This window comes from Bacillus silvicola, from assembly GCF_050524305.1.
In the GTDB taxonomy this organism is placed as follows: Bacteria; Bacillota; Bacilli; order Bacillales; family Bacillaceae_G; genus Bacillus_A; species Bacillus_A cereus_AT.
Map to the genome: position 1 here is coordinate 1,610,779 of NZ_JBNGVC010000012.1, position 57,671 is coordinate 1,668,449.

Here is a 57,671-nt window from a genome sequence, read left to right on the forward strand (position 1 = left end):
TTGAAATGAATTTCTCCGCCATCTACTAACACTTCTTCGTAATTGCGTAAAAATGTTTTATACGTTAAACGACGCTTCGTATGACGGTTCTTCGGCCATGGATCTGAGAAGTTTAAATAAACGCGGTCAATTTCACCTTGTGCAAAGAAAACTTTTAAATCTTCAGCATCTTTATTAATTAACTTTAAGTTCGGTAATTCTTCTTCAATTAATTTATCAAGTGCATCTACAACAACACTTGTGAATTTTTCAATTCCAATATAATTAATATGTGGATTCGCTTTTGCCATATCATACATAAAGCGGCCACGTCCTGTACCTACTTCAATATGAATTGGTTGTTCATTTCCAAATACTTCTTTCCAGTTACCAGCGCGCTCTTCTGGGTTTCCGATTACGATATGTGAATATTCATTAATTCGATCCATTGCATAAGGTTTATGTCTTAAACGCATAGATGTCTCCCTCTCTTTACAAAACTATTTTAAAGGAAAAATTCCTTCTTTCTGTTTTAATCAATCTATCAAACAAAAAACCAAGCACGTACGAGCACTCGGTCCGTTTCTTTCAAGTATAAGATGTACCATTTTGATAAAAACTACATAAAGCATTAAACATTCCATGACGAAACAGCTTTTTCTCTTACATTTCCAGTGAGAGAAAAACACTCGAAAGGATGATCCGTTCATGCCAATTAATCAACAGCATCAATTAGAAGTGTTAAAAGATATTTTAGTCAACCATCAAAGTGATTGCTGTGGGACAGTTTCTGAATGCGAGCAATTAGAGCGCCTCATTCAATCGTTACTCGCAAACGATAGTATAAGTAGTGACGCTAAAGCAATGCTAAACGATGTATATTCTTATAGTCAATCGGGTAAATCTTCCTCTAATTTGGACAACCATATTTCCAATAATCAAGAACAACTTACTCAGTGGATTGCTGGAATGGACAATTTTTCTTAAGTATTATTCTGAAGCAAGTAGTTGCTGTAAATATTGATGCCAATATTTAGCTTCTGCTTGCTGCTTTTTTGTTGTGTGCCATTGAATAGATAAAATCGTTTGTGCTATAACATACCATCTCATACGCCTAAGTAATGATTCATCTAGTTCAACATCATAATATCCGAGCCACTCACTCCATTCATGACGCGGAACATACCAATATAATAACATCCCAAGGTCTAAAGCTGGGTCAGCAATCACAGCTCCATCCCAATCAATTAAAAACAATTCATCTTCATCCGACAATATCCAATTGTTATGGTTTACATCACAATGGCATACAACGAATTCATCGTACTCAATATCTTTTAATGACTCTGTTAAATATTGAAGACCTTGCTGAATTGTTTCATCAACTCTTATATCTCCTCTTAAAACAAGTTGTAATTGTTGTAATAACTCTTGCGCATGAAGCGGCTGCTTTCCTAGCCTTTGAATCATCTGCACAAGCGCTTTAGAGGAGTGTATTTTCTTCAAAAGTTTCGCAACACGTTCTAGTTTCATATCCTCTTGCTCTAACTTCTGTCCCGGAAGCCATTTTTGAGCAGAAATTACATCACCGTTCGTTACCCTTCTTGTCCAAAGTAATTTTGGAACAATTCCTTCAGCTGACAATACCGCTAAAAAGGGCGATGTATTCCGCTTTAAAAATAACTTTTGTTGTCCGTTTTGCGCAATATACGCATCGCCCGTTACTCCACCAGCCGGTATAAGACTCCACTCTTTTCCTAATAATTGTTCCAACCATTCCATATTCATTACCCGTTAACAAATCCTTATCTTTTATAGTTATGAAAAGAAAAACCGCAACATTTCTACACATGTTGTGGATTCATATATTTTACTTTAGTTGAATGAAAAGAAAACTTGGCATAAGCCGAAAACAGGATAAATCCCCTGCTCTTCTAGTTTATTTTACAAAATCACTCATAGAATGACAACTTATCAAAATCGTCACCTTTGTCAATTCTACATTTATTACATTCTCATCGTCAAGTAGCGATTTGTCACATTATCGCCAATATATACATGCTAGTTGGAGCCATTTGAAGTTCCTTTCCTCTAAATGAAGAAATTGGCTGTATTTTCGCTTGCTTTTCGTTTACTATCACATGCCACGTTTCTTCTTTTGGAAGCTCGACTATTTCATTTTGCAAACCGCTATTGAATAACACAACAATCTCTTTCCACGGTCCGAAAGATTCTACATTTTGCAAATGGTATGCAAGTGCTTCTTTTGATGTTTGCAAAAAAGTCATATGCTTTTTTATAAGATCAGCGCTTTTTAATCGAAATGCCCCATGCTCCTTCCGAATCGCGATTAAACCTTTTATATAATTAACTGTCTCCATCTCTGTTTCTTTTTGCTCCCAATCTAATCGATTGATTTCATCATTTGCATTATAACTATTTTCGTTTCCTTGCTTCGTACGATAAAACTCTTGCCCTGCATGTAAGAAAGGAATCCCTTGCGAAAGAATAACTATTGCGGTTGCTAGTCGATGACGTCTTTTCAAAATTTCTTCTGATTCTGGATTACTTTGCACTAGTTTATCCCACATCGTCATATTATCATGACATTCTACATAGTTAATGCTTTGCATTGGTTCTAGGAACAATCCTGTTTCTTTCATACTTAAAAGGCTACCAGCTACTATATACTGCAAATGATTACAGTCTACATGCCCACCAAATGCAAAGCCACGTTTATTTATATTAAAAGTACTTCCTTTTATTCCATCACGAAATTGATCATTAAACTGTGCGATACATGGCATTTTATTCGCGTTATTTAACGTCGCCTTCTCCTTAAGAGGAAGGGGTGTTTGTAAATCCCATCCTTCACCTAATAACAGCGCATCATGCTTTATTTTTCGCACTTCTTTTTCTAACACATTCATCGTTTCAACATCTAAAATTCCCATTAAATCAAATCGGAATCCATCAACATTGTATTCAGTAAGCCAATATAGGACAGATTCTACAATAAATTTCCTCATCATTTTCCGTTCAGATGCTATATCATTTCCAACTCCCGTCCCATTAGAAGGCATACCATCTTCACCATGACGAAAATAATATCCCGGAACAAGCTTCTCAAATGATGATAGCTCTCTCTCATAAACATGATTATATACAACATCGATAATTACCCTGATGCCGCACGCATGAAATGTTTCAATCAGTTGTTTACACTCTACTATCCTGTTGTACGGGTCAGAGGGGTTTGTAGCATAAAATCCTGTTGGCGTATTGTAATATAGTGGATTGTAGCCCCAATTATATGCAGAAGCAGTATTCGCCTCATCTACACCTCCGAAACAATATAAAGGTAATAGTTCAACATGTGTAACACCTAAATCTTTTATATGAGACAATCCCGTTAACGTCCCATTTCGTCCCGTTGTCCCCTCTTCTATCAATCCTTTATATGTTCCCTTATTACTCACTCCACTGTTTGGATGAATAGTAGCATCACGAATATGCAGTTCATACAATATTGCATCTGTCATTGACTGTAATGGTGGTAATTCCTCTCGTTTTGTTACATTCGTCTTTTCCAAATCGATAACAATGCCGTATTTCCCATTTACAGTCACTGACTTTGCGTAAGGATCCACTGCTTCATTCCATATTAAATTAATACATACGAGAAATGTATATTTTACTCCGGCTAAATCACCTTGTAATGTATGAGTCCAAACTCCGTTTTCTCCTCTGTACATTTCATAATCGATATATTCTTTATCACTTTTATAAATTCTTACTTTCGCAAGCCTTGCAGTTGGAGCCCATACTTTAAATATCGTCACTTCTTTTTGATACACAGCACCTAAATCTGTACCTTCGTAATAATACTTTTCATCGAAAATTGCTGTTCGAATAACAGCGCCTATTTGTAAATCTGTTTCTTCGTTCCGTTCATCTCGTACTGTATAATATTTCCCCACATCTAGCGGCTCTTCTATAAAGCACTCATACTTCGTTGCATCCGGAAGAGCAATAGTATGAGCAATCGGCAATTCTTTCAAATTGCTTCCTTCTTGTAAACGAAATGTCCGGCTTGTTCCATACGCATGCGGGAGCAAAATTGTAATTTTATTCATTTCATCTAAATAGGCATCAAATGGACGTTTTACTTTCAACATAAAAAAATCACCATCATTCTTAAAGTTAAAATAAAGTGAAACTTTAATCAGTGGGAAAGCTTTACCCCACTGATTATTAGTTGAACCAATCGGGCCTTTATGGGCAGTTGATCTCCCACCTAACTTCTTTGCTTTATCCTAATTTTGAGGTGGCAGTCTTATTGCCCGCAAATAGAGGGGCGAAACGAGCTGCAAATGATAAGGCTTTTCTTATCAGCAAGACTCTATACAGTAACACATTATTCTCTATAGTATATTCACCTGTATAAAAAACGTTTTCATACATTCTATTTTTGTAATTTTATTTCAGCAACCGGTCTATACTTTGGCGTTTCCTTCACGTGAGATTCATACAAAGTAATCGTATCTGCTTGAAATGATGTTACAGGTAAGCCTTTTACATTTGTCAGATCAAATACTTTTTCTCCTACCCATTTACGTGCAACAGTAATATGCGGATGATAAGGGCGCGTCTCTAGGGAGAAGCCATTTTCTTCACAAATTGTATGCACTTGTTTTTGCAACTGAACCAAATCATTATTCTCACTTACCTTCGCCCAAAAAATACGCGGCTCGTCTTCCAGGCCAAACGTTGAAAATCCTTGTAATGTGAAAGTTAGTTCTTTGATTTCTGTAAGTGTTTGTAATCCATTCTTTATTCCTTCTAATTGTTCCTCTGTCGCACTTCCTAAAAATGAAAGGGTAATATGATAGTCTTCTTCATGTACCCACGAGCGAAATGGTAATTCATCCTTCATTTCCATTTTGTAATTAGAAAGAATTTCTTTTATATGACGTGGTAAAGTTACTGCGACAAAATAATGCGGCACCATCTACATCGTCTCCTTTATGTTATTGTTGCTTTTCTTTCTTATCTCATTCAGTTAAAAAGAAGGGAACCTTCCTAAAAAGTCTAACCAAGTTAAGATTGCAATAGTAATTGAAATATATCGAACATAACTCTTATTATATCGACGTTTCGACAAGGAATAGCTACTTAACAACAAAATACGACAAGAGAAGCAACCTACCCCTAACAGAAAACCGTCCCAAAAAAACTTTTGGGACGGCCTCTCATTATTTACATATCCATTACTTTGCTAATTCATAAATCGCCTGAGCATAGATCGCTGTTGCTTTTAATAAATCTTCAATTTCAATGTACTCATCTTTTTGATGCGCAAGTTCTTCTTTTCCAGGGAATAGCGGGCCAAATGCAACGCCAGCTTTCAATGAACGAGCATAAGTACCACCGCCGATTGCTAATAGTTCTGCCTTTTCACCTGTTTGTTCTTCATATACGCGTTGCAAAGTACGAATTAATACATGATCTTTATCAACGTGATGCGGGCGAGAGTTAGAGTAATCCCCTACTTCAAACCCATGAGTACCAACATATTCTTTTAACTTTGCAATCATTTCTTCAAAGTTAGTCGTAACTGGATAGCGTACATTTAATCCTAAATTACCACCGTTTTCTTGCGAATAAGACAGGCGACCAACATTAACTGTTAACGGGCCGCTAATATCGTCTTTATAAGAAATACCAGCTTTCTCTCCAATAATATCTCCTGTAAATGTTTCTGTTACAAACGATGCAAACGAAGCCCCTTTTCCATCAAGAGAAACTTTCGTTAAGCAGTTTGCCAATAATAAACCTGCATTTTCTCCCTTTTCCGGAGTAGATCCGTGAGCTGAAATCCCTTTGATTTGTAACGTCACCGTATTTCCTTCTACAATTGCTTTACCCATTTTTTTAGCAGTTTGTAAATACTCTTCATATGCTACTGTAAGTGCATTTACATCTTCTCCTGTAATAATCGCTTCTGCATAATCAGGAACCATATTCAAACGACGACCTGATTCAAATGAAATCAGCTTAAATGCGCCTTCTTTCTCTTCGCTACCATTTTGAACAACTTGTATGTCAGAAATTCCTTTTTCCGCATTAATAATTGGAAAATCTGCATCTGGTGCAAAACCGATTGTTGGCATTTCTTCATTTTTAAAGTAATGATCTACACACTTCCAATTACTTTCCTCATCTGTTCCTAAAATCATACGAACACGTTTAGAAAGAGGTAAGCCTAATTCTTTTACAATTTTCATTGCATAATAAGCTGACATTGTCGGCCCTTTATCATCAATCGCACCGCGTGCAAAAATCTTCCCATCGCGAATATCCGCACTATACGCAGGAGTTGTCCAGCCATCTCCTTCTGGTACAACATCAACGTGACAAAGGATACCTACTAATTCTTCTCCTTGTCCCATTTCAAGATGACCTGCATACCCTTCTAAATTTTTAGAAGCGAAACCATCTGCGTCTCCTTTATGTAACATGAAAGATAAAGCTTTTTCTACACCGTCACCAAATGGTGCGCCCTCTTTCGCAGATTCTTCTTCCCATACACTTTTAATTTGTAAAAATTGTTGTGTATCACGAATTAAATCATCTTTTCGTTTTGCAACTTCTTCTGTCCAATTAATCGTTGACATCACGCATCCATCCTTCACTATATTGTCTCTTTCATCATAGCAAACCGAAATCTCTTATGCCATACATGAAAATCTAATAACGAACAATTGTAACATTTCAGATATTTCGCATTAGTTTTTCTTTTATTTTCTCAAAAAAATTTGCAGGAATTTGGCGTTTTACGTAGAAATTTATGAGTTAGTTGACTGACAAAATATACAATGTCAACTACCAATATTTTTCTATATGAATATTTGTTAAACTTTTGTAAAATTTAAGTAGATTAAAGCATGAATTTTATCATGTAGAGTACAATGGTAGTAACGACCTTCTTTCCTGAATGGGGTCAAAAAAACTAGTAGAGGAGTGGTTTTCTCTTGAAACCTACAACTACTCGTATGCTAACACGCATTAAATCGATTTATATGTACATCAATGAAAACGGTACGGTAACAACGAAAGACCTTGTAGATGAGTTCGGGATCACACCGCGAACGATACAACGTGATCTAAATGTGTTGCAGTTTAATGAACTCGTGTATAGCCCTTGCCGCGGCAAGTGGACAACGACAGGAAAGAAAGTGAGAATGACCTCATAACAAAAAAATAATTGTATGTAAATAAATACATACCCCTTTCTAACTCATTAGAAAGGGGTCTTTTCTATGCTTTGAAATTGACGTTACTTTTCGTTATCTACTTGATATGTTTTTAACATTTCTACTTCTTCATCTGTTAATTCACGATATTGCCCAAGTTCTAACTCTTCATCTAACACTAAAGGTCCCATCTCTGTTCTCTTTAAATACACTACTTTTTTACCTACCGCTTCAAACATACGCTTCACTTGATGGAATTTTCCTTCTGTAATCACGAGCTCAATTTCAGAAATATCATCACTTTTTAGAATTGTAAGTTCGCCTGGCTTCGTTTCATAGCCATCTTCTAAAATAACACCTTTAGCGAATTCTTTTACATCCTCTTCCGTTACAACTCCTGAAACGTGTGCATAGTATTTTTTCGGCACATGCTTTTTCGGAGATAATAGTTGATGCGTTAACTTCCCGTCATTTGTAATCAATAAGAAACCTTCTGTATCAATATCGAGTCTCCCAACAGGGAATGGATCAAAAATCGCATCTTCTAATTCTAATAAATCTATTACCGTTTCGTGGTTATCGTCTTCTGTCGCTGAAATAACACCTTGTGGTTTATGCATCATTAAATAAACAAACTCTTTATATTCCACAACTTCACCGTGAATCATAACCTCTTGTTCTTCTACATTCACATGAAACTTCGGATCTTTCACTGGCGTTCCATCAATTTTCACAACGCCGTCTTTCAGTAATTTCTTTACTTCTTTTCTACTTCCGTGTCCCATGTTCGCTAATAATTTATCTAATCTCATGTTCTTCACCTTCTTTATTTATCATAAGAAAAGGGGACGTATTTACGCCCCTTTTGATTTCAACTTTATTTTGAATCGACTACCAAGTTTACGCTGGATTTTCTCTAAAGCTTCTCCGCCAAATACTCTTTCTAGTACTCCTGTGCGAATCGCTAATACTACGTAAACAAGTCCACCAATACCTGCACAAATCGCAACTGTAATAAGAGCACCAATACGGCCATCAGGCGAAATCATGAAGGATAGAAGCCATTGTGATAGTTTTACAGCAATAACCATTACAAGTGTTAATATTGCAATTTGGAATGTTCTCTTATATACAACACCAAATGAATAGTTTGCATGTTTTTTGATTTGTCTATTCGTATACCATACAGAAACTAAGAAGCCGACTGCAGTAGCCAAAATCGCCCCAACTGTACCGAAATAGCGAATAAAGATTACGTTACATACAAATTTCAAAATAACACCCATAGCAAGCGCGACAATCGCATGTTTTTGCTGATTAATCCCTTGCAGAATCGCCGCTGTTACTGTGAATAAAGCGAATAACAACGCAACTGGTGCATACCACATTAATACTTGTCCACCTAGTGGATCTGAGTCGTAGAAAGCAGTGTAAATTGGATATGCAAGTGTAGAAATACCGATAACTGCTGGCAATGTTAAAAACATATTTGCCTGGAATGTTTGTGTAATTTGTAATTTTAAATAGCGGTATTGTTTTTCAGTAAATGACTTTGTAATCGCTGGCACGAGCGTTAAACTAAAGGCTGTTGCAAGTGATACCGGAATCATAATTAATTTATGCGTCCACATCGTGAAAATACCAAGTGCTCGCTCTGCGATATCTCCTTGACCAATCGCCTGCATAATAGAGTTAAATGTCAATGTATCAATTTGTTGATATAAAGGAATTGTTAATCCAATTACAACGTAAGGAATTGCATATGCAAACAACTCTTTAAACAATTGAGCGGTACTTACTGTCGATTCTGGTACAGTTTGCTCAATTAAATATTGATCCAAATATTTTTTACGTTTTAACCAGTACCAAATTAATACGCCAAGTGCTCCAACTGCTGAAACAAATGCAGCAAATGTCGCAACCCCAACTGCCGTTGCTACTGTACCGCCTAGTACTTTAATAACGATGAAACTACCCGCTAATAAAAAGACGATACGAATAATTTGCTCAATAATTTGTGAAACCGTAGTCGGTCCCATCGATTGGTGGCCTTGGAAATAACCACGAATCAAACTTGCTGCCGGCACAACAATAAGCGCAAAACTTACGAGGCGAATAATCGTCGTAACTTCTTCTACCTTATTTTGTAAACTTTGTTTACCAAGCATTGCTTCTGCAAATAATGGTGCGGTCATGTATAGAACTAGGAACGAAAGAACTCCGGTTACTATCATCATAACCATTCCCGAGCGGAACATTCTCCGGCTCGTTTTATAATCGCCAAGTGCATTATATTTGGAAACAAACTTCGAAACAGCAAGCGGCACCCCTGCCGTTGCAATACTTAAAAATATCGTATATGGAATGTATCCATATGTATAGAGCGTTCCGCCTTCTGTGCCTACTAATGCATGAAACGGAAAGACGTAAATCATGCCTAAGAACTTTACTAAAAATGTCCCTAACGTCACAATAAGCGTTCCGCGCAGAAATTTTGAATCGGACATACAAAAAATCCTCCTACATCTACATAAAGTGAAACTATAATCAGTGGGGATTTTGTTCATCCCCACTGATTATTAGTTGAATCAATCGGGCGTTTACGGGCAGTTTATCTTCCACCTTACTTCCTGGCTCTAGCCGAATTTTGAGGTGGGAGTTTTACTGCCCGTTAATGCGGGATAAAGTGAAACTATAATTAGCGGAAGACTCCCCTTCTACTAATCATTCGAGCATTTACGGACCGTTTTAACTCCCTCTTTACTTCTCTTAAATCTTAAGATAGTAGTCTTATTGCCCATAAATAGCAGGATAGTGCTGAACTCTAACTTTTGTATTGTACCACAATTCTCCCCTTAAGCAGTACTTCACTCTATTTTTCTTTTAAGGGAAAACATGCTATTCTTTTAGGCAGGAAATGTAGAAAATGAGGTCGATATATTATGCATTATGATGTTATTGTCATCGGCGGCGGTCCTTCAGGGCTAATGGCTGCAATCGGTGCTGCTGAAGAAGGCGCAAGCGTCTTACTTCTTGATAAAGGAAATAAACTTGGACGTAAACTTGCGATTTCTGGTGGTGGCCGTTGTAACGTAACGAACCGTCTACCACTTGATGAAATCGTTAAACATATACCTGGAAATGGTCGCTTCTTATACAGTGCTTTTTCTATTTTCAGTAATGAAGATATTATTACATTCTTCGAAAATCTCGGTGTAAAACTGAAAGAAGAGGATCATGGCCGCATGTTCCCCGTATCAAATAAAGCGCAATCTGTTGTAGATGCACTTTTAACACGATTAAAAGACTTAGGTGTAAAAATACGCACGAATACGCCTGTTGAAACGATTGAATACGAAAACGGTCAAACGAAAGCCGTTGTATTACAAACAGGTGAAGTGTTAGAAACGAATCACGTCGTTATCGCTGTTGGCGGAAAATCTGTTCCTCAAACTGGTTCTACTGGAGACGGATACGCTTGGGCTGAAAAAGCTGGTCATACAATTACAGAACTTTTCCCAACAGAAGTACCAATTCTTTCAAACGAACCATTTATTCGTGACCGTTCATTACAAGGTCTTGCTTTACGAGATGTAAACTTAAGCGTATTAAACCCGAAAGGAAAAGTTGTCATTTCTCATAAAATGGACATGCTCTTCACTCATTTTGGCTTATCTGGTCCTGCCGCTCTTCGTTGTAGCCAATTCGTTGTAAAAACGTTGAAAAAATTTAAAACGAATACAGTTCAAATGAGTATCGATGCATTGCCAGAAGAAAATAGTGAACAACTATTCCAGCGCATGCTGAAACAAATGAAAGAAGATCCGAAAAAAGGAATTAAAAACGTATTAAAAGGTTATGTGCCTGAACGTTACTTCCTATTCTTATTAGAAAAAAATGAAATTGATGGCAGCGAACAAGCTGGACAAATTTCTCATGAGAAGATTCGTGCACTTGTGAAAGACTTTAAAGAATTTACTGTGAATGTAAATGGTACGCAGTCAATTGAAAAAGCATTCGTTACTGGCGGCGGTGTATCCGTTAAAGAAATTAACCCGAAAGAAATGTCTTCTAAATTCACGAATGGCTTATATTTCTGCGGAGAAGTTCTTGATATTCACGGTTATACTGGTGGCTATAACATTACATCTGCTCTCGTTACTGGTAGAATTGCCGGAACAACAGCTGGAGAAAACGCAAAAATGCAGTATTAAAAAAAGAAACAGGGATTCCTGTTTCTTTTTTTATATGTACATGAAATTATATCGGCGGTCTTTCACATATATCAGCGATTTCTCAATTATATCGGCGATTCCCCACTTATATCAGCGATTTCTCAAGATATACCGACTTACCAACAAAGAATGCCAAATCCCCTCGTTCTTTTTTGTTGCTTTATATACCTTAGTACCTTTATATTTTATATTGTTGAATATTTGAAAAAGGGTAAGGGGAAAACAAATGAGAAAAAAAGTCATGATGTCTTTAATGCTAATGACGTTTCTTTCTGCGGTAGAAGGAACGATTGTTAGTACAGCGATCCCTCGTATAACGAGTGATTTGTCAGGCGTCGAACTTGTTAGTTGGGTGTATGCAATCTATATGCTTGCAACAGCTGTTTCGACTCCAATATACGGAAAACTAGCTGATTTATTCGGCCGTAAAAAAGTTCTGCTCATCGGAGCAACAATCTTCTTAATCGGTTCTGCACTTTGCGGAGTCGTTACATCAATGGAACAATTAATCTTCTTCCGAGCCCTTCAAGGTATAGGGGCTGGTGCTGTTATGCCGATCACAATGACGATTATTGGGGACTTATATAGCGAAGCGAGAGACCGCGCGAAAGCACAGGGCTGGATGAGTGCCGTTTGGGGTGTATCTGGTGTTATCGGGCCGTTAGTAGGTGGATTTTTAGTTGATTCTCTTTCTTGGCGCTATATTTTCTTCTTAAACGTTCCTTTTGGAATTGTCGCTTGCATAATGTTTGCCATTTCTTATAAGGAATCTGTTAAGTCTGCCGCCAAGCAACATATCGACTACCTTGGTGCAACAGTCTTCTCATTAAGTACAATCGCTCTGCTATACGCATTATTAACAGGTAGCAGTAAGCAAAACTGGGGAGACATTTCAATTATCAGCCTATTAATCTTTGCCGCTGTTTCATTCATTATTTTCTTATACATCGAGAAAAAATCTCCGGAACCATTAATTCCGCTAGCACTTTTCTCTAACCGTACACTATCTACTATAAACATACTAACACTTATTGCTGGCGCAATGATTATTAGTATTACAGTGTATCTTCCAATTTGGAGCCAAGGTGTTTTAGGAAAAAACGCGACAGAAGCTGGACTCATTTTAATGCCGATTCCTGTTATGTGGACATTCGGTGCTATGTTCTCCGGTAACTTAGTTGGCAAGTTACAAACGAAACAAATTATTTTACTTGGAGCTAGCATTTTATCAGTTGCTACTTTCTTATTATTTACATTATCAACAGATTCACCATCGTTCCTTATCTATGTTGCAGTCGGATTATTCGGCTTAGGAATGGGACTTGTTACACCAATTTACATGGTCACAATTCAAGCAGCTGTACCGGCTCATACGCGCGGAACAGCCGTTGGTTTAAACACATTTATTAATACATTTAGTCAAACACTAGGCGCTGCAATCTTCGGAACAATCTTCAATACGATGATTCACGCGCGTGGTATTAAAAATCTTGATCTCGTATCTTCTGGCGGACACGGCGGAGCTACAGCAAACGTAGCAACCGAATCACAATCCGCATTAGCATCAAGTGTACACGTCATTTATATGAGCACTTTCGTATTAGCAGTATTCACATTAATTATCGCTTGGCTCTTATTAAAGCCAGCTAAACAAACAAGTGAGCAGTAAAAGAGGATGACCGAAATGGTCATCCTCTTTTACTCTTCATTCTCCACAATATGTTTAAGCATGGACAATTTATTATCCCAAAATCGTTCATAGTATGAGAGCCACTGCTGTAATTCTTCTAATGGTTCTGGATGCAAACGATATATCTTCTCTCTTCCACTCTTTCTTCCACTCACTAAATTCGCTTCCGAAAGAATATGAAGGTGCTTTACAACTGCAGTACGGCTCATCGGAAAATGATCCGTTATTTTGGAAATCGGTAACTCTTTATTACTTAATAACCGTATTACTTCTCGGCGGGTTGGATCAGCAATTGCTTGAAATACATCATATTTCGCTGCTGACGAAGACATTTAACCTTCAACAACCTTTTTCAGTTTTTCATTTACAATCGCTACCCAGCCGCCGCTCATTCTTTCGTGAATAATAGAGCTCTTCGCATTTGGTTTTGGAAGGATTTCATCAGGATGTTTCCAGCCGCCGTGAATTAACGTAAATTCTGTTTTATTATCTCCTAGATCTTTCAGGTTAAATGAAACAACCCAGCCATCTGTATCCCATGAGAAAGATAGATGGTTTGGCTCATCAATTTCTAACACTTTACATGGTGATGGCCCAAATGGTGATTGCACATGAAATTCATGTCCTACCTCTAATTCGAAATCATTTGGCATAAACCATGACGCAATCCCTTCTGCAGTTGATACTACATTCCATACTTTTTGAATAGACGCGTTAAAAACGATCGTTTGTTTAATATCAGTTAATGTATTTTGTTGTTCCATTTCCATTCTCCTTTATTCGGCGTTCAAATATAACACCTTTTGGTTATATTTAGATAATATAACACCTTTTAGTTTCATGTCAATCCTGATTCTTTTTTACTGTTGAGAAATTCTCAACATTTTTTCAACAGGACAAACACCCTCTGAGCATTCCCTCATAATATACTCACAAAGGCAACAAAAAATAAAAACTTCTCTCAACATGAAACTCCATCATTCATCTTGAAAGAAGCGCCTTACGTATATCATGCGTATTTCGTCTCTCCTCCTTCCCTCGGGGACACTACGCGAGATATGAAAAATCAGAAGGAATATGCCCACCATTTGAGTAGGTAGTTATTTCTCTTCTCCTCAACATTTCCTTAGGAGCGAAATGACTACCCACTCACTTTTTCAAACAAAAATACAAAGGGGATGAAAGCTATGTTCTATTGCATTAACTGTTCTGACATTCACCATGAAAAACATCCAAATGATAAAATATTCAAAAACGGTTTTTATATTGATCCATTTTTAGGTGATCGTTATCACCTCGGTATGTGTAAAGATGCCCAAAAACATGAAACAGAAGAACTTCTTTTAAAGACGAATAAGATAGGTACAGCACAATCTATTATGAACGGATTACCAACACATGTTGTCCCAACATAAAACATAAAAAAGAGCTGGCTCCCCAGCTCTTTTTTATGCTTTATAAACAATCATCGCTGAAAAACAATAAATTTGATTTTCATCATCATTAATCGAAACACCAACTTGATACTTTATATCTAAAAAATTTCCATCATCAATTTTTTTCAAAAATACATTTACAGCATCTTCTAAGTCTTTTTCATGACTTTCATCAAATACTTTCACACGAATCATGTTAACACCATCCTAGATCGCAGCCCTCCGCCGCTTGATTATTGCCACGGTGCGTATCTATGATGCGATAAAACTTTCCTTCTTCGTATATATATCCGTCTTCTAACACATATTGTTTACCTTCAGTATAGACATAAAACTTACCTATCATAAATTTACTCGTATATAATTCCAAATAATTTGGTCTAAATTTAGCTACAACTTTATTTGTAATATCAATTTTAATTGTGCGCCCCACCTTCTCTCCCTCCCTTGCAAAGAACGGATTTAGGTATATTGTATTAGCGATTTTACATTTTATGCTTAAAAATAAGTGGATATGCCCTCTTTCTTCGCCTGTACTATTTTTCTAAAAAAATCTCCTCTTTTCTTTCCACATATAAGGGCAAAAAAACATCTAAAAAAAACGCCTTTTATATATTGACTACAGTATATCAGATATGATATTATATAAAATTTGACATTTTTATCTAAATGTGTTATCATTAAAGATGGTTACCACATATGGAGGTGGATGATTTGTTTCAAATTGGTGATAAAATCGTTTATCCAATGCACGGTGCAGGAATCATCGAAGCAATTGAAGAGAAAGAAATATTAGGTACTACGCGTCAATATTGTGTTATACGCATCATTAATAAAGATATGCAAGTAATGCTTCCGATGGATCAATTACAAAAATCAGGTATACGTTATATCGTCGATAAAGGTACGTTAGATGGTATACTTCTTGAATTTCATCATGGGGAATCAGACCCCTCACTTTCCTGGAAACAAAGATATACAATGAATATGGAAAAAATGAAGAACGGCAATCTTCAAGATAGTGCAGAAGTTGTTCGTGATTTACTTCGTCGCAATAAAGAAAGAGCATTAAATGCGAGCGAAAAACAAATGCTAGATAATGCGCGCAAAATGGTTATTAGCGAAGTTGCGCTCGTACAGAATGTTTCAGAACATCAAGCAACAGAATTTCTTCAAGATACAATCAATCATTAATTTTAAAAATAGCTGACCGCTATTTTTTTTTGCAAAAAAGGACAAAGAGATAAAGCTCTTTGTCCTTTTCATATTATCCACGCCCAGCTTGGAACGATGGGTATAAAGTCATTCCACCATCTGCAAATAACGTAATTCCAGTTACGTAACTTGCCTCTGATGAAGCGAGCCAAGTTGCTACTGCTGCGATTTCTTCAGATTTTCCAATGTAGCCCATTGGTATCATACTTTCTACGTCAGCACGCTGCTTTGGATCAGCAAACTTTTCGGCATTAATCGGCGTATTAATTGCACCTGGCCCAATATTATTTACTCGAATACCTTTTGGCGCATATTCTAACGCTAACGTTTCTGTCATAAGTTTAATACCGCCCTTACTTGCTGCATAGTGCACGAATAGTGGCCACGGAATTTTCTCATGAACACTAGACATATTAATGACAGATCCTTTAATGTCGTGTTCCACAAAATATTTAATCGCTTCACGACTTCCTAAAAAAGCGCCTGTTAAATTTGTATTGATTACTTTATTCCAATCTTCTAACGGCATTTCATGCGACGGTACCGCGTTTTCTATCCCTGCATTATTAATCATAACGTCGAGCGTACCAAACTCTTTCACAGCAGATTGAATGAGATTCACAACATCTGCCTCTGCCGTCACATCACCTTTTACAGCAATCGCTTCTCCGCCTACTCTTTTAATTTCTTCTAACACATCATTCGCTTCTGACTCTCGTGAGCGATAGTTAATAACCACTTTCGCTTTCTCCTTAGCAAATCGTACTCCCATCGCTCTACCTAAACCAGTTGCTGATCCTGTAATAACGACGACTTTCCCTTCTAAATCACTATACATTTCAATGCCTCCTTATCCTTTTGCAATCCCTAACATAATTCCGGCTGCGATAATAAAAACGATACCCACAACGATACCTGTTAATTGACGTTTCGTTTTCTTTTCACCTAATATAAGAATCCCGCCAAGCGTCGAAATAATAATTCCCATTTGTGATAGTGAAAAGCTTGTTGCAACCCCGACACGTGGCTGTGAAATAAATAAAAACATATTTCCAGCTGCCCAAATTAATCCTGGAATAATATTTCGTATCGCATATTTATTAAATGGATGATGTTTAAAGGTAAGTAAAATGCCTCCTAACACCATACCAACTGCTTGTGGTAATAAAGCCGACCAACCATCTACGTTAAATAGCCTAATAACTACTACGTAAACTAAATAACCGACTGTTGAAATTAATAAAATTATGATGCCCCTTTTAAAATTTGCTGCTTGCTCTGCATTCTTTTCTTCTTCACTTTGAAGTGATGTTAAAATAACACCGATAATAATACAAACGAGCGCCAAAACTCCAAGGACGACTGATATTGTCGTGGACCACTCATGAAATACGATGACTCCAAATAAAGTCGTCGCAACTAATTGAAGTCCTGTTGAAATTGGCATCGTCCTCGAAACACCCATTAAATCAATACTTTTTAATTGATTCGCCTGACCAAGTGCCCAAAATAAACCTGATACAATTCCAACTCCAATAACAGTAGGAGTTAATACTGGCTTCACAAAAATATAAACAACAATCGAGAAAATAAGTGCACCAAATGTTGTACCGAGCGTTTGACTATACGGTCCTCCGCCGAGTTTAACGTTAAATAGCACAATACTCCCCCAAAATATAGCTGGTAAAATCGCTAAAAGTATATCCATCGCTCATTACCTTTCTTTACTAAATATCATCAGTTACCGCTCTACACCATTAGAGTGTGCTTTCATTTTTTCCTTCGCTCGTGCGCAAACCTTTTCTGCAATCGCACTAGACACATTTTTTTCTCGCTCTACTTTCTTTATCTTTATGTGATCTAAATTGTCTTCCAAAGTAAGTGTAACTTTGTCATTCGGCGGATTATGTGCACCTTGAAATGTAAGAAATTGTAGAGTTACTTCAAATCTAGGAACAAACTCATCTTTCTTACCTAGACGCTTTATATTTATAACTGAATCACATTCATATTGATCTTCTGTCGCTTGCCTTATAACTGAATAGTACCTATTAAGTAACGCACTCTCTAAAAGCTGTTCCTTTGACTCTTTCGCCCAAGAATAGCTTGGAGAAAAGAAAAAGATAGAACATATCATCGTCATCATTACACATATTTTTTTCATAATGCCCTCCTTGTTCTATAAATTAGTGTTCTCAAAACGCCCATAAAAAAAACGACTTCCCCTATTCAGGAAAGTCGTTTTAATAAATCCAATATTAACCACCGCTCACTGGTGGTATGAGTGCAACTACATCACCAGATTGTATCGTATCATCTTCATTTGCATATTCTTCATTAATCGCAACCATAATTGGTGCTGATACTGGTACATTATATTCCTTCGCGACAATATCTTTTAACTCTGCAACCGTAATATTTTCTTTCTCTATTTGTAATTCACTTGTTCCTGCTTCTTCTTGCAAGTTCGCAAATAACAATACTCGAATCATATTTATAGCTCCTTCCCAGGCTCTCCTGCTGGATATGGTGTCTTTTCTAATTGATCACCAATCCATGAGTCGCCATCTTCCCAAAACTCCTTTTTCCAAATCGGAACAATTTGCTTAATACGCTCCATAATATATTCATTTGCTTCATAGGCCTCTTTACGATGCGGCGTTGATACAGCAACAACAACCGCTATATCAGAAATTTGCAACGTGCCAATGCGATGTGTAATCGCAACATGTGTACCAGGCCATTTCTCCTTCACTTCTGTGCCGATTTTCTGTAGCATCTTTTCTGCCATCGACTTATAAGCAACATACTCTAAGTATAATGTACGACGCCCTTTCGTAAACTCCCTAACCGTTCCAATAAATGTTGTAACAGCACCGCATTCACGTCGAATTACTTTCTTTGCCACCTCTTCAATCGAGATTTCTGTATCAATTACTTCATAATACGTATTTATCATTTTGCACTCCTAACCGTTTGTAAAAACCAGTCTACATACAATTTTTCTTCTGTTATATGAAATACTTTATAGTCTTCTCTTAAATTTGACAGGACATTATCCCACGTAATAATTGCTACTACGTTTTCTACCTTATGTAAAAGTTCAATGTCTTCCGCAGAACGAAGTAACACTACTTTTGGATATTTCTCAGCTTTATAGCCCTCTATTAAAATCGTATCCACTTCAAAAAATTCGTACAAGCGGATAATTTCTTGCAAGGACCATTCATCTCGTAATGAAGACAGAGATAGTAATCCAGCGCCTTCTACACTACTTACGACAGCACCAGCTTTTCGGTGCCTTTCACTATCTTTTTGCGCTACTTCAGGAAAACCACCATGACCATGATGCTTAATTGTAGCAACTTTCATTTCGCTCTCGGCTAATGCATGCACAATTTTCTCTACAAGTGTTGTTTTCCCGCTATTTTGATACCCTACTATTTGTAAGATTGAAGGGGCGTTGCCCATGGCCAATCACATCCCTCAGAGTGTTCTAACAATAATACAGATACTTTCATCCCTGCTTCAAATCCTCTCGTTCCTCCGGGCAATACGATAAAAGCATTCGCATCTGCGAGTGAAGATACCGCACTCGATTTATCTAAACCGACCGGCGTCACTTGTAGTGCCCCATTAACAATGCTCGCTTTCGCTCTTACAAAACGAGTAAACGGATTTGGTTTCGGAAAATCTTTTTGCAAAATAGCGTCTGCCCTATATACGTGAGGTTCCTTCACATACAAATACGTTTTTATAATTGGATGCACAAATAATTCAAAGCCTACATAACAAGCTGACGGATTCCCTGATAAACCGAAAAGTAACTTTCCATCAACTTCAGCTACCGTCGTTACACTTCCTGGTCTCATCGCTATTTTATTAAAGAGTACATTCGCCTGTAATCTTTCATAAATAGCCGGTAAATAATCATAATCTCCTACCGACACACCGCCTGTTGTAATTAAAATATCAACTTCATCCATCGCTGATTGAACAGCTGTAAAACATCCATCTAACTCATCGGCAAGTTGGCCATAATAACGAACTTTCCCGCCGGCTTTCATAATTTGAGCTGCAATCATATAAGAGTTACTATTTCTAATTTTGCCTGGCTCTAGCGGCTCATGCACTTCTAGTAATTCGCTTCCTGTCGTTACAATACCAACAACAGGCTGTTTTACAACTTTCACAGTGCTATATCCAAACGTCGCTAACAGTGCGGCAACACCTGGATTGATTACAATACCTTTATTAACAAGGACTTGATTTTGTTTTATATCTTCTCCTTTAAATGACACATTGTCACCATTTTGGAAAGAGCGTTTCAACTTCATATATGTACTTTCGTTCTTCTCGAATCCTTCCGTCAACTCTAGCATTACGACTGTATTGCAATCTTCTGGAATAGCTGCTCCTGTCATAATACGAACTGCCTGAAAAGCTCCTACTTCTTCTAAAAAAACAGAACCTGCTCCAATTTCTCCTATTACTTCAAATTCAACCGGATGCTCTTGACTCGCTTCCTTCGTATCTTCTGCTCGAATTGCGAAACCGTCGTAAGGAGAACGATCAAAGTGAGGAACGTCGTGATCTGAGACAACATCCTCCCCAAGAATCCTCCCATAACTTTCTGTAATAAAAACTTCTTCCACTTCACCATGCTTAGCGTATTTCATAACCCGCTCTACTGCCTCAGCAACTTGAATCGGGATTCGTTTTTCTACCATTGTTTCTCACCTCATATTTGCAAAATATCTAATCTCGATTACACTTTATATATTAAATCGTAATTACTTCAAGGAGGAATTCCATGTCTTCATTCACACATTTCAATGACCAAGGGCGCGCTAAAATGGTTGATATAAGCGACAAAAAAGTAACCGTTCGAACAGCAATTGCATGCTCTAGCATTCTCGTTACGAAAGAAATTTTTGACAAAATCTCTCACAATGAAATTGGTAAAGGTGATGTATTGGCTGTTGCACAAATCGCAGGCATTATGGCTGCAAAACGCACTTCTGATATTATCCCAATGTGCCATCCTTTATTGTTAAAAGGTGTTGATGTTTCTTTCGATTGGAAACAGTCAGAAGAACAATATCGACTACTTATTGAAGTAAAAGTTAAAACAGAAGGTAGTACCGGCGTTGAAATGGAAGCTTTAACAGCTGCTTCCGCTACCGCTCTTACCGTGTACGATATGTGTAAAGCTGTTGATAAAGGCATGATTATTGGCGAAACGTACTTACTTGAAAAAACAGGCGGAAAAAATGGAGATTATATTAGAAATTCTTAATACTATCTTTTCCCTCTGAACCTAAAGGACTCTCCTTTAGGTTCACCCTATATATCTTGCATATAGGCGTTTCGCCACATTCATATCATTCGTCCCATGAATAAACGCTCTACCATCTGTAAATAAAACAAAACGATATTTTTCCACTGGAAATGATAATAAATAAGGCGTTTCCTTTACATCCACACTTTTTTGTAAGCGCTTTTTAATTTCTTCTAAATTAAACCCCTGTCGCACACCTGGACGGATTTGAACTGTATTTCGTCCACATAATACTTCTGTTTTCGTTTGTGCTTCAAATGTTAAGCTCGGATATGTACGTAGCTTTCCACAAGATAAACATGTATCCTTTTTCTGTCTATTCACTTTAAATGCCATCTGTTGATTATTCCAAAGATCAAATGATAGCATCGTTTCACGAAGTGCCTCAAAATCTTCTACTAATATTTTTAAAGCTTCCGTTATTTGATGCGCAACTACTAATTGCACTGCTGGTTGTATAATACCCGCCGTATCACATGTCGCTCCGCTCGCTGGATGTTCCATTAAACATCGAAAACATGGCGTTTTTCCAGGCAAGATTGTATAAGTTACTCCGTAGCTTCCAACGCACCCTCCGTATATCCACGGAACGTCATACATCTGGGATATATCATTAATAAGAAGACGCGTTTCAAAATTATCCGTCGCATCTAATATTAAATCTACACCTTTAATTAACTCTTCCATTTCTTGAACCGTTACATCGGTCACAACCGGTACAATTTCTACTTCAGAATTAATAGCTTTTAAATGTTCTGCTGCCGCTATCGCTTTCGGCTTATAATGTTTCGCATCTTCCTCTGTATATAATTGTTGCCTTTGTAAATTGCTCCATTCTACATAATCACGATCAGCAATCGTTATTTTACCAACACCTGCTCTAACAATTGCTTCTGCATTTGCTGCCCCGAGAGCACCAGCGCCGATAATAAGCACATGCTTCTCTCTTATTTTTCGCTGTCCTTCCTCTCCAACACCAGAAAATAATATTTGTCTTGAATATCGCTCCTGCATACAATAGCCTCCCTTCTTATCCTCCTATATAAGACATTTCAATTTTCGGACGATTCGTTGCACTTTCTTCTGTCCGTTCATCCGAATACCTGTCTTTTCTATTCATCCATACATCTTGTATAACGCTTACCAACTCATCATCCGAAAGATTTCCTCTAAGAAGTTCCCTTACATCCAATCCTTCTGTCGCAAATAAGCAAGTATAAAACTTTCCATCTGCCGAAATTCTCGCTCTCGTACAAGAAGAACAAAATGACTCTGAAACAGAAGTAATAAAACCGACTTCGACATTTGTTCCAACGTAACGATATCGCTTCGCAACTTCACCGAAATAATGCGCTTCAGCTAGCTCAAGCGGATACACGCTATGAATCATCTCAATTAACTCTCGCTTTGTAACGACTTGCTCAAAGTTCCATCCATTTGTACTACCAACATCCATAAACTCAATAAATCTAAGCGTGATTCCCTGCTCTTTAAAATACGCAGCCATCGGAAGTACTTGATGATCGTTCATCCCTTTTTTCACAACCATGTTGACCTTTATATCAAGCCCTGCCTCTTTTGCAGCCATAATTCCCTTTATAACAGGTTTCGTATTAATATTCCGGCCATTAATGCCCTTAAATACATCATCTTCTATTGCATCTAAACTAACATTTACTCTATGTAATCCAGCTTCTTTTAATGCTTTTGCTTGTTTCGTTAAATGAATCGCATTTGTCGTTAATCCTATATCTACTAACCCGTCAATTTTCACGAGACGTGCAATAAGTTTTGTTAAATCTTTACGAAGCAGTGGTTCGCCACCAGTAAGTCTAATTTTTCGTACACCGATGCTAACAAATAGTTTTGCCAAACGCTCAATTTCATCAAACGTCATTAAAAACTCATCTTTCAAAAAAGCATAATCTGGCCCAAATACTTCCGCCGGCATACAATATGTACATCTAAAATTGCAACGATCAATGACAGATATGCGCAAATCTTGAAGTGGGCGTCCAAAAAAATCTGTAACCATCTCCTGCATCGCCACCCTCCCTTTCTGCCAAATTTCTCTCTTTTCATTCTATTATAATATATTTTCGAACTGCGATGTTTTTTACTCAAACAAATAAAAAGCCTTGAAGCATAAAAGTTTCAAGGCTCTCTCCTTATTAACTTAAGCGAATAATTGTCAATACAGCCCCCGGTGTAGTCGTTGACAATGTCGCAATAGCAATTAAACCAAATAACTGCAAACTTATAGTCGCTCCTGCTGGAATATTTGCAATAACCGTAGCGCTAAACGCAGTTGTAGCTACTGCTGGTGAATTAACAGTTCCAGACAAAGCAGTTCCATTAACAATAATTTGCGAACTTACTAATAGCGAAGCAGTTATATTAATTGTATATGAAATATAGTAATTGCCTGCATTTGCAACTGTAAATACCGTATTAGCACCATTTACCGTAATTCCCGGTCCAATATTTTGGTTATTTGGCAAAGGAACATTCGTCCCCCCTAAAAGAACCGATATAGCTGTTCCAGATGTATTATTAGCAAAAGCATACGTAGCCGTTGTACTAACTCCAGTCGTCCCGGTACTTCCTGTTGAGCCGGTACCACCCGTCGGACCAGTGCTTCCTGTTGGACCCGTACTTCCTGTCGCTCCCGTACTTCCCGTTGCTCCGGTATTTCCTGTTGGACCTGTATTTCCCGTTGCTCCCGTACTTCCTGTTGCTCCCGTACTTCCTGTTGCTCCCGTACTTCCTGTTGGGCCTGTATTTCCTGTTGCTCCCGTGCTTCCCGTTACTCCCGTACTTCCCGTTGGGCCGGTACTTCCTGTTGGACCGGTACTTCCTGTTGGACCAGTGTCTCCGGTTGCTCCCGTATTTCCTGTTGATCCTGTACTTCCCGTTGGACCTGTGCTTCCTGTCGGGCCGGTGTTTCCTGTTGGACCGGTACTTCCTGTTGCCCCAGTATCTCCCGTTGGACCCGCGCTTCCCGTCGCCCCAGTATTTCCTGTTGGACCGGTGTCTCCGATTGCTCCCGTACTTCCTGTTGGACCGGTATTTCCTGTTGCTCCCGTACTTCCTGTTGCTCCCGTATTTCCTGTTGCTCCCGTACTTCCCGTTGCCCCAGTATTTCCTGTTGGACCGGTGTCTCCGGTTGCTCCCGTACTTCCTGTTGGACCCGTGCTTCCTGTTGAACCGGTATTTCCTGTTGCTCCCGTACTTCCTGTTGCTCCCGTACTTCCCGTTGCCCCAGTATTTCCTGTTGGACCGGTGTCTCCGGTTGCTCCTGTTGCTCCTGTTGCTCCTGTTGCCCCAGTATCCCCCGTTGGACCCGTGCTTCCTGTTGCCCCAGTATCTCCCGTTGGACCCGTGCTTCCCGTCACTCCGGTACTTCCCGTTGCCCCAGTATTTCCTGTTGGACCGGTGTCTCCGGTTGCTCCCGTACTTCCTGTTGGACCCGTGCTTCCTGTTGAACCGGTATTTCCTGTTGCTCCCGTGCTTCCCGTTACTCCCGTACTTCCCGTTGGGCCCGTACTTCCTGTTGCTCCCGTACTTCCTGTTGCTCCCGTATTTCCTGTTGCTCCCGTACTTCCTGTTGGACCCGTGCTTCCTGTTGCTCCGGTATTTCCTGTTGCTCCCGTACTTCCTGTTGCTCCCGTATTTCCAGTTACTCCCGTACTTCCCGTTGCTCCTGTATTTCCGGTTGGACCTGTGACTCCTGTTGGGCCTGTATTTCCTGTCGCTCCCGTACTTCCTGTTGCTCCCGTATTTCCTGTTGGACCTATATTTCCCGTTGCTCCCGTACTTCCTGTTGCTCCCGTATTTCCTGTTGCTCCCGTACTTCCTGTTGCTCCCGTATTTCCTGTTGCTCCCGTACTTCCCGTTGAACCAGTATTTCCTGTTGGACCGGTGTCTCCGGTTGCTCCTGTTGCCCCAGTATCCCCCGTTGGACCCGTGCTTCCCGTCGCTCCGGTACTTCCTGTTGCTCCCGTACTTCCCGTTGCCCCAGTATTTCCTGTTGGACCAGTGTCTCCGATTGCTCCGGTATTTCCGGTTGCTCCTGTACTTCCCGTTGCTCCTGTATTTCCGGTCGGACCTGTATCTCCGGTTGCTCCTGTATTTCCGGCTGGACCTGTATCCCCCGTTGCTCCTGTATTTCCCGTCGGACCAGTGTTTCCTGTCACTCCTGTATTTCCCGTTGGGCCCGTGCTTCCTGTGGCTCCTGTATTTCCGGTCGGGCCTGTGACTCCTGTTGGGCCCGTGCTTCCCGTTGCACCCGTGCTTCCCGTCGCTCCTGTATTTCCAGTTACTCCCGTACTTCCTGTTGCTCCCGTATTTCCAGTCGGACCTGTATCTCCCGTTGGGCCCGTGCTTCCCGTCGCTCCCGTATTTCCAGTCGGACCTGTATCTCCCGTTGGGCCCGTACTTCCCGTTGCTCCCGTATTTCCAGTCGGGCCCGTCACTCCTGTGGCTCCCGTACTTCCCGTTGCTCCCGTATTTCCGGTTGGACCGGTGTTTCCCGTCACTCCTGTGCTTCCCGTTGCTCCCTTATTTCCAGTCGGGCCCGTCACTCCTGTGGCTCCCGTACTTCCCGTTGCTCCCGTATTTCCGGTTGGACCTGTATCTCCTGTTGCTCCCGTACTTCCCGTTGCTCCTGTATTTCCGGTTGCTCCTGTATTTCCGGTTGCTCCTGTATTTCCGGTTGCTCCTGTATTTCCGGTTGGACCTGTATCCCCCGTTGGGGCCGTATTTCCCGTTGAACCAGTGTTTCCTGTCACTCCTGTACTTCCTGTTGCTCCTGTATCTCCCGTCGGGCCCGTCACTCCTGTTGCACCCTTACTTCCCGTTGGACCTGTATCTCCCGCTGCACCCTTACTTCCCGTTGGACCTGTACTTCCTGTCGCTCCCGTACTTCCTGTCGCTCCAGTTATCCCTGTCATTCCAGTTGGCACTGGAGGAAAAGTTGGGCCGACAAGATCTGGCGATATTTTAAAATTAGAATTTATCGACGCTTGTATTTTTTGTTTTCCATCATTTTTCCCCACCACTTCCACCCCCTCAAAAGCAAACTACAGCTGCCAAATATGTTCTATATAAAAATTCACCCTCCATTTGAATTGTATTTTCTAAAACTGTCTCCAATACTACTTTTAAAACAATTCCTGCTATTTTTATGTAACACAAGTTCTTCTTCTAAATAAAAACTCCCCTATTATTTTAGGGGAGTCCTGCAACTGAATCTGTATTATCCGTATTTGGTGCTGCTTGCGTAGTACTCGACGCATTTGCACTTTGGCCTGTATTCCCTCCTGTTAAAGTACTAGCAGAAATACCTCTCGTATATGTTGTCGTCACACTATCCCCCGGTTGTAAACAAAGCTTCGTCTCAGTCCCTATTATCGTAACAACATCAATACAAGTTGGACCTGTTGAACCACTATACGTTTTCGAAGCAGTAAACGAAGTATCACTCAAATTATCACCCGTAAATATATTCCCAGTATTATTAACAATAATAAACTCTTTAATATGTGCAGGCATAACTACACTCTACCTTTCCTTTATGAACCTAACGTACGTGTACTCGTCGCTAACGGTGGAATAAACACCGATGTTACAGGTACAACTGCTGCCATTCGTTTTCCATTTAAAAATGTCGCCGTGCTAGAACCACCCGCACCTGTATATATTTTTGCTACAGCGAAAGGTGCTAAATTATAACAATCACCTACATTAACAGCCCCTGTATTATTTATAATTTTTATTTTACGCATGTTAATGCTCATTCATCTCAACCTCCCTTTCATATACTCTATGCAAAATAAAAAAAACTTGAAACAAACACGTTTCAAGTTTTTTTAGCTAATTATTTAGTTTCACCTTCATATTGAAGCATACCGCCAACCATGTTCACTGTTTTAAATCCTTGTTCATTTAAATAATGGCATACATTTTCACTGCGCATTCCCGAACGACAAATAAAGATATATTCATTCTCTTTTTCAAAGAAATCTACTTTATTTGGAATATCACCCATTTTAATATGTACAGCTTCTGGAATTTTCCCTGCCGCTACTTCTTCATCTTCCCTTACGTCTACTAAAAATAACGTTTCTCCATTTTCTAAACGCTCTTGCACTTCTTCTGTAGTAATTGTTTTAACTTCTGTCATATGTCGTTCCTCCTTATATACAATAAACCCTTTAGTTTCTTCTTTAAACAACCATTTCTAATCAATTTTAGCATGCGAAAGAAAGAACGCAAAGAACCGAGAATTTATTTCTCAATTTTCTCGCAAAACTTATTCTTTACAAACATAACTCGTGCATTGTATCCTCAATATACTTGTTTTATGAAAGGAGCCAGTTAAAATGACACTTTTTCTTTTCATTATGGGTATCATTTTCTTAATTTCTGCGGTCATTGCTCTTAGTATGAAAAATAATAAAAAGATAAAATCCCCTCAAGAAATGTCATTCTTATTTCTATTACTTAGTATAGCTTTCTTTGGTTTATCAATCGCTTCATATATTTTCCGTCTGCAAATTATGTAAAAAAGGTGCCTATTATAAACAATGCACCTTTTCCACATTAATTATTTTCTACACAAAACTAGATACTTTCCGATTTAAAAACTCATACACTTTCTTTTCAAATAAATGAACATCTAACGCTCCTGCCATATGCCCATTTATACTTTCTATTTCATATACTTCTGCGTACTTCCCCTGCTTTTGCAAAAAATCTACCATTCTATAATTGTAACGAGATGGTTGAAGTAAATCTTGTTTGCATGGAATCATGAGTACATTCGCTTCAATCTTAGAAAGAGCCTCTTCTAAGGAAGAAAAACCATGTGCAATATCATGTAATAAGACTGCTTTCGCAGTGTACATCCATGAATTTGCATCTACTAAATCTATACTTTTACATGTCACTTTATTTATCTCTTTCTCAAATGATGTTAATACAGAAAATTGTTGATAAGGTTCCATTTCTATACTGTTCCGCGGGAATGCTGTTTCATAAAAATGTTCATCAAATGCATTCATAAACATCATTTTATTCGCTAAATGAAGCCCCTTCATTGGTTGCTCCTCTCCGTACTTTCCGCCTTTCCAATCTGGATCAAGCTGAATTGCTTCGATCGCATTTTGCGCTACATTTCCCGACGTTATAATTGGATTTTGCGGATTCGTAATAACTCCAATCATTCGTTCTACCTTATGAGGATAGTGGACAGCCCATTGCTGCGCAATCATCCCACCTGCCGATGGCCCGATTACAGCATGTAACCTAGCGATCCCCATATCTTTTATTAACTCATATTGCATCCGTGCTACATCTAAAAATGTGAAAACTGGAAAATCCATCGCATACTCAAAACCAGTCATCGGATTTATCGATTTCGGTCCCGTTGTAATCACATATGGGTTCTTCACTTGTACATTACAAAGGTTATCAGTACATATAATGAAATATTTATTTGTATCAATTGCTTTCCCAGGTCCAATTAATCCATCCCACCAACCAGCCCCCTCATCATGCTCTGTATATTTTCCTGCCGCATGACTTGTTGCACTAAAATAGTGACAAACCAAAATCGCATTTGATCTTTCTCTATTTAAAGTACCATACGTCTCATACCCCATTTGAACAGGAATCTCCCTACCATTTTCAAACACAAACTCTTTTAAAACAAACTTCTCCTTTTTTACAATTTGCACAGACTCGCCTTCTTCCCGTCATATTATGAACTGCTTACTAAAGGGTTTTTTCTATGCAAACCAATCTCCTCCTTCTTTTCATAAATAAATGAATAATATACAAAATTAGCCACAAAATAGCACTATATTACACAATTAAAGAGGGCATACATATGATTTGGAATTGGCTACGTAAGAAAAAAAAATCAAATACAACAGAGAAAGACGAAACAGATAACTCGGAGCAACAACCTAGTAATCAAGAGGATGATAACAAAGAACAGACTAGAAGTATGAAACATAATAAAGGTAGCAATGGCGAGCAAAAAAAAGAAGAAAACAAGGATTCTGCTCAAGAACAGCAGCAACATTCTAAACAAGACGAATCAGCTCAGGATCAGCAACAACATTCTAAACAAGACGAATCTTCCCAGGATCAACAGCAACATTCTAAGCAAAATGATTCTGCTCAAGATAAGCAACAAAGTACTAAGAAAGAAGAATCTTCTCAAAATCAGCAGCAAAATAACTCAGCCCAAGATCAACAACAAAGCTCTAAACAAGATGATTCTGCTCAAGATAAGCAACAAAGTACTAAGAAAGAAGAATCTTCTCAAAATCAGCAGCAAAATAATTCAGCCCAAGATCAACAACAAAGCTCTAAACAAGATGATTCTGCTCAAGATAAGCAACAAAGTACTAAGAAAGAAAAATCTTCTCAAAATCAGCAGCAAAATAACTCAGCCCAAGATCAGCAACAAAGCTCTAAACAAAATGATTCTGCTCAAGATAAGCAACACTCCGGAAATAATAGTATTTATGATTTTACGAAACCAGGAAAAGACCGTATTCATTCTCTACAAGATTTAATAGAGAAGCTGAAAAGGTCTAGTGATTTTGTTAATTATCACACCTCTGACGATGAAACGATGCCTTATTGGATTTCTTACTATCGTCCTTCACTTGATGGTGAGAAATTACAAAAGTATTTAATGCCTACTCTTTTAGAACGACCTAACGCTTCGCTAGAAGAGCTGAAAGAACATATTCCGATGAGTGGTATCACAATTACGAATGACTTACAAAAAATTGAGGACATGGTTTTAAAAGGACATGCGATTATTCAATTGAACCAGCAAGATCAAAAATGTATGCTTGCAAACATTGCAATTGATAATTATCGTGCACCAACTCCTCCTTTAAATGAATCGACTGTTATCGGTCCTCAAGAAGGTTTCGTAGAGGATATTGATACAAATATTAATTTAGTCCGAAAACGTCTTCCTGTTTTAGATTTACAAACAAAAGAAATGATTGTCGGCGAATTTTCAAAAACAAAAGTTGTCATGATGTATTTAGACAACCTTGCTGAAAAAGATAATGTAGATTTTCTAGAAGAGTCTTTACGTGCTCTTGAATATGATCAAATTAATGATAGTGCTTATATACAAGAATTGATGGGAGAAAAGTCGATTTTCCCTCTCTATATCAATACAGAACGCACTGATAGAGTTACAAAAGCACTAATCGATGGGAAAATCGCTATTTTTGTTGATGGCTCTCCAAGTGTTTTACTAACACCTGTATCATATTTCGATTTTTTCATTTCACCTGAAGACTACAACGTCTCTTGGCTATATGCTACATTTTCAAGGATTTTACGCCTTATCGCCGTTCTATTCTCGATATGCGCTACACCGTTATACGTTGCAGTTTTAAATTACCATTATGAACTCATTCCGAGTGATTTACTTGAAACTTTAATTTTATCAAGAGCACAAGTACCATTCCCACCTTTAATTGAAGCACTCTTTTTAGAACTTGCAATCGACTTACTGAGAGAAGCTGGTGCGAGGTTACCGATGAAAGTTGGTCAAACGCTCGGTATTGTAGGCGGTATCGTAATCGGGCAAGCATCTGTACAGGCTGGTTTAACGAGTAATATTTTATTAATTATCGTTGCCTTATCAGCACTCGCTTCCTTTATTACACCTATTTACAAAATGGGTAACGCTGTTCGATTACTACGTTTTCCATTTCTTATCTTTGCCGAAATAGGAGGTCTCTTCGGGATTTCTCTTGGGTTTATCTTTTTATTTACTCATCTATTTAGACTTACTTCCTTACGTAAGCCGTACGCTTTGTTTTATCCGACAAGACAACAATCCGTTAAAGATTCTTGGATCCGTTTTCCATTAACAATGATTGATACAAGAGATGTGCAAGCAAGACCACAACATGTAAAAAAAGCAGCGAAAGGAATTTCAACAAAACATAGATCGGACTTTGATGATTAAGAAATGAGGTGCATTCGATGAGTAAAGTTCAAGAAAAATATCAAATATCTCCTGCCTTTGTTTTCTTCTTAATTCACGGTGCACAGTTTGGTGCTGGCGTTCTCGGTTTCGCTCGGATTATTGCAAAAGCTGCTGGATACGATGGATGGATAGGAGTTATTATCACAGGAATTGGTATCCATATTCTTATATGGATGATGTATTTTTTATTAAGGGAAACAAACGGGAATTTAATTGACTTACATCGGCAAACATTTGGAAAGTGGCTAGGGAATGGCTTTAATATCATCTTTGCAGCTTATTTTTTAATCGTCAGTATTTCCGTCATTCGAACATACGTTGAAATTATTCAAGTATGGATGTTCCCTACCGCTTCCACCTTTATGTTAACAATCTTTTTATGCTTAGTTAGTTATTACATTATTTCTTCTGGATTTCGTGTCATTACTGGCATTTGCGTCATCTCTGTTGGTGGTACACTAGGATATTTACTTCTTAGCTTATTCGTTTTGAAATACTCACATTGGGATAATTTACTTCCTATATTCACACATTCTTTTTCAGATATTTTAAAAGCCGCCAATCTGTCAATCTACAGTATGACAGGCTTTGAGATTTACCTCATGGTTTATCCATTTGTGAAAAAACCTATGCAATCTCATAAATACGCTCAATACGGGGCATTATTTTCAAATCTTCTATATTTATTTAGTACCCTTTTAGCCTTTGCGTTTTTTAGTGAGAAACAATTGTTAAAAACGATATGGTCACAACTTTCTATGACCCAAGTCATTCAATTACCATTCATAGAAAGGCTAGAATATATTGCAATTTCAGGCTATGCACTTGTTATTATTACAAGTTTCATCCTCCCCTTATGGGCGGCAACGAGAGCAACGCACGAAATATTCCGTGTAAAACAAAGAGGTGTTTTACTCGCTTTTATCCTTATCACTCTCATTGTTTCACAACTTTTAACAAACAGACATGATATTAATAACTTTATTAGTAATGCATCAAAAGTTAGTTTTTGGCTCATTTATGTATACATCCCAATCCTATTTATTATTGTGTGGGTGAAAAGAAAATGGAAAAAATCAAAAGCAAATTAATACTTATTTCTTGTATAGCACTCTTCAGTCTAACTGGATGTTTACAAAAAAATATTATCGACGATGTACAACTTATTCAAGGAACCGTTTTTGATGTAGCAAAAGATAATAAAGTAAAAGTGACATTCGTTTGTCCCATTCAGAAAAAAGGTAATAAAGTTCAAGTTTTTGAAGGCAGCGCAAATGCGGTAAAACAAGTAAAAGCAGATACATCTTTAGAGTCTTCTCAACCTTTTGCTAGCGGACAAATGCGGGTCGCTCTATATACTATAAGACTTGCCAAAAAAGGAATGTCTACTTCATTCGATACATTACTTCGAGATGTAAATATAGGGAACGCTTTATATGTCGGCTTATTAGAGGGGAATGGTACTGAACTTTTAAAAGGAAAATATACGACTTCATACAACGTTGCAATTTATATTAAAAAGTTGTTAGAACATAATATGGAGACCGGTCCTTTACCAACGGATAATCTGCATGTAGGAGCATTCCGTTATTATCAAGAAGGGCAAGACTACTATATTCCAATTTTAAAGAAACATGGTGATAAAATAAAAATTAACGGAATTGGTCTTTTTAAAAAGGATAAGTATATCGGTAAAATCGCGGAAAAAGATATGTTCATATTTAAAGGACTATTAGAGAAACACAAATTAGATTCTCACGAATTTAAAACAGATTCTGCGTACGTAATGATTAATAATATTCGTTCTGTTCCAACTTACGATATAAAAATTAAAAACGGGAAGCCTTCTTTTTTCATTCACGTTCATCTTGATGCACGTATTCAAGAACTATCGAAGCAAATTAACTTAGAAAATAACAAGAACACAAAAAAAATTGAAAAAAATGTCCAAAAACAATTGGATGTACAGGCTACCAAATTAATTAAGCAGTTTAAATCTTTAAACATCGATCCTCTCGGGCTAGGTGCAAAGTATAAGCAACATTATCGCCCATTCAAATTAGAAGAATGGAGACAAATGTATAAAGATGTTCCGGTTCATATAAAATACACCGTAAATATTACAAATTCTGGTGTAATTGAATGAGAAATGATTGAACTCCTCTCTCCAGCATGATACAACGGAGAGAGGAGTTTTTTATTACCAAATAGAGAGAGAAGATATTTACGGGGGAGCTTATGTCTAAAAAATTAGTAAAGCCTATTTTAAATGGTATTTTATTTCTCGGCGTCTTTTTATTTGCTCATACATACTTAAAAAATGTTTCTTTTACACGTTATTTATTTGTCGTTATACCGATGCTACTCATCGGAATATTTAGTATCGATCTTGTTTTATCCATTTTAATTAAGAAAGAAGAATAACGAGCGAACATCTTATTTCTCATAAGATGTTCTTTTTATTTAATAACTACCTTATGTTACAATAAACTTCGGCATAACGTAAGAAAGGATGAAACAACATGACAAACGAAAAAGGTTTAGATAAAGGGTACGAACTTGTTGCGAAAATGCACGAAGTATTCGGACATCCTGTGACAAACACTCCAACAAAACTAACAGAAGAGCGTGCAAAAATTCGTGCAAGTTTTATGCAAGAAGAGCTAGAAGAATTTCTAGAAGCAACGACTGTTGAAGATCAATATGATGCACTTATTGACCTTATTTACTTTGCATTCGGAACGTTTGCAGAAATGGGCGTACGTCCAGATAAAGGATTTGAAATTGTAAACAATGCCAACATGGCAAAACTATTCCCTGATGGAAAGCCTCGATTCCGTGAAGGCGATGGCAAAATTTTAAAACCAGAAGGATGGCAAGCACCTGAACCACAACTTCGTGCTGAAATTGAACGCCAGCGTCAAGAGGCGGAAAAAAACTGCTAGGATCTCCTAGCAGTTTTTTATTATGTCTTTTTTCACCGATATATTTTTCACGTAATTCATTAATGACCCGCGTGTCCTGCTGCTCCTGCAATACCAGCTGTTCCTGCTGCCGTCCCTGCTCCTGCTCCAACTCCACCAGTCCAAGGCTGTTGTTGTTGCTGATATTGTTGATATTGTTGTTGCTGTTGACCTTGGTGTTGCTGCTGACCTTGGTGGTGATGTTGACCATGGTGGTGATGTTGACCGTGGTGACCATGATGATGACTTTGATGAGTTTGATAAAGGACAGCCTGCGGATGAACTTGGTGATGGCCTTGGTGATGTACTTGTTGCTGATGTTGGCCTTGGTGATGATGTTGACCGTGGTGGTGATGTTGACCGTGGTGATGATGTTGACCGTGGTGACCATGATGAGTTTGATGAGTTTGATAAAGGACAGCCTGTGGATGAATTTGGTGTTGGCCTTGGTGATGTACTTGTTGCTGATGACCATGGTGCTGTTGATGGCCATGATGCTGTTGATGGCCATGATGCTGCTGATGGCCGTGATGCTGTTGATGGCCATGATGTTGATGATGACCGTGGTGCATATGATGACCGTGATGCTGTTGATGGCCATGATGTTGATGATGACCGTGGTGCACATGATGACCGTGAACACCTTGAGGAACGCCGCCGACTCCACCAGCTACAACACCGACGCCAGTTGGTACAGGAAATCCTGTTTGTACACCTCCCACAACAGATGGAAATGTAGTTGGCATACCTACAGGCACTCCTCCTTGTGCTCCTCCTACGAAAGAAGGGAATGTAGTTGGTACACCTACTGGAATTCCAGTTTGTGCGCCAGCCACTGATGTCGGGAATCCTCCTGTTAGTGTTGGCATTCCAGTTTGCATGCCAGCCACTGATGTCGGGAATCCTCCTGTTAGTGTTGGCATTCCAGTTTGCATGCCAGCCACTGATGTCGGGAATCCTCCTGTTAGTGTTGGCATTCCAGTTTGCATGCCAGCCACTGACGTCGGAAATCCTCCAGCGGCTCCTCCCATCCAACTTGGGATTCCGCCATATCCGTGTTGACCATCTCCTCCCATGAACATCATTTGTCCATAACTATCCGATACACCTCCGAAGAAGCCATGTGGTGCATTATTGTCCATCCCTTTCATTCCTTTCACCTCTTCTGCTCAATTTAACCTACCTTTTTTATCATATTTCCTATAGAAGAATAGGTGTTTGTCTATATGGGAATTCCGCACCTTTTTCTTCGTTCTTCATTCATGATAGGATTAATGGACTGATTATTTTTCTTTCACTTGAAAGGGGGCATTTTCTTTGGAGAACGTAACAAAGGCTTCAATCGACGATTTAGGTTCAATTGTTCATATAGATATGGATGTAATTGGAAACGATAGTAGACGAAATTATATTAAACACGCTATTGATGCAGGAAACTGCATAATTACAAAAGAGGACAATTCCATTTCTGGTTTTCTAACATACGATACAAATTTCTTTGATTGTACTTTCCTCTCATTAATAATTGTTTCGCCAGTCAAAAGAAGGAGAGGTCATGCAAGCTCATTAATCTCATATATGTTAAGGCATTCCCCTACTCAAAAAATCTTTTCTTCAACGAACGAGTCGAATGAAAGTATGCAAAAAGTGTTTAAAGCGAACGGTTTTATACGCAGTGGAATAATTGAAAACCTAGATGAAGGTAATCCAGAACTTATTTTTCACGCAAAAAAACTCAGAGCATAAATGCTCTGAGTTTTTCTTTAAAATGAATTAGTTTGCAACAACGTTAACAAGTTTTCCAGGAACAACAATTACTTTACGAACTGTTTTCCCTTCAATTTGTTCTTTGATTGCCTCAAGTGCAAGTTGTTCCATTTCTTCTTTTGATGCGTCTTTACTCATTGTTAGTTTTGCGCGAACCTTGCCCATAATTTGAACAACGATTTCAACTTCATCTTCTACAAGTTTAGACTCATCAAATGTTGGCCAGCTTGCATATGTGATTGTTTCACTGTATCCAAGTTTGCTCCATAGCTCTTCCCCGATGTGAGGTGCAACTGGTGCAATCATTTTTACGAAACCTTCTACATATTCTTTCGGAAGTGTTTCAGCTTTGTATGCATCGTTGATGAATACCATCATTTGAGAAATCGCTGTGTTGAAGCGAAGCTCTGCATAGTCTTCTGTTACTTTCTTCACTGTTTGGTGGTAAGCTTTTTCAAGATCTTTGTTTGGTGCATCAGTAATTTTCTCACTTAATTCACCGTTATCTTGAATGAATAGGCGCCATACGCGGTCTAGGAAGCGACGAGCTCCGTCAAGACCATTTTCAGACCAAGCAATTGAAGCATCTAATGGTCCCATGAACATTTCGTATAGACGAAGTGTATCTGCACCGTGGCTTGCTACGATATCATCAGGGTTTACAACGTTACCTTTTGATTTACTCATTTTCTCGTTGTTTTCACCTAGAATCATACCTTGGTTGAATAATTGTTGGAACGGTTCTTTCGTTGGAACTACACCGATATCATATAATACTTTATGCCAGAAACGAGCATATAGTAAGTGAAGTACTGCGTGCTCTGCTCCGCCGATATAAATATCAACTGGAAGCCATTGTTTTACTTTTTCAGGGTCTACAAGTGCTTCGCTATTGTTTGGATCGATGTAGCGTAGGTAGTACCAGCAGCTACCAGCCCATTGTGGCATTGTGTTTGTTTCACGACGACCTTTTTTACCAGTTTCAGGATCAACAACATTTACCCACTCTTCAATGTTAGCTAGTGGTGATTCACCTGTACCTGAAGGACGGATGTTTTCTGTTTTTGGAAGAACTAATGGTAATTCTTCTTCTTTCACAGCTGTCATTGTGCCATCTTCCCAGTGGATTACTGGAATTGGCTCACCCCAGTAACGTTGACGGCTGAATAACCAGTCACGTAGACGGTACGTTACTTTTTGATTTCCTGCGCTCGTTACTTCAAGCCATTCAATCATCTTTACGATTGCTTCTTCTTTATTTAAACCATCAAGGAATGCTGAGTTTACGTGTGCACCATCACCTGTGTACACTTCTTTCGTAATGTCTCCGCCTTTTACAACTTCTTTCATTGGAAGATTGAATACTGATGCGAATTCATAATCACGCTCATCGTGAGCTGGAACTGCCATTACAGCACCTGTTCCGTAAGTTGCAAGAACGTAATCAGCGATCCAGATTGGTAATTTCTCACCGTTTACTGGGTTAACTGCGTAAGCACCAGTGAATACACCAGTTTTCTCTTTCGCAAGTTCTGTACGCTCTAAATCGCTCTTCATTTTAACAGAGTTAATGTAAGCTTCTACAGCTTCTTTTTGATCTGCTGTTGTAATGTCTGCAACAAGAGCATGCTCTGGAGCAAGTACACAGTATGTTGCACCAAATAATGTATCAGGACGCGTTGTGAAAACTGTGAATTTCTCGTCTGTACCGTCAATGTTGAAGTGTACTTCTGCACCTTCAGAACGACCGATCCAGTTACGCTGCATATCTTTTAAGCTTTCTGGCCAATCAAGCTCATCAAGATCTTCTAATAGACGATCTCCGTAAGCTGTAATTTTTAACATCCACTGTCTCATCGGACGACGTTCAACTGGATGCCCACCACGCTCACTCTTACCGTCAATTATTTCTTCGTTCGCAAGTACTGTACCAAGTGCTGGGCACCAGTTTACAGGTACTTCATCAACGTAAGCTAAGCCTTTTTCAAATAATTTTAGGAAGATCCATTGTGTCCACTTGTAGTAGTTTGGATCTGTTGTATTTACTTCACGATCCCAATCATAAGAGAAGCCTAATGCTTTAATTTGATTACGGAACGTATTAATATTAAGCTCTGTAAATTCTGCCGGGCTGTTTCCAGTATCAAGTGCATATTGCTCTGCTGGAAGACCAAATGCATCCCATCCCATTGGATGAAGAACGTTATATCCTTGCATACGCTTCATACGAGATAAAATATCTGTCGCTGTATAACCTTCTGGATGACCTACGTGTAAGCCTGCACCTGATGGATATGGGAACATATCTAGCGCATAAAATTTTGGTTTTTCTGTCTCATCTGGCGTACGGAATGTTTTATTCTCTTCCCAATGACCTTGCCACTTCTTCTCAATTTCTTGATGATTAAAGCTCATGAGATACCCTCCTTGAAATTCTATTTATTTTCACCGCCCAAAATACAAAAAACCTCTCATCCCTAGAAAGGGACGAGAGGTTATAGATTCCCGCGGTACCACCCTAAATTAATGTAATATATACATTCGCTTAGATCCGTAACGTGGATTAACGGCAATTGCTACTATTAGTTTCACAACTGCAACTCAAAGGCGAGTTCATAACGAAACGTGGATTGACTTGCACCGACCGTCAACTCTCTAAACCAGCTTCTATTACTACTACTCCTTCTCACTGTTATTACAAATATGAGTTAATTTAAATATATTCTAAAACATGTTGCATGTTCCGTCAAACTAAACTGCAATTTTTTCTTCAACTGCTTCTTCTACTTTTACTCGTTTATCGTAAATACTCGTTGCAATAAGCGCTACTACAAGCATTACCATGATCGCTATAAACAATACTTCCATATTGTATATATCAACAATTGCTCCGCCAACGACCGGTCCGAACATTTTCCCTACAGTCGCCGCACTATTTACGACCCCTTGATAAAATCCTAATTTATCTTTTGGTGCAAGTATATTTGCAATGGTCGGAACTGCTGGCCATACGAATAATTCACCAATTGTTAATGTCACCATCGCAACGAGGAACATCGTAAATTGCTGCGCTTGGCTTAACACAATGAATGACGCCGCAAAAATGACAATTCCAATCATAATTTGTTGCTTTAAAGAACGCTTCATCCAGCGAATTAGCATACTAACAAGCGGCTGCGCACAAACAATCATCGCTCCGTTTATCGTCCATAATAAACTATAGTGACGAAGGCTAATATTTAATTCTTGCATATGTGTTGCGATTGCACCTTGCCACTGTACGTATGTAACCCAGCATAAAGCATATGCTACACATACGATAAGAAGTGCTTTGAATCCTGGTGTAAGCGTCCACCCTTTTTTCGTTTCGACTTCTTTTTGTACCCCTGGCTCTTTTTTGTCTTCCATACCACGGAATCCAATAAAAGCAATTAAGAAGAAAACAAAGTATAAAATAAAGTTCGCTAAGAAAATATAATCAAAACGATACGACGCAACTAAACCACCACACGCTGTTCCAATCGCAATCCCGACATTTTGTCCAACATACATCGCATTAAACGCTCGTCTTCCGCCTTCTGGCCAAACCGTACCAACCATCGCATACATCGATGGGAAGACCATTCCAGAACCGAAGCCGATTAATGCTAGCCACACAACATATAACGGCCATCCGTGGAAGAACACAAGACCTAAAATCGATACGAGTGTAATGACAATCCCTACTAAAATTGATTTATAACCGCCCCATTTATCAAATAAAACACCGCCGAGCAAGTTTCCGATTACACCAGTAAGCGAGTTGATCATTAATACCATTCCGGCCACTGATAAAGATTTTCCTAGGTGATCATGCAAATAAATTGTATTAAAAGGCCATAAAAAAGAAGCACCCGTGACATTAATAATCATCCCAGCTACTAATAGCCATACTTTCCTTGGCATAGTCTCCCCTCCTATTCTATTTTTTTCGTTCATATATAACAGTAAAATTGTAGTCGTTTTTAAATAGGAAGGCAACTGATTAATAGTTGATGAAATTCAGATAACGGCATGTCGGTGAATGAAATTATATTGATTGCCGCTTGAAAATATATCAGCGATTCTTGAAATATATCAGCGATTATTAAAATATATCGACTTACCGACAAAGAACGACATCAGTAACAATATATAAATAAAGGGAGACTACATGAATTTCACATAGTCTCCCCTATACTATCCAACTTCTTTTTCTCGCTTCGCACGTTCTTTAGCGCTCCATTTAAATATCTTATCTAATAGAGAGTATATTCTCCCAGACTCTTTCGTTAATAAAGGACCTAACGATGCCAATATTAAAACGTATAGAGCTGAGAATGGTTTAATCGTTGCCATTAAGCCACCCGCAATTCCAATATTCGCGACAATAATGGAGAATTCACCTCGTGATACAAGCGTTAAACCAATATTCGTAGACGCCTTATGGGATAATCCAGCTTTACGCCCCGCAAACATTCCAGCTGTAAAATTACCGATGAGAGTAATGAAAACTGCTCCTAATGCCAACCACACTGCTCCTCCAAGCGAAAACGGATCTATACTTAAACCGAAGCTGAAGAAAAATATGGCTCCAAAGAAGTCACGAAACGGGACGACGAGATGCTCAATTCGATCACTATGCTCTGTTTCAGAAAAAACGAGCCCTAATAATAACGCTCCAATTGCCTCAGCAACATGAATCGTTTCTGAAAATCCAGCCACAAAGAATAAAATAGCGAATATTACGATAATAAAAATTTCATTGGACGAAATATCTAATACTTTATTTAGGAACGGCGTAGCTTTTCTAGCGATTACAAAGAATAGTAGCATATACCCTACTGCGATTAACACCGATGTAAGGGCACCTATAAATGATGTTGCACCTCCGAGTACTAATCCTGAAACAACTGACAAATATACAGCTAAAAAGATATCATCAAACATAATGATTCCTAAAATTAGTTCAGTCTCTTTATTACCAGATCTTCTTAAATCAACAATTACTTTCGCTACAATTGCACTCGATGAAATTGTAATGATTCCAGCAATGATTAATGTTTCTAGTAAGGGGAAGCCCATTATATATCCATAAAGTAAGCCTAATATGAAATTAAGCGATATATGAACACTACCCCCAAAAGCAATCGACTTTCCTGATTTAATTAATTTTTTTATTGAGAATTCTAACCCTAAGTAGAATAAGAGGAATATGACGCCAACACGGCCGAGAAAGGAAATAACTTCTCCGCTTTCAATAAACCTTAAATCGATAAGTCCTAAATCAGGGGCATGGGGCCCCACTAACATACCGAGTATAATGAGAAACGGAATAATCGAGAACTTTAACTTTGCAGCGAGGATAGCTGCAAAAGCTACTAATACTAACGCAGTTCCAACTTCAAAGATTAAAGTATCCATCGATTATGAATCACCTCCTGCTGAAAGCAATTCATTAATAATTCTTTTCACTTCATGTCTTTCACCCGACAACACGAGCATATCGCCAGCTTCAATAATAGAGTCTGGACCTGGATTGAAAAATTTCTTCATATTCTTTTTCAAAATAGCAATGATTGTTACGTTATATGTTTTTCGAACACTTAAACTGCCAATTGTTTTTTGCACAACTGGTGCGTTATTTTCTACTTTAAACCATTCAATTGATAACCCTTCAAAAGCCATCTCAATTGTGTCTAAAGCTTGTGGTCTATATACCATTCCGCCTAATATAGCCGCAATTTGTCTTGCTTCAGAATCACGAAGAGAAATGCTTGAAATACTCTCATCGTGATCCGCATCAAAATGATACATTTCTCTTCGGCCATCATCATGAATAACGATAACCATTTTTTCATTACCCTTTGTTATAACTTCAAATTTACATCCAATGCCCGGTAGTTCACTCTCTCTAATATTCATATTCCCGCCTCCTAAAATTTTTTAGTTACGGCTCTTCCCTTTTTACAAATCTACATCAATCTCTGTCTTAAACTTTTCATCTTTCGAGATTCCTAAATACTTTAATGTTTCTGATGGAGTCGCGTGATGGAAATGTTTTTGCAACAGTGCGATTGCTATTCCTCTTTTATATGCATGAAATCCAAATGTTTTTCGCATTGAGTTCGTTCCAATCTTACCAAGTATTCCGACCGCTTCAGCTGCGCTATGGATAACACGATACGCTTGTTGGCGTGAGATTGAATTTGTTGTTTTGTTCGATTGAAATACGTAGTTTTCTCTTTGAATATCAAAAGATTGTACGTACGCTAAAAGCGCTTCTTTTACTTTTGTATTTAAATAAATATCTTGTTTAAACTTTTCATCTTTCACAGGAAGAGAATAAAAATCTTTAACAGTTCTATCTTCATTTAATACATCTTCAAATTTAATACTTAATAGCTCAGTAATTTTTAATCCAGTGTTAATCCCAATAACAAATAAAAGATAATCTCGCTGCGAGTGCTCTTTTAAATATTTTTTCATATCCTCAATTTGGTTTATATCTTTCAATGCCTCTACAACTTCCATACATGTTTTCTCCTCATCTTATGAACGGTAATTTTCTCATTATGTTGTCCATTTTACCTTATCATGCTATGGGATTTCCATGTCTTATCCATTATTTTTACAATATACTTCTGTGGTCTCGGCAATTTTTAATGTGGAAACTTACGATTGTACAAATACGGTGTGGTTAGAAAAAAGTGTGGGGATAAAAGGTTCAGCTTCTTTCTACAGATCGGATTCCTCCTTTCCTTATCCAGCTGCTTCTACTTTTATTTTATGTTACTTATTTATATTATATTATATATTTCAGTAACATTAAATCGTTTTTTCTGAAAATAATAAAAACCGAGCAGTTTCGCTCGGTTTTTTATTAATCTTCTTTCGGAAGAACAATTCCTTTATACAATTGAACGGTAATGAAGTAATAAATCGTGTAAATAACTACGAAAATTACGATTGGTACCCAAATACGGAAGTACGGATCGATTAAAATAAATCCGAAAATATTCATACCGACTAATACGTGAGCAATACCTACAATTGCTGGGAATAGGAATACTAAGAATAATTCTTTATAAATTGATTTTGTTAATAATTCACGGCGCACCCCGATTTTACGAAGCATTTGATAACGCGTAATATCTTTTGATGCCCCAGAAAGAATTTTAAACATTAAACAACTTGCCATCATTGCTAAGAAAGCAATTCCAAGGAAGAATCCCATAAACACCGTTCCGCTCGCAACGCCATAGAACATGTCGTAAGCTTGATATTTACTATCTAATCTTTCAGCTGCTACATTTTTATATTTATCTAGTTGCAACTCGTCAAGTTTTTTCCATTCTTTTGTGTGTGCTTCAAAATCATCTGTTTTTCCAGTAAATACGATTCCTGCTTTACCATTTACAGTATCGTACATTTTTTGATCTACAATTTTAATTGCATGATCTTCATGTACGTAGAATGGCTCGATTGTTCTGAAAGCCTCGTCCCATTGTTGTGGAAGCTCTTTAGCGTTCGCATCTTTTTCATTCATTTCTCTAGAAACTGCACCTACTGGCAGTTCCTCTGAAACTTTTTTCGTTTTTACTAAATCCTTCATCGACTTCATGTTTTCCATATCTTTTACTACAGGACGATTTTTCTCTAAATCCTCTTTTACATAGTAAACGTATTTATCATCGACTTTGTAACGATATTCGCTTTTCTCTTTAAATGTAATACCGTCTAAAATTTTCTTTTCTTCAGCAGTTGGATTATGAACTACTGAATCATATATTACGAAACCATCAACCATTTTTATAACGTTATTTTTAAACGCCATACCACCTGAAATTGCACCAGCTCCAAGAGCAACTAACATCGCTACTGTCGCAAGCACCTTTGTTAAGCTATTAATACGGAAGTTTAATTGTGCAAATGTAAAAGCATTAAGCCCTTTTTCACTACGCTTCTTATTACTTTTTAACTTTTTAATAATGACTGGAAGAAGTGATCCAAATAGCATGTAAGTACCAGCTGTTGTTGTAATTAATGCGATAAGGATTCCCATTTCTCTTAACGTTTCCATATTGATCATAGCTGCATATCCAATGCCTAATAAAATAACAGCAAGGAATGCAACTACACCTGTCATTTTTCCTTTTACTGCAACTCGCTCTGTTTGCGCATCTGCATGTACAAGTTGTAATACAGAAATACGAGATAATTTAATACTATTCATAATTGCTGATAATACAAATAGTGCAAAGAAGAAGATGCAAGTAACAGTCATAGATGGCAGATAAAATGCTTTATAACCTTCACCCGCAAATTCGAGTTGTTTCATTAATAACTGCCCGATACCTTCTGCAAGTCCTACACCAACTGCAAGTCCAACCGCAAGAGACGCAGCTCCTAATACAATTGTTTCAATAAACATAAGTAATGTAACTTTATGCTTTTTTGCTCCTAACATCATATACATACCAAACTCTTTTTGACGAAGAGATAGTAAGAAAGAGTTCGCATATAAAATATAGAAGAAGGTTATTATTGCTAGTAAAAATGAACCTGCTTGGAATACGAATCCAATAGACTTAATCACTGAATTAGATTCGATAAACGCTTCATTAAGCGCTAACGTTTGAAACATATAAAAAATTGAAATCGACATGACAAGACCGACAAGTAAAACGATATAATCTTTCAGCTTACTTTTTAGTCCTGACATGGAAAGTTTGAATAACATGCTTGTACCTCCTTTCTTACGCTTTTTGTGTACCTAAATCTGCAAGTACATCTAAAATTTCTTTATAGAATTCTTCACGCGTACCACCGCGGTGAATTTCTTTATATAGCTCACCATCTTGAATGAATAAAATGCGCTGACAGTAACTTGCACTGTAAGGATCATGCGTAACCATCATAATCGATACGCCTTGTTCTTCATTTAAGTTTGTCATCGCATCAAGTAAACTTGCTGCATTTTTAGAATCAAGCGCTCCTGTTGGCTCGTCCCCTAAAATAATTGCAGGCTCATGTACTAATGCACGTGCTGCTGCTGAACGTTGCTTTTGTCCACCAGATACTTCAGATGGATATTTTTGAAGAATTGCTGAAATACCTAACATATCTGCTACTTTTTCTACTTTCGGTCCAATATTTCGTGATGAGACACCTTGAAGAGATAATGGAAGTGCAATGTTTTCATAAATAGATAAATTCTCTAATAAATTAAAGTCTTGGAAAATGAATCCTAATTTTTGTGAACGGAAATCTGAAAGCTCTCCTTGCTTCATTTTCGTAATATCCGTACCCGCAATTTCAACAACACCACCCGTTGCTTTATCAAGCGTTGAAATTACATTTAATAATGTCGTTTTACCAGAACCAGATGGCCCCATAATTCCTACAAACTCACCCTCTTGAATTGAGAATGATACACCTTTTAACGCATGTGATTGGTTCTCACCTTTTTTACCGTACACTTTTTGGACGTTTTTCACGTCTACAACTGGTTTCGTCATATATATCCTCCTACGCTTGTTTTTCCATTACCTATTTTGCGCCTTTTGGAGAGGAACTGCTATTTGTTAACATTACATTTACCTTACACTTTTGTAATATAAAAAGATGAGTGTGTAAGGTTCATTGGGAAACGAAATTTTATTAGCGATTCGACAAGTAATATCGACTGACCGAAAAAGATGACAATAAAAAATAGACTGTTCCACAAAAGGAACAGCCCACTTCTCTCTTTATTTCTTTAAAGGTGTTACCGTCCAATACGTAACAACACGCCAAATCCATTCTAGTGGACCCATTTTAAAGATTTTCATCCAAATTACACTAAACACAATTTGAATTGCATAGATTGCGATACATACATATAACGTCTGCATGTACGTTAAGTTTCCTGCAAAGTTAAATACACTTCCTGCAATTAAAATCATTGCAGTTTGTCCAATATAATTCGTTAAAGCCATACGACCATAGTACTTCAGTGGTGCTAACAATGTTTGAACTGGTTTTAATTGAAGCAGTAAAATTAATGCTCCAACATAGAAAGCTGAAATAATTGTTCCAACTGTAATACCAATTCTTAAGAATTGGCTTGCAGCATCCATTGTCCCATCCTCATTCTCAAGTATCATATTTACAAATGGAGCAGCAGGGACGTGCCCATATTGATACCATAAAGCTACAACACTTAAAACAAACATAATGCCTGTAAAAATAGCGACTTGCTTTATTTTCGCTGAAAGATTTTCAAATACTTTATACTGCCCTGCAGCAAGCCCTAATAAAATTAAACTTAGCGGCAGAAATTCTTTCGCAGCAAGTACACTAAAGGTAATCGTCAAAATAAGACCGATTACTAAGTTCACTTCTTTTTTCACTTTATAAAACGGTAAAACGATTAACCCGTAAATTGCATATAGCGTTAACGCTTCTCCAGGTTGAAACATTTGATGAATGTAGCCCAAAATAAATAGCGCAACTACACGGCGTAAAAATAAAACATATCCATTTTTCCCCTTCGCAATCGCTCTTGAAATAAAGATATAGAATCCTACCCCAAATAAGAATGAGAAGATTGAGAAGAAACGACCTTCTACAAATAAGTATAGAAATCTTTGATAACTCGCATCCACTGTATTAGGATCTGGAATTTTAATGTTAAGTAGTGCAAGAATATTTACTAAAATAATCCCCAGTAGTGCGAAACCACGAATGTAATCTAACTCATCAATTCGTTTGTTTGTAATATTGTTCCCCATAAAGCAACTCCTTGTATAAAATTTAATCCTTCCTTACTCTACTGGAGAAGTGGGCTTATAACTATCGACAAACCTTACAGAAATCTTACATTATTGTAATATAATAAAGTGAAACTTTAATCAGCCCTCACCAATCGGGCGTCTACGGGCAGCCCGACTCCCATCTAACTTCTTTGCTCCAGCCGAATTTTGAGGTGGGAGTCTTACTGCCCACAAATAGCGGGATAAAATAAAACCAGGTCATATTGCGACCTGGTCTACTCTGATTGCTTCGATTTTTGAGGTTGTCCTTTTTTACTGTTACGCTGTTTCACTTGAACAACTGGATCAAGCTCATTTGAAAATTCAGCGTTATGCCCATTTTGCGTTTTTTGCTCTGGGTTATTTTGATCTGAACGTTTCGCCATTACATTCACTCCTTATTAGTGCGGTGTAATAATCATTTGATGTTGCAATTGGCGAATTGCCATACGTGCTCTATTTAACTGCTCACGTTGCTCATCATTTGCATGTTGTTGCATCGTTTGTAAATCGTTATATGCTTGTTCTAATTGTAACTGCGCATCTCCATACTCCAACGTATTGTAATGCTCTTGTCTCATACCAAGATCTAATTGTTCTTTCGCATATTCCACCGCTTGTTCCGCTTGTGTAATATACGATTCAAGTGATTGACGCTCTGCCATAATTGTCCCTCCTTGCTTCAATTCCCCTTTAGTGTGTCCCTTCCATCTCTACCTTATGAGTATGTTATAATGGATTTTGTTTCATTTTGACTCGGCCTAGGAGGGAAAGTAATGAAGGTTCAAAACCCTTTTCCATATACAAACGACAATAAACGTTATCATACATGGAATTACCATTTACGAAATGAATTTGGTGAAAAAATCTTTAAAGTTTCATTAGATGCTGGCTTCGATTGTCCGAACCGTGACGGTACAGTAGCTTATGGCGGTTGTACATTTTGCAGTGCTGCCGGATCTGGTGACTTCGCTGGTGATCGCCGCGATGATGTTATAACGCAATATCATGAAATGAAAGAAAAAATGCGCTCAAAGTGGAAAGATGGAAAATGTATCGCTTATTTCCAAGCGTACACAAATACACATGCACCACTTGAAGTGTTAAAAGAAAAATTCGAACCGCTTCTAGCAGAAAAAGACGTTGTCGGTCTTTCTATCGCAACTCGTCCAGATTGCTTACCAGACGATGTCGTTGAATATTTAGCGGACTTAAATAAACGCACGTACCTTTGGGTTGAACTCGGATTACAAACTGTTCATGAACGAACTGCAAACCTTATTAATCGCGCTCACGATTATCCGTCTTATGTGGAAGGTGTTAATAAATTACGCAAGCATGGCATTCGAGTTTGTTCTCATATTATTAACGGTCTTCCACTTGAAGATTACGACATGATGATGGAAACAGCTCGTGAAGTAGCGAAGCTTGACGTACAAGGAATTAAAATTCATTTACTTCATTTATTAAAAGGAACGCCGATGGTGAAGCAATATGAAAAAGGACAACTAGAATTCCTTTCTCTTGAGGATTATGTAAGTCTCGTTGTTGACCAACTTGAAATTATTCCAGAAGACGTAATTGTGCACCGCATCACAGGTGACGGTCCACCTGATTTAATGATCGGCCCAATGTGGAGCTTAAATAAATGGGAAGTATTAAATTCCATCGATGCAGAATTTGTACGCCGCGGAAGCTGGCAAGGAAAATATGCAAATGAGGAGAAACAAAAATGAAATTAGAGCGTGTATTACCGTTTGCTCGCACGCTGCTGCAAACGGCTGTTAAAGAAGGAGATTACGCTGTAGACGCAACACTCGGCAATGGTCATGACACTTGCTTCCTAGCTGAAATCGTTGGAGATAACGGAAAAGTATTTGGATTTGATATTCAAAAAGAAGCAATCGAAAGCTCTACTATCCGTCTAAAAGAAAAAGGACTTTTTGAACGTACTGTTTTAGTTCACGATAGTCACGATACACTTGTATCCGTATTACCAGAAGATGCAAAAGGAAAAGTAACAGGCGCAATCTTCAACTTAGGTTACCTTCCTGGCGGAGACAAACATATCGTCACAAAACCGAACTCAACAATCTCGGCTATCGAACAATTATTAGACGTAATGGCACCAGAAGGTATCATCGTCCTTGTCATTTACCACGGACACCCAGAAGGACAAGTAGAACGCGACGCTGTTCTCAAATTTGCAGAAGAACTAGATCAAAAACAAGCTCACGTTTTGCGATACGGCTTCATTAACCAGCAAAATAATCCGCCATTTATTGTGGCGATTGAGAAACGATAATATATCAACGATTCGACACAACATAACAAAAAAAGACATGCATTCACTGCACGTCTTTTTCTTATTCTCCTATATAATGGATATATATAATATTGGAAGAAAGAAGGCTGGAACTTTGCTAGTAGAACTAAGGGGAATTCAAAAGAAGTACGACAAATCACTCATACTAGACAACATTGATTTATCCATTCCAGAAGGCGAAGCACTCGCTATTATTGGTGGGAACGGGACTGGAAAAAGTACTTTACTCAAAATAATTGCAGGATTTATTTCACCTACAGCAGGGACACTTCAAAAAAAAGAACACATACAAATCGGCTATGTACCTGAACATTTTCCTGAAGGGATTCGTTTTACATTAGAAGATTATTTATATCATCTCGGCCATATTCACGGTTTATCAACAAAATATTTAAGAAATAAAATTCCGATACTCCTTGAATCTTTTCACTTACATTATGCAAGGCATTCCGTTGTACGAAACTTTTCAAAAGGTATGAAACAAAAAACAGGCATTATGCAAGCATTACTTACAGACGTCCATTTATTAATTTTGGATGAACCTCTTTCTGGTCTCGATCCTAACTCTCAGCAAGAACTAGAGCACATTTTACTTTCATTAAAACAACAAGGTATATCAGTACTCTTCACATGTCACGAAAAACAACTACTAAAAAACTTCGCCGATAGAATTGTGACGTTAGCTAATCATACAATTTCGGAAGACGCCTCTGTGCAAAAATCAACAGAACAAGTCTATATTGAGGCAATCGTTCACGAAACATTTTCAGCGATAGAACTACAACAGCAATTAGGATGTATACACGTTACACACAATTCAAATCAAAACCTCATTCAATTACAAATCGAAAAAGAGTATACAAACGAAATGCTTCAGTTTTTATTACATAAAAAAGCATCTATCACACTGCTACAATCTAATTTTTAAATCGAAAGAAGGTTTATTATGTTCGCGCTTATTCGTTACCATTTTCTCGACTACACAAAATCGTATAAGTACATTCCTCCTATTGCAATGTACTGTATAAGCTTACTTTTTGTATATACATATAAGCCGCCCCCTATTGTACCGACATATTTAGAAACAGCACTCGCACTTTATTTATTATCTGCCTGGATTACGGTCACAATTTTTCATACTGAAGACCCTGTACAAGAACAAATCACTATTTCACACACAAATAATATTTCTGCATTATACGTTGGTAAATATATTACGGCTCTCCTCATTTGTACTGTGTTATCTTTTATATCCGTAATCTACCCAATTATTTTGCAAATGTTTAATGAAAAAATGACAGCTTCTTTATTTCTAGTCGGATTTCTCGCTCATATGTCTTTCTCTATACTAGGGATTTCAATCGCGACATTATTTACAAGAAATATTATTCAAAAAGCAAGTACTGCTTGGCTTAGCCTTACATTTATATTACTTATAACGATTGCATCTATACGATTTAAAAAAGAGTTACTATGGTTTTTACCACCTGTCGAAAGCTTTCTAATGCTTGGACAATACAAATATAATATACTTACTCATACTCTCTGGCTCACAGCTTGGGCTATCGTCTATTCATTTTTATTACTTACTTTATTTCTTTTTCTCGTTCGCAGAAAACGTTTTTGATTACATATTAAAGGAGACGAAACAATGATTGGAATACTAGCAGGAATGGGTCCAAAATCAACTGGACCATTCGTTGATACAGTTATAGCAGGGTGCCAAACAATATACGGAGCAAAGCATGATATGGACTTTCCTCATATGATGATTTATTCTTGTCCAACGCCCTTTTACATGGATCGCCCTATTGAACATGCGGCGATGAAAAAAGCAATTATTGAAGGGGCACAAAAACTTGAAAGTACTGGCGTAGAATTTATCGCTATGCCGTGTAATACGGCGCATCTTTATTTTGAAGAATTACAGCGTTCTCTTTCTATCCCAATTTTAAATATAGTCGATGAAACGTTAAAAGCAATTCCTGAAAATACAAAAAGAGTCGCTCTTCTCGCAACAGAAGCAACTGTTCAAGCTGTGATTTACCAAGACGGCATTGCAAAGCGTAATATAGAGTACATTCACCATGAAAAATGGCAAGAAATGATTAATCAAATTATTACTTGTATTAAATCTGGAGAAATTGAAGAAGCTCGTGAATTGTGGAATACACTCGTTTTACAATTGCGAGTTGAAGTTGATACCGCTATTATTGCATGTACTGATTTGAATGTAGTCGCGAGTGAGAATTTTGTCGATTCCGCTCAATGTCTTGCTGAAGCGGTTGTTAGAATGTATGTAGAAAATATAAGGAGGTCCAAATGAATATACCTTTTGAAATGGGATACACATTTGATGAAAATCTTAGAGAAAAACCTATATCCCTTGCTGAAATGAAGCAAGGGATTGTATTTTTGAAAGAGCATTTACATAAAGGACCGTTATATGGAAAAAACTGCGGATTAATCGGTGTTTATGAACGAATCGCTGGCAACCTTTCTGACAGTAAGTATTACTTACAGGAGGCGATTGAATATTACACACAAACAGACAACATCCAAGGGATTTTTATTAACAAACTTCGTCTCGCACATACATATCATTGGGAAAGAAAATTTCCTGCTGCAAATGTACTCTTTATCGAACTTCTACAAACACTACCCGACTTACCTAATTATGAGGACTTCTTCTACCAACATTACGGAAAAAGTAAATTGGATGAGGGCGACTTCCACACCGCCCTTACTTATTTTCAAAAGGCACTTCAAATCAGGATACAAAAAGGAAATGAAGAGCTGATTCACTCAACTAAGCTTTGTATTACGTATTGTATGTCTCGCCGATAAAAATCCCCAAAACTTTTAACTTTCTTCACAATTCTTTCAAAGTATCCACACTTAATCTCGCTATATTAAATAAGTAGTTTATTCATATAGGGAAGGTTAGGGGAACTGAAAGTATGAAACAAAATCGTTCGCTTCATTATATTTTTTGGCGTTGGCATTTTTATGCTGGACTTTTTATTACGCCGCTTCTTATTACTTTGTCACTGAGCGGAATTGGGTATTTATTTCGGGAAGAAGTTGAGGATTTCATCTATAAAGATTTATATTTCGGGAAGAGCACCCAAACAGAATCTATTTCGATGTCTGATTCGCTTTTCTTAACAGAGAAAAAATATCCACATTATAGCGTGGCGAAAATTAGTGAGTTTAATGGGGATTATAATACGAGACTTACGATTGCAAATGAATATACTGGGCAACAAAAATATGTGTATTTAGATAGTAATAATCAAATTGTTGGGGATCAAAACGCAAGTGAAACGTTTGCTAATATAATGCGCGAATTGCATAGTTCTCTTTTAGTTGGTGGCACTGTCGTCAACTATACTGTAGAACTTGCGGCATGCTGGACAATCTTTTTAATTGTGACTGGGTTGTATATGAGTATACGCCAATTCAAAAACACACCGGCATCCAATAAGCGAGAAAAGGCAAAACGACGTCATTCTATTATCGGTATTATATTTACAATTCCTCTCGTTTTGTTAGTCGCATCTGGATTGCCGTGGTCAGGATTTATGGGTAACCAAATTTATAAAATTGCATCGTCGAATGAATCGCTCGGATATCCAAAGTTGTATATGGCACCGCCTGAATCGAAGGTAAAAGAATTGCCGTGGGCAACAAGAAAAGAAGCTCCTCCTGAATCTAATTCAAATGAGCCAAAAGCAATTTCAGTTGATACATTACAAAAAGGAATTGTAATAAAAAAGCCATATGTTATTTCACTACCAGCTGATCCGAAAGGTGTATTCACCGTTTCGAAATCGAGCGGTTCTGGTATTACGGGTATGCACGTCGCACCAAATGAAGAAATAACAGCTTACTTTGATCAATATAGCGGAGAACTCATTTCCAAAACGGACTATCGTGATTATGGCTTATTGGCACAATGGTTCACTTACGGTATCCCGCTTCATGAAGGTCATTTATTCGGATGGCCAAATAAAATATTATGCTTACTAACGACATTATCTTTATTACTTCTCATTTATTACGGAATAAAAATGTGGTTAGCAAGAAGGCCGAAAGGAAAATTAGCAGCCCCTCCAAAGCAAAGAGATAAGAAAAGTATATTCGTTTTCTTTGTCATGATGGTTATACTAGGCGCTGTCATGCCTTTATTCGGACTATCTGTTTTAGTTATTTTCACAATTGAACTTCTCATATACGTATTTTCAAAAATACAATCATAATAAAAAGAAAACCACTCTATATGAGTGGTTTTCTTCATCACTGCGCCATTTTCTTTCGGTACATCTTCCCGTTCCAGTAGAAGAATCGTGAAGTGAGCCCTCCGTATTTTACAATGCGCCGTGCCATTTTGTTCATATTCTTTTGTGCTGATACTTTTTGATCTGATAAATAAATACCAAGTAGGCCTCGGCTTATGAGACGATGAAACTTCGCATGAGGCAAATCACCAATGCTCTTCTCTGCTTCTTCAACAAAATGTTTCATACGATCTAATATAGCTTGCTCGTTTTCATAATAACTACAGAAATTCAAATCTCCGCCGATACGGTCTTCTTCTTGATCAATGAAATAATCAAGTAAAATGTGAAGTCCTTGTACGTAAGGAAAGTATCCTTGTCTAATTTTCACAATATCTTCTTCATGTAACTCATCATGAAATGCATATGCTACAAGACAGAAAATTCCAAGCGTAGAACCTGCACATGCTGAAAACTCAAACCAGCTCATTTCAGGTAAGTTTTCTTTATGCGCTTCAAACCATGTTTTTAAGCGTGGTTCTCTTTCTTCTAACTTCACGTGTTTATGAATTTGCAAATCACAATAATAACAAGCAAGCTCATGAAGAATTGGAGCAATTTTGTCATAATGCTTCGTTTTCTTTAAAACATCCTGACATGTTTCAACGAGCTCATCTAAATAACCACCATCATCTTGATCATCACGATAACGATAATAGTTACCGCCTCCTTCAACTTCAGGACTTAATGCCATTACCATCGACTCATGAAGAGCCGCAAAGTCTTTCGGGTCAAGTGATGTACTACGATCACATAAATTATCTAAGTAGTCGCTAATCGTTTGATACGCTACAATAAAACGAATACATTCCTCACGATGTTCATTTGCTAGCAGCGCTAAAATACCACCGCCTTCGCAATGAAACGTTTTATTTTCAATACTTGCGATCGCTTGACTATGAAGCTCGTCATTCGGAATATGGTAGGCACGCTCTTTCCACATCGCTAGCTCATGGTGTACAACCGGAAACACATCACGGTATACTTTGGCCATGAGCGTTATGGGATTACTCGGTACGTTCACTTCTTCCTTCATCTCCTCTATTAAATGTACAAATAATAATTTATTTGTTTGTTTCTACTATATTATTGACACGTATTTCAGTAAATGACTGAATATAATTCAAAATTTCATCACGCTCATACTCATTTAATAACTCATGATAACAATTAGGCCATTCCTTATATGCCTTATCACTCATTTTAACATTATCAAACCATGTGCGGACACGTGTTTTATCTACAAGTTTATCCTCACATGCCTGCATTAGCAAGAGCGGAACATCTGGAAAATCATCTATTTTCTCATGAGCAATCTCGATAGACTTAATTAATTCACTATACCAACGCACTGATACTTTACGCAAGAACAATGAATCATTCTCCATCGCATCCCTCACTTCATGATTGCGAGTTGACATTTCTACGGTGAGATTTGTTGCAAATTGTAACTTCGGGGCAACGATATTTAATATTTTTGAAGCAGCACGAAGCGGAGCGGAGGGTGCAGCTAATACTCCTAAACAAGGCGAGCTTAGTACAATCCCATCTATGTCCTCTCTTTTCGTTTCTTGCATCATACGAATAACGACAAGTCCTCCCATACTATGACCAAATAAAAAAATAGGCAATCTATATTTTCTTGCTTCTTTCACCCATAACTTTATTTCCTTTATGTATTCATCAAATGAGTCGATATGTCCTCTATTTCTTGAAGTTGTTCCGTGTGCTGGAAGATCGCCCATAACGACGTGATAACCGATATGATTCCACATTTCTGCAACCGCTTCATAACGCCCATGATATTCCATAGCACCATGCACGATAATAATGACGGCTTTCGCTTCTTCCGCTTCATAGTTCCACATACGAAACTCCTCCATTTCACTCTTTTTCATAATTTGATACACTAAAACTAGTCTCTAGGAAAGGAAGGCCTTACATGATATATCCTTATAAAGAAAAAAATCCCAAAATTGCGAGTAGTGCTTTTATCGCTGACTATGTTACTATTACAGGCGATGTTTCAATTGGTGAGGAATCAAGTATTTGGTTTAATACAGTCATCCGTGGTGATGTATCACCGACAATAATTGGTGACAGAGTAAATGTACAAGATCAGTGTACACTCCACCAAAGCCCGCAGTATCCTCTTATTTTAGAAGATGACGTTACCGTTGGGCACCAAGTTATTTTACATAGCTGCAAAATCGAAAAAGATGCTTTAATTGGAATGGGATCTATCATATTAGATGGTGCTGAAATTGGTGAAGGAGCTTTCATCGGTGCTGGAAGTCTCGTTTCACAAGGAAAGAAAATCCCTCCTAATACGTTAGCTTTCGGTCGTCCTGCTAAGGTCATTCGCGAATTAACAGAAGCAGACCGTAAAGATATGGAACGTATCCGCACACAATACGTTGAAAAAGGACAATATTATAAATCGTTACAAAAATGATTTTATCGCTGCCATAAGATTGGCAGCTTTTTTTATGAAAAAATCTAACTTTTTCTTTACAAAACATTATTATTCCCTCAATAAAATCTTATTAAAATAGAAGTTAATAACTCCATATATATGTAAATGAGGGAGGAAAAATCTCATGAAGGTCAGTGGACTATATAAAATAGAATGTTACATTTTCAAAGGAATTAATCGCTACTTTGATCAAAAAACATTAAACATCTTTTTCAGCAATATTACCCATATCGGTGGTGCTACTTTCTCAATCGCACTCACACTTTTCTTTTTAATTTTCGCAACAGGGAATTTGCATCAAGCTGCAATTGCAACTGCTATTTCTTTAACGATTAGCCATATTCCCGTGCAAATATTAAAAAGATGGTATCCACGAAAACGTCCATATTTGACAATTCAAGATGCGAAATATCCAATTCATCCATTAAAAGATCATTCTTTTCCATCCGGACATACAACGGCTGTTTTCTCTGTCCTCATTCCATTTATTTGCTATAATCCAAGCTTACTTGCTTTTCTATTACCGCTAGCGCTATGCGTCGGTATTTCCCGTATTTATTTAGGGCTTCATTATCCGTCAGATGTATTTGTAGGCATGTGCCTCGGCACTTGCTCTGGCATCATCTCTTTTTATCAACTCATTCCACTCATGTAAAGGAGCGATATGATGAGAGTCGCCATATTTACCGATACATTTACACCACAAGTCAACGGAGTGGCGAAAACTTTGGAACGTTTAACCAAATATCTCCAAAAAGAAAATATCGCCTATTCTGTTTTCGCCCCTCAGCATACGGCAGAAGATAATTTCGTAGCGAATGTAAATAAAATGAGAAGTATCCCGTTAACAATATTATATCCAGAATGTCGCTTTGCCTTTCCTACTCCGCGCATTAAGCGGGAACTTCTTACCTTTAAACCCGATATCATTCATATTGCTACGCCTTTCAATATGGGACTTTGTGGGTTATATTATGCAAAAAAGTTAAATATCCCGGTTGTCGGTTCTTATCATACTGATTTTGATGCCTATTTACGCTATTACAAAATCGAATTTCTCTCCAATATGCTATGGAACTATTTAAAGTGGTTTCATAGTCATATGCAAAAAAACTTTGTTCCTTCTCCTGAAACATTACATCAATTAAAGAAAAAAGGATTTCAACAGCTCTATATTTGGGGACGTGGTGTAGATTGCACCCTCTTTCATCCCACTTACAATAAAGACCTATTCCGAAAAAAATATAATATTACATCTAAGTATGTCCTTTCCTATATTGGAAGGATTGCTCCTGAAAAAGATATTGATACGCTGCAAAATCTTATCGTTAAATCAGCGCATTCTCTAGACGACATTCATTGGCTCATCGCAGGAGACGGGCCTCTAGCAACAAATTTGCGTGAAGCTGTTCCGAAAACAAATGTCACTTTTACTGGATATTTACAGGGCACGGATTTAGCTGAAGCATATGCTTGTTCTCATGTGATGGTATTTCCATCAGCTACTGAAACGTTCGGAAATGTCGTACTTGAATCATTTGCATGCGGTACACCTGTCATCGGAGCAAATAGTGGCGGGGTTAAAAATATTATTACAGATGGAAAAACGGGAATTCTTTGTCCACCAAAAGATACAGATTCCTTTCTATCCTCCATTAATTCTTTATTGCAAAATGAAGATCAACTTATGCAAATGGGCATAGCAGCTTCGTCTTATGCTAAATCAAAAAGCTGGGATGAGATCTTTCGTGGCTTACTTGACCAATATGAAGAAGTCCTTCAGCACACTGCATCAGA

The 57,671-nt window shown here is 37.9% G+C and carries 62 protein-coding genes and 1 other annotated feature (2 of these 63 only partly in view); of the genes, 24 read left to right on the forward strand and 38 right to left on the reverse strand.

Translation table 11 applies throughout. From position 1 onward, the window contains the following. Positions 1 to 455, reverse strand: partial view of a tRNA (guanosine(46)-N7)-methyltransferase TrmB gene (gene trmB / locus ACP6L7_RS20370; RefSeq protein ID WP_097829037.1) — the 5' portion only. It extends 199 nt beyond the left edge of the window; the window shows 455 of its 654 coding nt (coding positions 1-455); it begins with the start codon at positions 453 to 455; the stop codon falls past the left edge of the window. Positions 456 to 687: 232 nt separating this feature from the next. Between trmB and ACP6L7_RS20375 the strand changes: the two genes are divergently transcribed. Further along, entirely contained in the window at positions 688 to 966 is a 279-nt protein-coding gene (locus tag ACP6L7_RS20375; RefSeq protein ID WP_001122236.1) for a YtzH-like family protein, read from the forward strand. 3 nt (positions 967 to 969) lie between these two features. Here the strand turns inward: ACP6L7_RS20375 and ACP6L7_RS20380 are convergent, their stop codons facing one another. The 4 genes from ACP6L7_RS20380 to pepV form a co-directional block, all read right to left on the reverse strand. Beyond that, positions 970 to 1,767 carry a phosphotransferase family protein gene (locus ACP6L7_RS20380; RefSeq protein ID WP_070145165.1) on the reverse strand — a complete coding sequence of 266 codons (798 nt, stop codon included), beginning with the start codon at positions 1,765 to 1,767 and terminating at the stop codon, positions 970 to 972. A 248-nt stretch (positions 1,768 to 2,015) separates the two neighbouring features. Continuing rightward, a complete protein-coding gene (gene pulA / locus ACP6L7_RS20385) occupies positions 2,016 to 4,157 on the reverse strand; it encodes a type I pullulanase (RefSeq protein ID WP_097829043.1) in 2,142 nt (713 codons plus the stop codon). 287 nt (positions 4,158 to 4,444) lie between these two features. After that, a complete protein-coding gene (gene thpR / locus ACP6L7_RS20390) occupies positions 4,445 to 4,990 on the reverse strand; it encodes an RNA 2',3'-cyclic phosphodiesterase (protein ID WP_097829036.1) in 546 nt (181 codons plus the stop codon). Positions 4,991 to 5,249: 259 nt separating this feature from the next. Further along, positions 5,250 to 6,656: a dipeptidase PepV gene (pepV, locus tag ACP6L7_RS20395; protein WP_097829035.1), complete on the reverse strand. Its 1,407-nt coding sequence runs from the start codon at positions 6,654 to 6,656 to the stop codon at positions 5,250 to 5,252. A gap of 357 nt (positions 6,657 to 7,013) precedes the next feature. Between pepV and ACP6L7_RS20400 the strand changes: the two genes are divergently transcribed. Beyond that, positions 7,014 to 7,235 carry a DeoR family transcriptional regulator gene (locus tag ACP6L7_RS20400; RefSeq protein WP_000805512.1) on the forward strand — a complete coding sequence of 74 codons (222 nt, stop codon included), beginning with the start codon at positions 7,014 to 7,016 and terminating at the stop codon, positions 7,233 to 7,235. 83 nt (positions 7,236 to 7,318) lie between these two features. On the opposite strand, the gene ACP6L7_RS20405 is transcribed toward ACP6L7_RS20400, so the two are convergent. Continuing rightward, on the reverse strand, positions 7,319 to 8,047 hold the full coding sequence (locus ACP6L7_RS20405) for a pseudouridine synthase (protein WP_001234930.1): 729 nt from the start codon (positions 8,045 to 8,047) through the stop codon (positions 7,319 to 7,321). A gap of 42 nt (positions 8,048 to 8,089) precedes the next feature. After that, positions 8,090 to 9,742: a putative polysaccharide biosynthesis protein gene (locus ACP6L7_RS20410; protein WP_097829034.1), complete on the reverse strand. Its 1,653-nt coding sequence runs from the start codon at positions 9,740 to 9,742 to the stop codon at positions 8,090 to 8,092. 435 nt (positions 9,743 to 10,177) lie between these two features. Here ACP6L7_RS20410 and ACP6L7_RS20415 point away from each other — a divergent pair, with 435 nt between their 5' ends. Further along, positions 10,178 to 11,449, forward strand: a complete 1,272-nt coding sequence (locus ACP6L7_RS20415; protein ID WP_097829033.1) for a BaiN/RdsA family NAD(P)/FAD-dependent oxidoreductase — start codon at positions 10,178 to 10,180, stop codon at positions 11,447 to 11,449. A gap of 247 nt (positions 11,450 to 11,696) precedes the next feature. Beyond that, complete coding sequence (locus tag ACP6L7_RS20420; RefSeq protein ID WP_097829032.1) at positions 11,697 to 13,139, forward strand: MDR family MFS transporter; 1,443 nt, start codon at positions 11,697 to 11,699, stop codon at positions 13,137 to 13,139. A 29-nt stretch (positions 13,140 to 13,168) separates the two neighbouring features. Here the strand turns inward: ACP6L7_RS20420 and ACP6L7_RS20425 are convergent, their stop codons facing one another. Both ACP6L7_RS20425 and ACP6L7_RS20430 read right to left on the reverse strand, forming a co-directional pair. Continuing rightward, a complete protein-coding gene (locus tag ACP6L7_RS20425; protein WP_097829031.1) occupies positions 13,169 to 13,492 on the reverse strand; it encodes an ArsR/SmtB family transcription factor in 324 nt (107 codons plus the stop codon). Beyond that, complete coding sequence (locus ACP6L7_RS20430; RefSeq protein WP_097829030.1) at positions 13,493 to 13,924, reverse strand: SRPBCC family protein; 432 nt, start codon at positions 13,922 to 13,924, stop codon at positions 13,493 to 13,495. It lies immediately after the preceding gene. A 423-nt stretch (positions 13,925 to 14,347) separates the two neighbouring features. On the opposite strand from ACP6L7_RS20430, the gene ACP6L7_RS20435 reads away from it, so the two are divergent. Next, positions 14,348 to 14,575: a DUF3973 domain-containing protein gene (locus ACP6L7_RS20435; protein WP_097829029.1), complete on the forward strand. Its 228-nt coding sequence runs from the start codon at positions 14,348 to 14,350 to the stop codon at positions 14,573 to 14,575. A gap of 33 nt (positions 14,576 to 14,608) precedes the next feature. On the opposite strand, the gene ACP6L7_RS20440 is transcribed toward ACP6L7_RS20435, so the two are convergent. Both ACP6L7_RS20440 and ACP6L7_RS20445 read right to left on the reverse strand, forming a co-directional pair. Next, positions 14,609 to 14,791, reverse strand: a complete 183-nt coding sequence (locus ACP6L7_RS20440) for a sporulation protein Cse60 (protein WP_097829028.1) — start codon at positions 14,789 to 14,791, stop codon at positions 14,609 to 14,611. 1 nt (position 14,792) lies between these two features. Continuing rightward, positions 14,793 to 15,029, reverse strand: coding sequence for a DUF2553 family protein (locus tag ACP6L7_RS20445; RefSeq protein WP_000533805.1), 237 nt, complete (start codon positions 15,027 to 15,029; stop codon positions 14,793 to 14,795). A gap of 266 nt (positions 15,030 to 15,295) precedes the next feature. On the opposite strand from ACP6L7_RS20445, the gene ACP6L7_RS20450 reads away from it, so the two are divergent. After that, positions 15,296 to 15,790 carry a CarD family transcriptional regulator gene (locus ACP6L7_RS20450; protein ID WP_002077588.1) on the forward strand — a complete coding sequence of 165 codons (495 nt, stop codon included), beginning with the start codon at positions 15,296 to 15,298 and terminating at the stop codon, positions 15,788 to 15,790. A 73-nt stretch (positions 15,791 to 15,863) separates the two neighbouring features. Here ACP6L7_RS20450 and ACP6L7_RS20455 read toward each other — a convergent pair whose 3' ends face one another. The 7 genes from ACP6L7_RS20455 to ACP6L7_RS20485 form a co-directional block, all read right to left on the reverse strand. Further along, a complete protein-coding gene (locus ACP6L7_RS20455) occupies positions 15,864 to 16,649 on the reverse strand; it encodes a glucose 1-dehydrogenase (RefSeq protein WP_097829027.1) in 786 nt (261 codons plus the stop codon). 12 nt (positions 16,650 to 16,661) lie between these two features. After that, positions 16,662 to 17,519 carry a glucose uptake protein GlcU gene (gene glcU / locus ACP6L7_RS20460; RefSeq protein ID WP_070145177.1) on the reverse strand — a complete coding sequence of 286 codons (858 nt, stop codon included), beginning with the start codon at positions 17,517 to 17,519 and terminating at the stop codon, positions 16,662 to 16,664. 33 nt (positions 17,520 to 17,552) lie between these two features. Continuing rightward, entirely contained in the window at positions 17,553 to 17,975 is a 423-nt protein-coding gene (locus ACP6L7_RS20465; RefSeq protein ID WP_097829026.1) for a DUF3888 domain-containing protein, read from the reverse strand. A 94-nt stretch (positions 17,976 to 18,069) separates the two neighbouring features. Further along, entirely contained in the window at positions 18,070 to 18,303 is a 234-nt protein-coding gene (gene moaD, locus ACP6L7_RS20470) for a molybdopterin converting factor subunit 1 (RefSeq protein WP_000621795.1), read from the reverse strand. Positions 18,304 to 18,305: 2 nt separating this feature from the next. Next, on the reverse strand, positions 18,306 to 18,770 hold the full coding sequence (gene moaE / locus ACP6L7_RS20475) for a molybdopterin synthase catalytic subunit MoaE (RefSeq protein WP_097829025.1): 465 nt from the start codon (positions 18,768 to 18,770) through the stop codon (positions 18,306 to 18,308). Then, positions 18,767 to 19,288: a molybdopterin-guanine dinucleotide biosynthesis protein B gene (mobB, locus tag ACP6L7_RS20480; protein ID WP_002094381.1), complete on the reverse strand. Its 522-nt coding sequence runs from the start codon at positions 19,286 to 19,288 to the stop codon at positions 18,767 to 18,769. The genes moaE and mobB overlap by 4 nt, the downstream gene beginning before the upstream one ends. After that, positions 19,252 to 20,541 carry a molybdopterin molybdotransferase MoeA gene (locus ACP6L7_RS20485; RefSeq protein WP_098361994.1) on the reverse strand — a complete coding sequence of 430 codons (1,290 nt, stop codon included), beginning with the start codon at positions 20,539 to 20,541 and terminating at the stop codon, positions 19,252 to 19,254. Before ACP6L7_RS20485 ends, mobB begins: the two co-directional genes overlap by 37 nt. A gap of 83 nt (positions 20,542 to 20,624) precedes the next feature. On the opposite strand from ACP6L7_RS20485, the gene moaC reads away from it, so the two are divergent. Next, positions 20,625 to 21,110: a cyclic pyranopterin monophosphate synthase MoaC gene (moaC, locus tag ACP6L7_RS20490; RefSeq protein ID WP_000094156.1), complete on the forward strand. Its 486-nt coding sequence runs from the start codon at positions 20,625 to 20,627 to the stop codon at positions 21,108 to 21,110. A gap of 42 nt (positions 21,111 to 21,152) precedes the next feature. Here moaC and ACP6L7_RS20495 read toward each other — a convergent pair whose 3' ends face one another. From ACP6L7_RS20495 to ACP6L7_RS20520, 6 genes are all read right to left on the reverse strand, one after another. After that, positions 21,153 to 22,166 (reverse strand): molybdopterin-synthase adenylyltransferase MoeB, encoded by a 1,014-nt coding sequence (locus ACP6L7_RS20495; RefSeq protein WP_097829023.1) that lies wholly within the window; start codon positions 22,164 to 22,166, stop codon positions 21,153 to 21,155. Between the two features lie 16 nt (positions 22,167 to 22,182). Next, positions 22,183 to 23,196 (reverse strand): GTP 3',8-cyclase MoaA, encoded by a 1,014-nt coding sequence (gene moaA, locus ACP6L7_RS20500; protein ID WP_097829022.1) that lies wholly within the window; start codon positions 23,194 to 23,196, stop codon positions 22,183 to 22,185. A gap of 127 nt (positions 23,197 to 23,323) precedes the next feature. Further along, positions 23,324 to 26,209, reverse strand: coding sequence for a beta strand repeat-containing protein (locus tag ACP6L7_RS20505; protein ID WP_430529364.1), 2,886 nt, complete (start codon positions 26,207 to 26,209; stop codon positions 23,324 to 23,326). A gap of 172 nt (positions 26,210 to 26,381) precedes the next feature. Beyond that, positions 26,382 to 26,705, reverse strand: a complete 324-nt coding sequence (locus tag ACP6L7_RS20510) for a hypothetical protein (protein WP_097829625.1) — start codon at positions 26,703 to 26,705, stop codon at positions 26,382 to 26,384. A 20-nt stretch (positions 26,706 to 26,725) separates the two neighbouring features. Continuing rightward, entirely contained in the window at positions 26,726 to 26,950 is a 225-nt protein-coding gene (locus ACP6L7_RS20515; protein ID WP_097829624.1) for a spore germination protein, read from the reverse strand. Between the two features lie 80 nt (positions 26,951 to 27,030). Beyond that, a complete protein-coding gene (locus ACP6L7_RS20520; RefSeq protein WP_000141214.1) occupies positions 27,031 to 27,336 on the reverse strand; it encodes a rhodanese-like domain-containing protein in 306 nt (101 codons plus the stop codon). A gap of 199 nt (positions 27,337 to 27,535) precedes the next feature. Between ACP6L7_RS20520 and ACP6L7_RS20525 the strand changes: the two genes are divergently transcribed. Next, positions 27,536 to 27,718, forward strand: a complete 183-nt coding sequence (locus ACP6L7_RS20525; RefSeq protein WP_000171885.1) for a hypothetical protein — start codon at positions 27,536 to 27,538, stop codon at positions 27,716 to 27,718. Between the two features lie 48 nt (positions 27,719 to 27,766). Here ACP6L7_RS20525 and ACP6L7_RS20530 read toward each other — a convergent pair whose 3' ends face one another. After that, positions 27,767 to 28,891 (reverse strand): homoserine O-acetyltransferase family protein, encoded by a 1,125-nt coding sequence (locus tag ACP6L7_RS20530; protein ID WP_097829623.1) that lies wholly within the window; start codon positions 28,889 to 28,891, stop codon positions 27,767 to 27,769. A gap of 152 nt (positions 28,892 to 29,043) precedes the next feature. On the opposite strand from ACP6L7_RS20530, the gene ACP6L7_RS20535 reads away from it, so the two are divergent. The 5 genes from ACP6L7_RS20535 to ACP6L7_RS20555 all read left to right on the forward strand — a co-directional run bounded on the left by ACP6L7_RS20535 (position 29,044) and on the right by ACP6L7_RS20555 (position 34,133). After that, on the forward strand, positions 29,044 to 31,167 hold the full coding sequence (locus ACP6L7_RS20535; RefSeq protein WP_097829622.1) for a spore germination protein: 2,124 nt from the start codon (positions 29,044 to 29,046) through the stop codon (positions 31,165 to 31,167). 17 nt (positions 31,168 to 31,184) lie between these two features. Continuing rightward, entirely contained in the window at positions 31,185 to 32,279 is a 1,095-nt protein-coding gene (locus ACP6L7_RS20540) for a spore germination protein (protein WP_097829621.1), read from the forward strand. Next, complete coding sequence (gene gerHC, locus ACP6L7_RS20545; RefSeq protein ID WP_097829620.1) at positions 32,255 to 33,334, forward strand: spore germination protein GerHC; 1,080 nt, start codon at positions 32,255 to 32,257, stop codon at positions 33,332 to 33,334. The genes ACP6L7_RS20540 and gerHC overlap by 25 nt, the downstream gene beginning before the upstream one ends. 92 nt (positions 33,335 to 33,426) lie before the next feature. Then, on the forward strand, positions 33,427 to 33,612 hold the full coding sequence (locus tag ACP6L7_RS20550; protein ID WP_097829619.1) for a hypothetical protein: 186 nt from the start codon (positions 33,427 to 33,429) through the stop codon (positions 33,610 to 33,612). A 98-nt stretch (positions 33,613 to 33,710) separates the two neighbouring features. Continuing rightward, positions 33,711 to 34,133 (forward strand): pyrophosphohydrolase domain-containing protein, encoded by a 423-nt coding sequence (locus tag ACP6L7_RS20555; RefSeq protein ID WP_000180554.1) that lies wholly within the window; start codon positions 33,711 to 33,713, stop codon positions 34,131 to 34,133. Positions 34,134 to 34,192: 59 nt separating this feature from the next. On the opposite strand, the gene ACP6L7_RS20560 is transcribed toward ACP6L7_RS20555, so the two are convergent. After that, positions 34,193 to 35,302: a VrrB protein gene (locus tag ACP6L7_RS20560; RefSeq protein WP_430529365.1), complete on the reverse strand. Its 1,110-nt coding sequence runs from the start codon at positions 35,300 to 35,302 to the stop codon at positions 34,193 to 34,195. A 166-nt stretch (positions 35,303 to 35,468) separates the two neighbouring features. Between ACP6L7_RS20560 and ACP6L7_RS20565 the strand changes: the two genes are divergently transcribed. Further along, a complete protein-coding gene (locus tag ACP6L7_RS20565) occupies positions 35,469 to 35,897 on the forward strand; it encodes a GNAT family N-acetyltransferase (protein WP_141533502.1) in 429 nt (142 codons plus the stop codon). A gap of 27 nt (positions 35,898 to 35,924) precedes the next feature. Here the strand turns inward: ACP6L7_RS20565 and leuS are convergent, their stop codons facing one another. The 10 genes from leuS to ACP6L7_RS20615 form a co-directional block, all read right to left on the reverse strand. Further along, a complete protein-coding gene (leuS, locus tag ACP6L7_RS20570) occupies positions 35,925 to 38,333 on the reverse strand; it encodes a leucine--tRNA ligase (RefSeq protein ID WP_097829617.1) in 2,409 nt (802 codons plus the stop codon). A gap of 65 nt (positions 38,334 to 38,398) precedes the next feature. After that, positions 38,399 to 38,617: a binding site (T-box leader), on the reverse strand. A gap of 52 nt (positions 38,618 to 38,669) precedes the next feature. Continuing rightward, positions 38,670 to 39,863 (reverse strand): MDR family MFS transporter, encoded by a 1,194-nt coding sequence (locus ACP6L7_RS20575; protein WP_097829616.1) that lies wholly within the window; start codon positions 39,861 to 39,863, stop codon positions 38,670 to 38,672. Positions 39,864 to 40,136: 273 nt separating this feature from the next. Continuing rightward, complete coding sequence (locus ACP6L7_RS20580) at positions 40,137 to 41,360, reverse strand: cation:proton antiporter (RefSeq protein ID WP_097829615.1); 1,224 nt, start codon at positions 41,358 to 41,360, stop codon at positions 40,137 to 40,139. Positions 41,361 to 41,363: 3 nt separating this feature from the next. After that, positions 41,364 to 41,861, reverse strand: coding sequence for a cation:proton antiporter regulatory subunit (locus tag ACP6L7_RS20585; protein ID WP_071771091.1), 498 nt, complete (start codon positions 41,859 to 41,861; stop codon positions 41,364 to 41,366). Between the two features lie 42 nt (positions 41,862 to 41,903). After that, a complete protein-coding gene (locus ACP6L7_RS20590) occupies positions 41,904 to 42,470 on the reverse strand; it encodes a tyrosine-type recombinase/integrase (protein ID WP_097829614.1) in 567 nt (188 codons plus the stop codon). 349 nt (positions 42,471 to 42,819) lie between these two features. Beyond that, positions 42,820 to 44,679, reverse strand: a complete 1,860-nt coding sequence (locus ACP6L7_RS20595; protein WP_097829612.1) for an FtsX-like permease family protein — start codon at positions 44,677 to 44,679, stop codon at positions 42,820 to 42,822. A 16-nt stretch (positions 44,680 to 44,695) separates the two neighbouring features. After that, entirely contained in the window at positions 44,696 to 45,457 is a 762-nt protein-coding gene (locus ACP6L7_RS20600) for an ABC transporter ATP-binding protein (protein WP_016106411.1), read from the reverse strand. Between the two features lie 231 nt (positions 45,458 to 45,688). Beyond that, positions 45,689 to 46,711 (reverse strand): DUF418 domain-containing protein, encoded by a 1,023-nt coding sequence (locus ACP6L7_RS20605; protein WP_097829611.1) that lies wholly within the window; start codon positions 46,709 to 46,711, stop codon positions 45,689 to 45,691. A gap of 257 nt (positions 46,712 to 46,968) precedes the next feature. Further along, the gene (locus ACP6L7_RS20610; RefSeq protein ID WP_001129344.1) at positions 46,969 to 47,118 is read right to left on the reverse strand and encodes a hypothetical protein; all 150 of its coding nucleotides are present in this window, start codon (positions 47,116 to 47,118) and stop codon (positions 46,969 to 46,971) included. Positions 47,119 to 47,133: 15 nt separating this feature from the next. Beyond that, a complete protein-coding gene (locus ACP6L7_RS20615; protein WP_061676783.1) occupies positions 47,134 to 47,397 on the reverse strand; it encodes a YtzC family protein in 264 nt (87 codons plus the stop codon). Positions 47,398 to 47,508: 111 nt separating this feature from the next. On the opposite strand from ACP6L7_RS20615, the gene mnmL reads away from it, so the two are divergent. From mnmL to ACP6L7_RS20650, 7 genes are all read left to right on the forward strand, one after another. Further along, on the forward strand, positions 47,509 to 48,468 hold the full coding sequence (mnmL, locus tag ACP6L7_RS20620; protein WP_000868033.1) for a tRNA modification radical SAM protein MnmL/YtqA: 960 nt from the start codon (positions 47,509 to 47,511) through the stop codon (positions 48,466 to 48,468). Beyond that, complete coding sequence (gene mnmM / locus ACP6L7_RS20625) at positions 48,465 to 49,037, forward strand: tRNA 5-(aminomethyl)-2-thiouridylate-methyltransferase MnmM (protein ID WP_097829610.1); 573 nt, start codon at positions 48,465 to 48,467, stop codon at positions 49,035 to 49,037. The genes mnmL and mnmM overlap by 4 nt, the downstream gene beginning before the upstream one ends. 115 nt (positions 49,038 to 49,152) lie before the next feature. Beyond that, the gene (locus ACP6L7_RS20630; RefSeq protein ID WP_097829609.1) at positions 49,153 to 49,986 is read left to right on the forward strand and encodes an ABC transporter ATP-binding protein; all 834 of its coding nucleotides are present in this window, start codon (positions 49,153 to 49,155) and stop codon (positions 49,984 to 49,986) included. 18 nt (positions 49,987 to 50,004) lie between these two features. Then, positions 50,005 to 50,685, forward strand: coding sequence for an ABC transporter permease (locus ACP6L7_RS20635; protein ID WP_097829608.1), 681 nt, complete (start codon positions 50,005 to 50,007; stop codon positions 50,683 to 50,685). Positions 50,686 to 50,709: 24 nt separating this feature from the next. After that, entirely contained in the window at positions 50,710 to 51,384 is a 675-nt protein-coding gene (locus tag ACP6L7_RS20640; protein ID WP_097829607.1) for an aspartate/glutamate racemase family protein, read from the forward strand. Continuing rightward, positions 51,381 to 51,905, forward strand: a complete 525-nt coding sequence (locus ACP6L7_RS20645) for a tetratricopeptide repeat protein (RefSeq protein WP_071744442.1) — start codon at positions 51,381 to 51,383, stop codon at positions 51,903 to 51,905. The genes ACP6L7_RS20640 and ACP6L7_RS20645 overlap by 4 nt, the downstream gene beginning before the upstream one ends. A gap of 113 nt (positions 51,906 to 52,018) precedes the next feature. Then, positions 52,019 to 53,320, forward strand: a complete 1,302-nt coding sequence (locus ACP6L7_RS20650; RefSeq protein ID WP_097829606.1) for a PepSY-associated TM helix domain-containing protein — start codon at positions 52,019 to 52,021, stop codon at positions 53,318 to 53,320. A 37-nt stretch (positions 53,321 to 53,357) separates the two neighbouring features. Here ACP6L7_RS20650 and ACP6L7_RS20655 read toward each other — a convergent pair whose 3' ends face one another. Next, positions 53,358 to 54,422: a tetraprenyl-beta-curcumene synthase family protein gene (locus ACP6L7_RS20655; RefSeq protein WP_141533501.1), complete on the reverse strand. Its 1,065-nt coding sequence runs from the start codon at positions 54,420 to 54,422 to the stop codon at positions 53,358 to 53,360. A 40-nt stretch (positions 54,423 to 54,462) separates the two neighbouring features. Then, positions 54,463 to 55,266, reverse strand: coding sequence for an alpha/beta hydrolase (locus tag ACP6L7_RS20660; protein WP_097829604.1), 804 nt, complete (start codon positions 55,264 to 55,266; stop codon positions 54,463 to 54,465). A gap of 74 nt (positions 55,267 to 55,340) precedes the next feature. Between ACP6L7_RS20660 and ACP6L7_RS20665 the strand changes: the two genes are divergently transcribed. The 3 genes from ACP6L7_RS20665 to ACP6L7_RS20675 form a co-directional block, all read left to right on the forward strand. After that, positions 55,341 to 55,853 (forward strand): gamma carbonic anhydrase, encoded by a 513-nt coding sequence (locus ACP6L7_RS20665; protein ID WP_097829603.1) that lies wholly within the window; start codon positions 55,341 to 55,343, stop codon positions 55,851 to 55,853. A 145-nt stretch (positions 55,854 to 55,998) separates the two neighbouring features. Then, positions 55,999 to 56,529, forward strand: a complete 531-nt coding sequence (locus ACP6L7_RS20670; RefSeq protein WP_097829602.1) for a phosphatase PAP2 family protein — start codon at positions 55,999 to 56,001, stop codon at positions 56,527 to 56,529. Positions 56,530 to 56,541: 12 nt separating this feature from the next. Beyond that, positions 56,542 to 57,671: the 5' portion of a glycosyltransferase family 4 protein gene (locus ACP6L7_RS20675; RefSeq protein ID WP_097829601.1), read on the forward strand. Its footprint extends 13 nt past the window's final position; only the first 1,130 of its 1,143 coding nucleotides appear in the window; its start codon is at positions 56,542 to 56,544; its stop codon lies beyond the right edge, outside the window.

Coding starts and splice junctions, on each gene's coding strand:
- ACP6L7_RS20540 (WP_097829621.1), top strand. CDS start 31,185: ATGAGTAAAGTTCAAGAAAAATATCAAATATCTCCTGCCTTTGTTTTC.
- ACP6L7_RS20580 (WP_097829615.1), bottom strand. CDS start 41,360: ATGGATACTTTAATCTTTGAAGTTGGAACTGCGTTAGTATTAGTAGCT.
- ACP6L7_RS20455 (WP_097829027.1), bottom strand. CDS start 16,649: ATGTATAGTGATTTAGAAGGGAAAGTCGTCGTTATTACAGGATCAGCA.
- ACP6L7_RS20635 (WP_097829608.1), top strand. CDS start 50,005: ATGTTCGCGCTTATTCGTTACCATTTTCTCGACTACACAAAATCGTAT.
- ACP6L7_RS20435 (WP_097829029.1), top strand. CDS start 14,348: ATGTTCTATTGCATTAACTGTTCTGACATTCACCATGAAAAACATCCA.
- ACP6L7_RS20615 (WP_061676783.1), bottom strand. CDS start 47,397: ATGGCAGAGCGTCAATCACTTGAATCGTATATTACACAAGCGGAACAA.
- ACP6L7_RS20525 (WP_000171885.1), top strand. CDS start 27,536: ATGACACTTTTTCTTTTCATTATGGGTATCATTTTCTTAATTTCTGCG.
- ACP6L7_RS20610 (WP_001129344.1), bottom strand. CDS start 47,118: ATGGCGAAACGTTCAGATCAAAATAACCCAGAGCAAAAAACGCAAAAT.
- ACP6L7_RS20430 (WP_097829030.1), bottom strand. CDS start 13,924: ATGGAACAACAAAATACATTAACTGATATTAAACAAACGATCGTTTTT.
- ACP6L7_RS20415 (WP_097829033.1), top strand. CDS start 10,178: ATGCATTATGATGTTATTGTCATCGGCGGCGGTCCTTCAGGGCTAATG.
- ACP6L7_RS20535 (WP_097829622.1), top strand. CDS start 29,044: ATGATTTGGAATTGGCTACGTAAGAAAAAAAAATCAAATACAACAGAG.
- ACP6L7_RS20670 (WP_097829602.1), top strand. CDS start 55,999: ATGAAGGTCAGTGGACTATATAAAATAGAATGTTACATTTTCAAAGGA.
- ACP6L7_RS20485 (WP_098361994.1), bottom strand. CDS start 20,541: ATGGTAGAAAAACGAATCCCGATTCAAGTTGCTGAGGCAGTAGAGCGG.
- ACP6L7_RS20560 (WP_430529365.1), bottom strand. CDS start 35,302: ATGAAAGGGATGGACAATAATGCACCACATGGCTTCTTCGGAGGTGTA.
- ACP6L7_RS20405 (WP_001234930.1), bottom strand. CDS start 8,047: ATGAGATTAGATAAATTATTAGCGAACATGGGACACGGAAGTAGAAAA.
- gerHC (WP_097829620.1), top strand. CDS start 32,255: ATGGAAAAAATCAAAAGCAAATTAATACTTATTTCTTGTATAGCACTC.
- moaA (WP_097829022.1), bottom strand. CDS start 23,196: ATGCAGGAGATGGTTACAGATTTTTTTGGACGCCCACTTCAAGATTTG.
- ACP6L7_RS20440 (WP_097829028.1), bottom strand. CDS start 14,791: ATGATTCGTGTGAAAGTATTTGATGAAAGTCATGAAAAAGACTTAGAA.
- ACP6L7_RS20595 (WP_097829612.1), bottom strand. CDS start 44,679: ATGTTATTCAAACTTTCCATGTCAGGACTAAAAAGTAAGCTGAAAGAT.
- pulA (WP_097829043.1), bottom strand. CDS start 4,157: ATGTTGAAAGTAAAACGTCCATTTGATGCCTATTTAGATGAAATGAAT.
- ACP6L7_RS20425 (WP_097829031.1), bottom strand. CDS start 13,492: ATGTCTTCGTCAGCAGCGAAATATGATGTATTTCAAGCAATTGCTGAT.
- ACP6L7_RS20665 (WP_097829603.1), top strand. CDS start 55,341: ATGATATATCCTTATAAAGAAAAAAATCCCAAAATTGCGAGTAGTGCT.
- moaC (WP_000094156.1), top strand. CDS start 20,625: ATGTCTTCATTCACACATTTCAATGACCAAGGGCGCGCTAAAATGGTT.
- glcU (WP_070145177.1), bottom strand. CDS start 17,519: ATGGATATACTTTTAGCGATTTTACCAGCTATATTTTGGGGGAGTATT.
- ACP6L7_RS20420 (WP_097829032.1), top strand. CDS start 11,697: ATGAGAAAAAAAGTCATGATGTCTTTAATGCTAATGACGTTTCTTTCT.
- ACP6L7_RS20380 (WP_070145165.1), bottom strand. CDS start 1,767: ATGAATATGGAATGGTTGGAACAATTATTAGGAAAAGAGTGGAGTCTT.
- ACP6L7_RS20585 (WP_071771091.1), bottom strand. CDS start 41,861: ATGAATATTAGAGAGAGTGAACTACCGGGCATTGGATGTAAATTTGAA.
- ACP6L7_RS20590 (WP_097829614.1), bottom strand. CDS start 42,470: ATGGAAGTTGTAGAGGCATTGAAAGATATAAACCAAATTGAGGATATG.
- ACP6L7_RS20510 (WP_097829625.1), bottom strand. CDS start 26,705: ATGCCTGCACATATTAAAGAGTTTATTATTGTTAATAATACTGGGAAT.
- moaE (WP_097829025.1), bottom strand. CDS start 18,770: ATGATAAATACGTATTATGAAGTAATTGATACAGAAATCTCGATTGAA.
- ACP6L7_RS20640 (WP_097829607.1), top strand. CDS start 50,710: ATGATTGGAATACTAGCAGGAATGGGTCCAAAATCAACTGGACCATTC.
- mnmL (WP_000868033.1), top strand. CDS start 47,509: ATGAAGGTTCAAAACCCTTTTCCATATACAAACGACAATAAACGTTAT.
- ACP6L7_RS20410 (WP_097829034.1), bottom strand. CDS start 9,742: ATGTCCGATTCAAAATTTCTGCGCGGAACGCTTATTGTGACGTTAGGG.
- ACP6L7_RS20550 (WP_097829619.1), top strand. CDS start 33,427: ATGTCTAAAAAATTAGTAAAGCCTATTTTAAATGGTATTTTATTTCTC.
- ACP6L7_RS20375 (WP_001122236.1), top strand. CDS start 688: ATGCCAATTAATCAACAGCATCAATTAGAAGTGTTAAAAGATATTTTA.
- leuS (WP_097829617.1), bottom strand. CDS start 38,333: ATGAGCTTTAATCATCAAGAAATTGAGAAGAAGTGGCAAGGTCATTGG.
- ACP6L7_RS20600 (WP_016106411.1), bottom strand. CDS start 45,457: ATGACGAAACCAGTTGTAGACGTGAAAAACGTCCAAAAAGTGTACGGT.
- ACP6L7_RS20650 (WP_097829606.1), top strand. CDS start 52,019: ATGAAACAAAATCGTTCGCTTCATTATATTTTTTGGCGTTGGCATTTT.
- ACP6L7_RS20645 (WP_071744442.1), top strand. CDS start 51,381: ATGAATATACCTTTTGAAATGGGATACACATTTGATGAAAATCTTAGA.
- ACP6L7_RS20515 (WP_097829624.1), bottom strand. CDS start 26,950: ATGAGCATTAACATGCGTAAAATAAAAATTATAAATAATACAGGGGCT.
- moaD (WP_000621795.1), bottom strand. CDS start 18,303: ATGATTCGAGTATTGTTATTTGCGAACTTGCAAGAAGAAGCAGGAACA.
- ACP6L7_RS20450 (WP_002077588.1), top strand. CDS start 15,296: ATGGAGGTGGATGATTTGTTTCAAATTGGTGATAAAATCGTTTATCCA.
- ACP6L7_RS20555 (WP_000180554.1), top strand. CDS start 33,711: ATGACAAACGAAAAAGGTTTAGATAAAGGGTACGAACTTGTTGCGAAA.
- ACP6L7_RS20520 (WP_000141214.1), bottom strand. CDS start 27,336: ATGACAGAAGTTAAAACAATTACTACAGAAGAAGTGCAAGAGCGTTTA.
- mnmM (WP_097829610.1), top strand. CDS start 48,465: ATGAAATTAGAGCGTGTATTACCGTTTGCTCGCACGCTGCTGCAAACG.
- ACP6L7_RS20605 (WP_097829611.1), bottom strand. CDS start 46,711: ATGGGGAACAATATTACAAACAAACGAATTGATGAGTTAGATTACATT.
- ACP6L7_RS20575 (WP_097829616.1), bottom strand. CDS start 39,863: ATGCCAAGGAAAGTATGGCTATTAGTAGCTGGGATGATTATTAATGTC.
- pepV (WP_097829035.1), bottom strand. CDS start 6,656: ATGTCAACGATTAATTGGACAGAAGAAGTTGCAAAACGAAAAGATGAT.
- ACP6L7_RS20495 (WP_097829023.1), bottom strand. CDS start 22,166: ATGCAGGAGCGATATTCAAGACAAATATTATTTTCTGGTGTTGGAGAG.
- thpR (WP_097829036.1), bottom strand. CDS start 4,990: ATGGTGCCGCATTATTTTGTCGCAGTAACTTTACCACGTCATATAAAA.
- ACP6L7_RS20465 (WP_097829026.1), bottom strand. CDS start 17,975: ATGAAAAAAATATGTGTAATGATGACGATGATATGTTCTATCTTTTTC.
- ACP6L7_RS20660 (WP_097829604.1), bottom strand. CDS start 55,266: ATGTGGAACTATGAAGCGGAAGAAGCGAAAGCCGTCATTATTATCGTG.